This window comes from Halomonas sp. 3H, assembly GCF_024206005.1.
GTDB lineage: Bacteria > Pseudomonadota > Gammaproteobacteria > Pseudomonadales > Halomonadaceae > Halomonas > Halomonas campaniensis.
Genome location: NZ_CP100360.1, coordinates 3265383 through 3320945 on the forward strand (window position 1 = coordinate 3265383; position 55563 = coordinate 3320945).

Annotated in this window: 50 protein-coding genes and 1 tRNA gene (2 of these 51 running past the window's edge); 22 read left to right on the forward strand and 29 right to left on the reverse strand. The window is 70.8% G+C overall.

Going from position 1 to position 55563, the window contains the following annotated elements:
- The 6 genes from NFC98_RS15025 to NFC98_RS15050 all read left to right on the forward strand — a co-directional run.
- Positions 1–469, forward strand: the 3' portion of a protein-coding gene (locus tag NFC98_RS15025) for a radical SAM protein (RefSeq protein WP_254275726.1). 983 nt of this gene lie to the left of the window's left edge; 469 of the gene's 1452 nt are visible here — the last part of the coding sequence; the start codon falls outside the window, past its left edge; the stop codon is at positions 467–469.
- Complete coding sequence (locus tag NFC98_RS15030) at positions 466–1839, forward strand: radical SAM protein (RefSeq protein ID WP_254275727.1); 1374 nt, start codon at positions 466–468, stop codon at positions 1837–1839. The genes NFC98_RS15025 and NFC98_RS15030 overlap by 4 nt, the downstream gene beginning before the upstream one ends.
- Positions 1836–2939, forward strand: coding sequence for a hypothetical protein (locus NFC98_RS15035; protein WP_254275728.1), 1104 nt, complete (start codon positions 1836–1838; stop codon positions 2937–2939). Before NFC98_RS15030 ends, NFC98_RS15035 begins: the two co-directional genes overlap by 4 nt.
- Complete coding sequence (locus tag NFC98_RS15040) at positions 2936–3676, forward strand: hypothetical protein (RefSeq protein ID WP_254275729.1); 741 nt, start codon at positions 2936–2938, stop codon at positions 3674–3676. Before NFC98_RS15035 ends, NFC98_RS15040 begins: the two co-directional genes overlap by 4 nt.
- Complete coding sequence (locus NFC98_RS15045; protein WP_254275730.1) at positions 3673–5292, forward strand: GH3 auxin-responsive promoter family protein; 1620 nt, start codon at positions 3673–3675, stop codon at positions 5290–5292. Before NFC98_RS15040 ends, NFC98_RS15045 begins: the two co-directional genes overlap by 4 nt.
- A 69-nt stretch (positions 5293–5361) precedes the next feature.
- A complete protein-coding gene (locus NFC98_RS15050; RefSeq protein WP_254275731.1) occupies positions 5362–6516 on the forward strand; it encodes an MFS transporter in 1155 nt (384 codons plus the stop codon).
- A gap of 3 nt (positions 6517–6519) precedes the next feature.
- Here NFC98_RS15050 and NFC98_RS15055 read toward each other — a convergent pair whose 3' ends face one another.
- Both NFC98_RS15055 and NFC98_RS15060 read right to left on the reverse strand, forming a co-directional pair.
- Positions 6520–7752 (reverse strand): DUF3422 domain-containing protein, encoded by a 1233-nt coding sequence (locus NFC98_RS15055; protein WP_254275732.1) that lies wholly within the window; start codon positions 7750–7752, stop codon positions 6520–6522.
- 100 nt (positions 7753–7852) lie between these two features.
- Positions 7853–8821, reverse strand: coding sequence for a magnesium transporter CorA family protein (locus NFC98_RS15060; protein WP_254275733.1), 969 nt, complete (start codon positions 8819–8821; stop codon positions 7853–7855).
- 127 nt (positions 8822–8948) lie between these two features.
- On the opposite strand from NFC98_RS15060, the gene chrA reads away from it, so the two are divergent.
- Positions 8949–10142 carry a chromate efflux transporter gene (chrA, locus tag NFC98_RS15065; RefSeq protein WP_254275734.1) on the forward strand — a complete coding sequence of 398 codons (1194 nt, stop codon included), beginning with the start codon at positions 8949–8951 and terminating at the stop codon, positions 10140–10142.
- 10 nt (positions 10143–10152) lie between these two features.
- Here the strand turns inward: chrA and NFC98_RS15070 are convergent, their stop codons facing one another.
- Positions 10153–11103 (reverse strand): esterase family protein, encoded by a 951-nt coding sequence (locus NFC98_RS15070; RefSeq protein WP_254275735.1) that lies wholly within the window; start codon positions 11101–11103, stop codon positions 10153–10155.
- A gap of 152 nt (positions 11104–11255) precedes the next feature.
- On the opposite strand from NFC98_RS15070, the gene NFC98_RS15075 reads away from it, so the two are divergent.
- Both NFC98_RS15075 and NFC98_RS15080 read left to right on the forward strand, forming a co-directional pair.
- Positions 11256–12272 carry an acyltransferase family protein gene (locus NFC98_RS15075; RefSeq protein ID WP_254275736.1) on the forward strand — a complete coding sequence of 339 codons (1017 nt, stop codon included), beginning with the start codon at positions 11256–11258 and terminating at the stop codon, positions 12270–12272.
- A 97-nt stretch (positions 12273–12369) separates the two neighbouring features.
- Complete coding sequence (locus NFC98_RS15080; RefSeq protein ID WP_254275737.1) at positions 12370–13263, forward strand: universal stress protein; 894 nt, start codon at positions 12370–12372, stop codon at positions 13261–13263.
- Positions 13264–13285: 22 nt separating this feature from the next.
- Here NFC98_RS15080 and NFC98_RS15085 read toward each other — a convergent pair whose 3' ends face one another.
- Positions 13286–15001: a formate--tetrahydrofolate ligase gene (locus tag NFC98_RS15085; protein ID WP_254275738.1), complete on the reverse strand. Its 1716-nt coding sequence runs from the start codon at positions 14999–15001 to the stop codon at positions 13286–13288.
- 38 nt (positions 15002–15039) lie between these two features.
- Positions 15040–15753 carry a DUF3581 domain-containing protein gene (locus NFC98_RS15090; protein ID WP_254275739.1) on the reverse strand — a complete coding sequence of 238 codons (714 nt, stop codon included), beginning with the start codon at positions 15751–15753 and terminating at the stop codon, positions 15040–15042.
- Between the two features lie 141 nt (positions 15754–15894).
- Between NFC98_RS15090 and NFC98_RS15095 the strand changes: the two genes are divergently transcribed.
- From NFC98_RS15095 to NFC98_RS15120, 6 genes are all read left to right on the forward strand, one after another.
- Positions 15895–19380, forward strand: coding sequence for a DUF748 domain-containing protein (locus tag NFC98_RS15095; RefSeq protein WP_254275740.1), 3486 nt, complete (start codon positions 15895–15897; stop codon positions 19378–19380).
- A gap of 152 nt (positions 19381–19532) precedes the next feature.
- On the forward strand, positions 19533–21017 hold the full coding sequence (nhaD, locus tag NFC98_RS15100) for a sodium:proton antiporter NhaD (protein WP_254275741.1): 1485 nt from the start codon (positions 19533–19535) through the stop codon (positions 21015–21017).
- 392 nt (positions 21018–21409) lie between these two features.
- Complete coding sequence (locus tag NFC98_RS15105; RefSeq protein WP_254277856.1) at positions 21410–21805, forward strand: hypothetical protein; 396 nt, start codon at positions 21410–21412, stop codon at positions 21803–21805.
- Complete coding sequence (locus NFC98_RS15110; RefSeq protein WP_254275742.1) at positions 21774–22994, forward strand: hypothetical protein; 1221 nt, start codon at positions 21774–21776, stop codon at positions 22992–22994. Before NFC98_RS15105 ends, NFC98_RS15110 begins: the two co-directional genes overlap by 32 nt.
- 45 nt (positions 22995–23039) lie before the next feature.
- The gene (locus tag NFC98_RS15115) at positions 23040–25865 is read left to right on the forward strand and encodes an EAL domain-containing protein (RefSeq protein WP_254275743.1); all 2826 of its coding nucleotides are present in this window, start codon (positions 23040–23042) and stop codon (positions 25863–25865) included.
- 63 nt (positions 25866–25928) lie between these two features.
- The gene (locus NFC98_RS15120; RefSeq protein WP_254275744.1) at positions 25929–26744 is read left to right on the forward strand and encodes a PEP-CTERM/exosortase system-associated acyltransferase; all 816 of its coding nucleotides are present in this window, start codon (positions 25929–25931) and stop codon (positions 26742–26744) included.
- On the opposite strand, the gene NFC98_RS15125 is transcribed toward NFC98_RS15120, so the two are convergent.
- From NFC98_RS15125 to NFC98_RS15140, 4 genes are all read right to left on the reverse strand, one after another.
- Entirely contained in the window at positions 26739–27803 is a 1065-nt protein-coding gene (locus NFC98_RS15125; protein WP_254275745.1) for a DUF3541 domain-containing protein, read from the reverse strand. The genes NFC98_RS15120 and NFC98_RS15125 overlap by 6 nt on opposite strands.
- Positions 27800–28549: a trimeric intracellular cation channel family protein gene (locus NFC98_RS15130; RefSeq protein WP_254275746.1), complete on the reverse strand. Its 750-nt coding sequence runs from the start codon at positions 28547–28549 to the stop codon at positions 27800–27802. Before NFC98_RS15130 ends, NFC98_RS15125 begins: the two co-directional genes overlap by 4 nt.
- A 68-nt stretch (positions 28550–28617) precedes the next feature.
- Positions 28618–29640, reverse strand: coding sequence for a DUF21 domain-containing protein (locus NFC98_RS15135; RefSeq protein ID WP_254275747.1), 1023 nt, complete (start codon positions 29638–29640; stop codon positions 28618–28620).
- Between the two features lie 88 nt (positions 29641–29728).
- On the reverse strand, positions 29729–30226 hold the full coding sequence (locus NFC98_RS15140; protein ID WP_254275748.1) for a DUF305 domain-containing protein: 498 nt from the start codon (positions 30224–30226) through the stop codon (positions 29729–29731).
- 350 nt (positions 30227–30576) lie between these two features.
- Between NFC98_RS15140 and NFC98_RS15145 the strand changes: the two genes are divergently transcribed.
- The gene (locus NFC98_RS15145; RefSeq protein WP_254275749.1) at positions 30577–31074 is read left to right on the forward strand and encodes an NfeD family protein; all 498 of its coding nucleotides are present in this window, start codon (positions 30577–30579) and stop codon (positions 31072–31074) included.
- 6 nt (positions 31075–31080) lie between these two features.
- On the forward strand, positions 31081–32130 hold the full coding sequence (locus tag NFC98_RS15150; protein WP_254275750.1) for an SPFH domain-containing protein: 1050 nt from the start codon (positions 31081–31083) through the stop codon (positions 32128–32130).
- 44 nt (positions 32131–32174) lie between these two features.
- On the opposite strand, the gene NFC98_RS15155 is transcribed toward NFC98_RS15150, so the two are convergent.
- The 6 genes from NFC98_RS15155 to NFC98_RS15180 are packed head-to-tail and all read right to left on the reverse strand — an operon-like array spanning position 32175 to position 38879.
- Positions 32175–32660 (reverse strand): GNAT family N-acetyltransferase, encoded by a 486-nt coding sequence (locus NFC98_RS15155; protein ID WP_254275751.1) that lies wholly within the window; start codon positions 32658–32660, stop codon positions 32175–32177.
- A 7-nt stretch (positions 32661–32667) separates the two neighbouring features.
- Positions 32668–34041 carry an N-succinylarginine dihydrolase gene (astB, locus tag NFC98_RS15160; RefSeq protein ID WP_254275752.1) on the reverse strand — a complete coding sequence of 458 codons (1374 nt, stop codon included), beginning with the start codon at positions 34039–34041 and terminating at the stop codon, positions 32668–32670.
- Positions 34038–35507 (reverse strand): succinylglutamate-semialdehyde dehydrogenase, encoded by a 1470-nt coding sequence (gene astD, locus NFC98_RS15165; RefSeq protein WP_254275753.1) that lies wholly within the window; start codon positions 35505–35507, stop codon positions 34038–34040. Before astD ends, astB begins: the two co-directional genes overlap by 4 nt.
- Positions 35507–36550: an arginine N-succinyltransferase gene (gene astA / locus NFC98_RS15170; RefSeq protein ID WP_254275754.1), complete on the reverse strand. Its 1044-nt coding sequence runs from the start codon at positions 36548–36550 to the stop codon at positions 35507–35509. Before astA ends, astD begins: the two co-directional genes overlap by 1 nt.
- Positions 36550–37623, reverse strand: coding sequence for an arginine N-succinyltransferase (locus tag NFC98_RS15175; RefSeq protein WP_254275755.1), 1074 nt, complete (start codon positions 37621–37623; stop codon positions 36550–36552). The genes astA and NFC98_RS15175 overlap by 1 nt, the downstream gene beginning before the upstream one ends.
- A 41-nt stretch (positions 37624–37664) precedes the next feature.
- On the reverse strand, positions 37665–38879 hold the full coding sequence (locus NFC98_RS15180; protein ID WP_254275756.1) for an aspartate aminotransferase family protein: 1215 nt from the start codon (positions 38877–38879) through the stop codon (positions 37665–37667).
- A gap of 176 nt (positions 38880–39055) precedes the next feature.
- Here NFC98_RS15180 and NFC98_RS15185 point away from each other — a divergent pair, with 176 nt between their 5' ends.
- Complete coding sequence (locus tag NFC98_RS15185) at positions 39056–39679, forward strand: class I SAM-dependent methyltransferase (protein WP_254275757.1); 624 nt, start codon at positions 39056–39058, stop codon at positions 39677–39679.
- A 21-nt stretch (positions 39680–39700) separates the two neighbouring features.
- Here NFC98_RS15185 and NFC98_RS15190 read toward each other — a convergent pair whose 3' ends face one another.
- From NFC98_RS15190 to fabV, 4 genes are all read right to left on the reverse strand, one after another.
- Positions 39701–40591 carry a DMT family transporter gene (locus tag NFC98_RS15190; protein WP_254275758.1) on the reverse strand — a complete coding sequence of 297 codons (891 nt, stop codon included), beginning with the start codon at positions 40589–40591 and terminating at the stop codon, positions 39701–39703.
- Positions 40588–41556 carry a GlxA family transcriptional regulator gene (locus NFC98_RS15195; RefSeq protein ID WP_254275759.1) on the reverse strand — a complete coding sequence of 323 codons (969 nt, stop codon included), beginning with the start codon at positions 41554–41556 and terminating at the stop codon, positions 40588–40590. The genes NFC98_RS15190 and NFC98_RS15195 overlap by 4 nt, the downstream gene beginning before the upstream one ends.
- A gap of 118 nt (positions 41557–41674) precedes the next feature.
- Complete coding sequence (locus tag NFC98_RS15200) at positions 41675–41887, reverse strand: hypothetical protein (RefSeq protein WP_254275760.1); 213 nt, start codon at positions 41885–41887, stop codon at positions 41675–41677.
- A 53-nt stretch (positions 41888–41940) separates the two neighbouring features.
- The gene (fabV, locus tag NFC98_RS15205; RefSeq protein ID WP_254275761.1) at positions 41941–43152 is read right to left on the reverse strand and encodes an enoyl-ACP reductase FabV; all 1212 of its coding nucleotides are present in this window, start codon (positions 43150–43152) and stop codon (positions 41941–41943) included.
- A gap of 162 nt (positions 43153–43314) precedes the next feature.
- Between fabV and NFC98_RS15210 the strand changes: the two genes are divergently transcribed.
- Positions 43315–43704, forward strand: a complete 390-nt coding sequence (locus NFC98_RS15210; RefSeq protein ID WP_254275762.1) for a hypothetical protein — start codon at positions 43315–43317, stop codon at positions 43702–43704.
- Positions 43705–43834: 130 nt separating this feature from the next.
- Here NFC98_RS15210 and NFC98_RS15215 read toward each other — a convergent pair whose 3' ends face one another.
- The 5 genes from NFC98_RS15215 to NFC98_RS15235 all read right to left on the reverse strand — a co-directional run bounded on the left by NFC98_RS15215 (position 43835) and on the right by NFC98_RS15235 (position 48902).
- The gene (locus NFC98_RS15215) at positions 43835–44320 is read right to left on the reverse strand and encodes a glutathione peroxidase (protein ID WP_254277857.1); all 486 of its coding nucleotides are present in this window, start codon (positions 44318–44320) and stop codon (positions 43835–43837) included.
- 70 nt (positions 44321–44390) lie between these two features.
- Positions 44391–46508, reverse strand: a complete 2118-nt coding sequence (locus tag NFC98_RS15220; protein WP_254275763.1) for a DUF3488 and transglutaminase-like domain-containing protein — start codon at positions 46506–46508, stop codon at positions 44391–44393.
- A complete protein-coding gene (locus NFC98_RS15225; RefSeq protein ID WP_254275764.1) occupies positions 46505–47431 on the reverse strand; it encodes a DUF58 domain-containing protein in 927 nt (308 codons plus the stop codon). Before NFC98_RS15225 ends, NFC98_RS15220 begins: the two co-directional genes overlap by 4 nt.
- 2 nt (positions 47432–47433) lie before the next feature.
- Complete coding sequence (locus NFC98_RS15230; protein ID WP_254275765.1) at positions 47434–48360, reverse strand: MoxR family ATPase; 927 nt, start codon at positions 48358–48360, stop codon at positions 47434–47436.
- A complete protein-coding gene (locus tag NFC98_RS15235) occupies positions 48357–48902 on the reverse strand; it encodes an NUDIX hydrolase (protein WP_254275766.1) in 546 nt (181 codons plus the stop codon). The genes NFC98_RS15230 and NFC98_RS15235 overlap by 4 nt, the downstream gene beginning before the upstream one ends.
- A 116-nt stretch (positions 48903–49018) precedes the next feature.
- On the opposite strand from NFC98_RS15235, the gene NFC98_RS15240 reads away from it, so the two are divergent.
- Positions 49019–50767: an acyl-CoA dehydrogenase family protein gene (locus NFC98_RS15240; RefSeq protein WP_254275767.1), complete on the forward strand. Its 1749-nt coding sequence runs from the start codon at positions 49019–49021 to the stop codon at positions 50765–50767.
- On the opposite strand, the gene NFC98_RS15245 is transcribed toward NFC98_RS15240, so the two are convergent.
- The 5 genes from NFC98_RS15245 to NFC98_RS15265 all read right to left on the reverse strand — a co-directional run bounded on the left by NFC98_RS15245 (position 50707) and on the right by NFC98_RS15265 (position 53580).
- Entirely contained in the window at positions 50707–51933 is a 1227-nt protein-coding gene (locus NFC98_RS15245; protein WP_254275768.1) for an EAL domain-containing protein, read from the reverse strand. The genes NFC98_RS15240 and NFC98_RS15245 overlap by 61 nt on opposite strands.
- A 92-nt stretch (positions 51934–52025) precedes the next feature.
- Positions 52026–52643 (reverse strand): LysE family translocator, encoded by a 618-nt coding sequence (locus NFC98_RS15250; protein WP_254277858.1) that lies wholly within the window; start codon positions 52641–52643, stop codon positions 52026–52028.
- Between the two features lie 18 nt (positions 52644–52661).
- Entirely contained in the window at positions 52662–53075 is a 414-nt protein-coding gene (rnk, locus tag NFC98_RS15255) for a nucleoside diphosphate kinase regulator (RefSeq protein WP_254275769.1), read from the reverse strand.
- Between the two features lie 138 nt (positions 53076–53213).
- Entirely contained in the window at positions 53214–53369 is a 156-nt protein-coding gene (locus NFC98_RS15260) for a hypothetical protein (protein ID WP_183334087.1), read from the reverse strand.
- A gap of 124 nt (positions 53370–53493) precedes the next feature.
- Positions 53494–53580: transfer RNA gene (locus NFC98_RS15265), tRNA-Leu, on the reverse strand.
- Between the two features lie 126 nt (positions 53581–53706).
- Here NFC98_RS15265 and queA point away from each other — a divergent pair.
- Positions 53707–54744 (forward strand): tRNA preQ1(34) S-adenosylmethionine ribosyltransferase-isomerase QueA, encoded by a 1038-nt coding sequence (gene queA, locus NFC98_RS15270; RefSeq protein ID WP_254275770.1) that lies wholly within the window; start codon positions 53707–53709, stop codon positions 54742–54744.
- A 10-nt stretch (positions 54745–54754) separates the two neighbouring features.
- Positions 54755–55563, forward strand: partial view of a tRNA guanosine(34) transglycosylase Tgt gene (tgt, locus tag NFC98_RS15275; protein WP_254277859.1) — the 5' portion only. 310 nt of this gene lie beyond the right edge of the window; only the first 809 of its 1119 coding nucleotides appear in the window; the start codon lies at positions 54755–54757; its stop codon lies beyond the right edge, outside the window.

A 55563-nucleotide genomic window follows, 5' to 3' on the forward strand; every position in this document is an offset into this window, starting at 1 on the left:
CTTCGTCTTCGGCCTCGACCAGGACGAGCCGGACGTCTTCGAGAAGACCGCCCGCTTCGCCGTGGAGGCGGGTATCGACCTGCCGCGCTTCGCCATCGTCATCCCCTTCCCGGGTACCCCTCTCTACAGGCGGCTGGAGCGAGAGGGGCGCCTGCTGCATCGGAACTGGGAGCAGTACGACGGCCAGCACGTGGTGTTCCGGCCCGCGCGCATGAGCGTGGAGGCGCTCCAGCAGGGCACCGAGGCGGCCTGGAAGCAGGCCTACTCCTGGTCCGGCATCGCCCGGCGGCTGCGCCGCACCGCTGCTCCCTGGCACGTGGCGGCGCTGACCAACCTCGGCTACCGGCGCTATGCCCACAACCTGCACCGCTTCTACACCTGCGACTGGCTGTTCGACGCCCCGTCGCCCTGGCGGCTGCTGCATCGCGAACCGGCCGGGAACCCACCGGCCGGCGAGGAGAAGGCATGAGCCTACGCCCCTTCCGGCTGACCATCATCCACCCCTGCGTGGGCCGCCGGGCGGGGATGAAGCGCTATATCCGCACCTGGCAGATGGAGCCGATCCCGGCGGCCATGGTGGCCGCCCTGGTGCCCGACGACGTGGAGAAGCGCTTCTACGACGATCGCCTGGAGCCGATCCCCTTCGACGCCCCCACCGACCTGGTGGCGATCAGCGTGGAGACCTACACCGCCCGGCGCGCCTACCAGATCGCCAGCGAGTACCGCCGCCGCGGGGTGCCGGTGGTGATGGGCGGCTTCCACGCCACCCTCTGCCCCGAGGAGGTGTCACGCTACTGCGAGTCAGTCGTCATCGGCGAGGCCGAGCGCACCCTGCCCGAGGTGATCGACGACTACCGCCACGGCCGGCCGCGCAAGACCTATCGCGCCGAGGGGCGCCCGGCCCTGACGGTGACCCCGGACCGCTCGATCTTCGCCGGCAAGCGCTACCTGGGCATCCGCCTGGTGGAGTTCGCCCGGGGCTGCCGCTTCAAGTGCGACTTCTGCGCCATCACCGCCTTCTTCGGCGCCTCCCAGTCGCACCGCCCCATCGACCGGGTGCTGGAGGAGCTCACCCGGGTGCGCCGCCGCGGCCAGATGGTGTTCTTCATCGACGACAACCTGGTCTCCAACCTGCCGGCCGCCAAGGAACTGATGCGCGCGCTGATCCCGCTGAAGCTGCGCTGGGTGAGCCAGGCCAGCATCAACGTGGCCTTCGACGAGGAGGCACTTGAGCTGATGCGACGCAGCGGCTGCCAGGGGGTGCTGGTGGGCTTCGAGTCGCTGAACCCGGCGGGGCTCGCCGAGATGAACAAGCGCTTCAACCTGATGCACGGCGGCCCGGTGCAGGCGCTGGCCAACTTCCGCCGCCACGGCATCCGCATCTACGGTACCTTCATCTTCGGCTACGACGCCGACACGGCGGAGACCATCGATACCACCATCCGCTTCGCCCAGGAGGAGGGGCTCTACATTGCCGCCTTCAACCACATCACCCCCTTCCCCGGTACGCCACTGGAACAGCGCCTGCGCGAGGCCGGACGGCTGCGCTTCGACACCTGGTGGCTGGACGCGGGCTACCGCTACAACATGGTGCCCTTCCACCCGGCGAGCATGAGCGCCGAGGCGCTCGAGGCCCACTGCGTGCGGGCGCGGCGGCGCTTCTACGGCTGGCCCAGCATCCTGCGCCGGGCCACCCACCGGGTGAACCGCGCCACGCCCTACATGCTGGCCAACTTCATGGCCATCAACGCCATGCACCAGTGGGACATCGAGGGGCGCAACGGCCTGCCGCTGGGCGACGAGGGCTTCCGGGGCGAGTTGCTGGAGGCGGCCTCATGAGGCCCGGGGAGACCGCGCTGCGGGTGCGCCCGGCGCGGCCCGACGACGACACGGCCATCCGCCGCCTGCTGCGCGAGAGGGCGCTGGATGGCGCGATCCGCCTGAGCCTCACCCGGGAGCCCTCCTTCTTCGCCTCCCTGGACCGGGAGAGCCTGCGCCATGACACCCTGCTGGTGGAGGAGGCCGACACGGGCGCACTGGTCGGCATGGGCACCCGCCAGGTCCAGCCGGCACGGCTCGAGGGTGCGGAGGTCCGGCTGGGCTACCTCAGCCAGGTCCGCCTGTCGCCCGGACGCCGCCTGCCACGCCGGGCCATGGTCGAGGCGTGGCGGCAGTTCGCCGAGTCCCGCCAGGCCCGCGAGGCGCCCTTCGACCTCACCAGCATCACCCGGGACAACCTGGCCGCCCGGCGGCTGCTCGAGCGGGGGCTGCCCGGCCAGCCGCCCTACCGCCCGCTGGCCGACTACACGGTGCGCACCCTGCCGACCACCCGCCGCCCGCCCTCCAGCACCGGCATCGAGATCCGGGAGGCCAGCGAGGCGCAGTGGACGGAGCTCCAGGGCCTGCGTCGCCGGCGCCTGGACGCCGCCGCCCTGGCCCTGCCCGGCCCCACGGCGCCGCTGGCGCTGCGCCTGGTGGCCCTGCGCCGCGGCCGGCTGCTGGCCGGGCTCGGCCTGCTGGATGCCTCGCCCTGGCGCCAGTTCGTGGTCCAGGGCTATCGTGGGCCGCTGCGCTGGAGTCGGCCGCTGGCCAACCTCGCCGCCCCCTGGATCGGCACGCCGCGCCTGCCCCGGGCCGGCCAGGCCCTGGCCAGCGCCAGCGTGGTGTCGCTCGCCCACCAGCCCGACGAGGAGCCGGCCGCGGTGGCCCTGCTGCGCCATGCGGCCTTCCACGCGTCCCGCCTGGGGCTCGACCTGCTGCTGGTGGGCGGCCTGGCCCGGGACGGCCTGGCCCCCTGGCTCGACCGGGCCCTGCCGGGGCGACGCTACGGCACCCGCCTCTATGCGGTGGCCTGGACCCCGGCAGCCGACGCCTGGGCCGAGGCGCTACGCGAGGCGGCCCGGCACGACGGCCTGCAGGTGGAGCTGAGCGCCCTATGAGCCCACCCCGCAGCGGACCGCTGATCGCCCGCGAGGCCCTCACCGCGGCGCAGCGGCAGGCCATGCTGGCCCTGCTGGACCGCCATTTCGCCAACGTCTCGGCGGCGCAGTTCGACGCCGACCTCGCCGAGAAGCAGTGGGTGATTCTGCTCCACGACGCCGCCGGCGAGCTGACCGGCTTCACCAGCCTGCGCCTGGAGACCCTCGAGGGCCCGGGCGGTCCCTGCCACCTGCTCTCCAGCGGCGACACCATCATCGACCCGCGGGCCTGGGGCAGCACCGCGCTGATGCGCGCCTGGCTCGAGGGGGTGCTGGCCCTGCGCGAGCGGGCCGGCCGCGACCGCCCCCTCTACTGGCTGCTGCTGGTCTCGGGCTATCGCACCTACCGCTTCCTGCCACTGTTCTGGCGCGACTTCCACCCGCGCTACGAGGCCGAGGCCCCGCCGGCGGCCCGCCGGCGCCTGGCCGCCCTGGCCCGGCACCGCTACGGCGCGGCCTTCGACCCCGCCACCGGCATCGTGCGCTTCGCCCGCCCCCAGCGGCTGCGCGACCATCTGGCGGGGATTCCCGCCGCGCGCCTGGCGGACCCCCACGTGGCCTTCTTCGCCGGACGCAACCCCGGCCACGCCGAGGGCGACGAGCTGGCCTGCCTGACCGAGCTCGACGAGCACAACCTCACCCGTGCCGGCCGGCGCATCCTCAGGGCGCTGTCGTCCCGGCCGGGGGCCGCGCCGTGAACCGCTGCCGGCTGGCCCACGGGCTCTGGCAGCTGGCCAACCGCGGCCATGGCCGGCGCTTCGCCCGGGCCCTGGCCCGGCCGGAACAGACCCAGCAGGCGCTGCTGCAGACGCTGCTGCTGCGCAACGCCGAGACGCGCTTCGGCATCGCCCACGGCTTCGCCGGCATCCGCAGCGTTCGGGAGTTCCAGGCGCGGGTGCCGATCCAGCCCCCCGAGGCCCTCGCCCCCTGGGTCGAGGCGATACGCGCCGGCGAACCGGCCGTGCTGACCCGGGAACCGGTGCGGCGGCTGGTGCCCACCAGCGGCTCCACCGGCCCGGCCCGGCTGATCCCCTGGACGAGCCGCCTGCAGCGGGAGTTCGGCCGGGCGGTCGGCGCCTGGACCCACGACCTCTTCGCCCGCGACCCGGCGCTGATGGCGGGGCCCGCCTACTGGTCGATCTCGCCGGCGGGACCGGTGCCCGAAGAGGCCGGCGGCGCCGTGCCCATCGGCCTGGCGGCGGACAGCGCCTATCTGGGGCGCTGGCTGGCACCGCTGGTGGACGCCACCCTGGCGGTGCCGGGAGCGGTGCGCGACCTGCAGGAGATCGAGGCGTTCCGCTACGTCACCCTGCTCTGCCTGCTGCGCGCCCCCGCGCTGCGCCTGATCTCGGTCTGGCACCCCTCCTTCCTGACCCTGCTGCTCGATGCCCTGCCCCGTCACCGCGAGCGCCTGCTCGCCGACATCGCGCGGGGGGGGCTGACGCTGCCGGAGGAAGCGGCACCGTCGGCGCGGATCGCGGCCCTGGGTCGCCGGCTCGCCCCGCTGCCGGCCCGGGCCCGGGCGCTGGCGAGGGCCGACTTCACGGCCCCGACCTCGCTGTGGACGGGGCTGCGCCTGGTCAGCGCCTGGGCCGACGCCCGCGCCGCCGAGCCCGCCGCCGAGCTGGCCGAGCGCCTGCCGGGCGTGGCGTTCCAGGCCAAGGGGCTGCTGGCCACCGAGGCGGTGATCAGCCTGCCCTTCGCCGGCCGGCACCCGTTGGCGGTGACCTCCCACTTCGTCGAGTTCCTCGACGACACCGGCCGGGCCCGCCAGGCCCACGAGGTCACCCCCGGGGAGCGCTACCGGCCACTGGTGACCACCGGCGGCGGGCTCTACCGCTACGACCTGGGGGATCGGGTCGAGGTGACCGGGCGGCTGGGCGCGACGCCCACCCTGCGCTTCCTGGGCCGGGATGACCGGGTCTCGGACCAGTGCGGCGAGAAGCTCAGCGACACCTTCGTGCAGAGCGTGCTGGACCGCCTGCTGGCAGCGGCCCGCGGGGTACGCTTCGCCATGCTGGCGCCCGACCCGCGGCCCGACGGCCAGCCCGGCTACACGCTGTTCCTGGAGGCCGAGACGCCACCGACGGACGGCGCGGCCCGGCTGGAGCAGGGGCTCGCCGACAACCCCCACTATGCCCATGCCCGCTGGCTCGGCCAGTTGGCCCCCGTCGCCCTCCAGCCCGTCCGGGGCGCCCAGCGGGCCTACCTGCACGCCCCGCAGCATCGCGGCCGGCTGGGCGAGATCAAGCCGGCGGCGCTGGATGCTCGCCCGGGATGGCGCGCGGTGCTGACCGGGACGCGGGAGGCGTAGGCGGGGAGGAGTCGCCGGGCGAGCAAAGATGGCACAATCGCGCCCTCTGCTGCCTGCCAAGGAGAGGACATGCCGGCCACGACGCCCCACGCCCACCGGGTCACCCATCGCTACTTCCTGGTCATGCTGGCCGTGGGCATGAGCGGTGGCCTGCTGGGGCCGGCGCTGCCCCACCTGGCGGCGATGACCGGCTCGACCATGGGCCAGATCTCGGTGCTGTTCACCGCCCGGGCGCTGGGCAACATGCTCGGCTCGCTGCTCTCGGGACGGCTGGTGGATCGCTTCCCGGGCCACCGGGTGCTGGCGGCGATGCTGGTGCTGATGGCGGCGGGGCTGGCAGCGGTGCCGTTCAGCCAGGGACTCGCGGTGCTGACGGCAGTGGTCTTCCTGCTGGGCCTGGCCGAGGTCTCGGCCAATGCCGGCGCCAACACCCTGCTGCTGTGGGCCCATGGCAGGCAGGCGCCGCCCTGGATCAGCGCCCTGCACTTCTGCTTCGGGCTGGGCAACACCCTGGTGCCGCTGGTGCTGGTGGCGGTGCTGGCGCTGACCGGCCACTTCGCCTGGGCCTTCTGGACGGTGGCGCTCTACGCGCTGCTACTGCTCTGGCCGCTGGCCGGCCTGGCGAGCCCGACGGCCCCGGCGGCCCGGGAGGAGGAGGCGCCCATGCCGCCCGCCGATGCCTGGCGGCTGGCGCTGTTCCTGTTCATGTTCGGCCTCTACGTGGGCATGGAGATCACCTTCGCCGGCTGGGTCACCGCCTACGCCACCCTGGGGGGCATGCCCAGCGAGGAGGCGGCCCTGCTGGCCACCCTGTTCTGGCTGGCGCTCTCGGCGGGGCGGCTGCTGGCGATCCCGCTGCTGCGCCGCTTCTCGCCCTGGTGGGTGCTGCGTGGCTGCCTGGCCCTGGGGCTGGCCAGCGGCCTGGCGCTGCAGCTGGGGTGGCTGCCGCTGGCTGCGGTCTCGCTGCTCTTCGGGCTGGCCGCCTCGGCGATCTTCCCCACCCTGTTCGGCCTCAGCAACCAGCTGATGACCGTAAACGGGCGCACCACCGGCCGGATCTTCCTGGCCGCCGGCGTCGGCGCCATGGCGGTGCCCTCGCTGGCCGGCCCGCTGCTGGAGCGGGCCGGTACCAGCGCCTTCCCGCTGCTGCTGATGGCGCTGCTGGGCCTGCTGGCCGTGGCACTGTTCGCGCTGCGGGCCAGGGTGAGGCGCACCGGGGCCTGAGGGTCAGTGCTGCTTGACCCGCCAGATCCGCCAGGCCAGCACGCCGAGGATGCCCAGGCCCAGGGGCCCCAGCACCGCGGCGGCGACGGCGGGCACGATCGGCATCCCCAGGGCATCGAGGCTCTGCAGGCCCAGCTTGAACAGGCTGAAGAGGTAGTAGCTGATCACGATGATCGACAGCCCCTCCACCGCCTTCTGGATCTTCAGCTGGCTGCTGGTGCGCTCGTTGAGGCTCTGCAGGATCTCGGAGTTCTGCTCCTCGATCTCCACCTGGGCCCGGGTACGCAGCAGGTCGTTGAGCCGCGCCACGCTCTCGGCCAGGCTCTGCTGGCGCTGGTGGATCGCCGCGCAGAAGTGCACCGTGGGACGGAAGCGACGCAGGATGAAGGTGCCCAGCCGGGGGCTGTCGCCGACCCGGGTCTCGCGCAGCTCGTCGATGCGGGTGTAGACGATGCGCGCATAGGCCTCGGTGGCGCTGAAGCGCTGCCGGGAGCGGGCGCCGGAGCGCTCGAGCCGCGCGGAGAGCGCGGAGATCGAGGCCAGCAGCGGGCGCGAGCTCTCCTGCTGCTGCTCGGCATTGCGGTCAGACAGCTCGCCGAGCTCGCGCTCATGCTCGTGCAGCTCGCCGCCCAGCTCCTTGGCCAGCGGCAGCGCCAGCGAGGCCATCATGCGGTAGGTCTCGATCTCCAGCAGCCGCCGGGTCATGCGCCCCAGGCGGTAGTCGTCGAGCCCCTGGTTGACCAGCAGCAGACGGTTGACGCCCTCCGGGGAGAGGCGGAAGTCGCCCCAGACGGTGGCGTCACCGTCGCCGACCCGGGAGCCGGCAGGGTCACGAAAGCCGTAGTGCCCGGCGTCGCCGGCCCAGCGATCGGCCGACTCCACCAGCAGCAGGGTGGCACTGATCAGCGCCGCCCGGTGGGGCTCGATCAGCGAGGCCAGCGGCTCGGGCGGCGCCGGCCAGAGCTCCCCCTCGCCACGGCGCGGCACCATCAGGGTGAGGGTGAGGAACTCGGTGTGGCGCTCCCACTTGAGGATGAGGCCGTCCAGCTCGAGGATCTCCTGCACCGCCTCGGGGTCGGGCGGTCGTCCGGTCAGCTCGCCCAGCCGGGCCAGGATGGCCTCGCAGGCCCCGTCGCCGTCGAGGAAGGCGTAGTGGTGGAGGTGGGCCGGCTCGGAGAAGTGGATCGAGGGCCGGGCGTGCAGTTCGTTGTGCAGTCGCTCGCGCAGTGGGTGCATGGTCGGGGCTCGAAAGGGGGAAACCCTCGAGACTAGGGGCTCGCGGCCCCCGCGCCAAGCGCCTGCGGCAAGCTGACTCGGCCAGGCTGGCGGCTGACGCCTAGAACCACCCCTTGCGCCGGAACAGCCAGACCAGCGTCAGCCCGATGCCCAGCATGATGCCCAGCACCACGAAGTAGGCATAGCGGTAGCCCAGCTCCGGCATGTGCTCGAAGTTCATCCCGTAGAGGCCGGCGATGAAGGTGAGCGGCACGAAGATGGCGGTGATCACCGTGAGGATGCGCATGGTGATGTTGAGCTGGTGGGAGGAGAGCGAGATGTAGCCGTCGATCAGGTCGCCGCAGATGTCGTAGTACATCTGGGTCAGGGTAAGCAGCCGGTCGAAGCGCTCGTGGACGTCGTTGATGGCGTGCAGGGTGTCCTCGTTGTCCCGCGGCAGGTGAGCATAGTCATAGGCGGTGAGCTCCTGGGTGATGCCGACATGGTAGTTGAAGACCCGACGCATCTTGACCAGCCGCGAGCGGTAGCCGATGACCTGGCGCATCAGGGCATCGCTGCCGTTCTGCATCAGCGCGTCCTCCAGGTCGCTCAGGGCGTTCTCGAACTCCAGCAGGCTGTCCAGGTAGTAGCCGGCGGAGAGGTACATGATCTTCAGGGCCACGTGTTCCGGCGACAGGCGCAGCAGGTCGCTACCCTCGTTGGCGAGCAGGCGGTCGATGCTCTGCGCCTGGCCCGGGTGCAAGGTGATCAGGAAGCGCTCGCCGAGGAACTGCGCCACCTGCTGGGGCGCGTAGTTGAGCTCGGCGTCGAAGGAGGCGATGCCTCGGTAGAGGATCAGGGTGTGGCCCTCGAACTCCTCGATCTTGGGCGGGTGGCGCTCGCGGTGGGCGTCGTCGATGGCCATCGGATGGCAGTCGAAGGCCTCGAGCATCTCCCGCTCCCGGGCCATGGGCTCGCCCTGCAGGTCGATCCACAGGCGGCCGTCCTCGGTCTCGCGCCAGCGGGCGATCAGCTCCTCGCCCCCGATCATGACCCGGCCCTCGGCGTCCACCATCAGCGTGCGTATCATGGTCCCGTCATCCTTGCGTGTCAGGCTTGCGGCGCTCGCTCCTCCTGACTGGCACTCTACGGCATGCCGGCCGGGGCTGCCCACCGCCCCGCCGCCGGCGCCATCGTTTCCGACACCTGGAGTTCCCATGAACGATACACCCCGGGGCCGCCTCGCCGAGGTCTTTCGCGCCTTCCTGGTGCTGGGCCTGACCTCCTTCGGTGGCCCCATCGCCCACCTGGGCTATTTCCGCAACGAATTCGTGGCCCGGCGCCGCTGGCTCGACGAGCGCGCCTATGCGGACCTGGTGGCGCTCTGCCAGTTCCTGCCCGGCCCGGCCAGCAGCCAGGTCGGCTTCGCCCTGGGCCTGATGCGCGGTGGCCTGCCCGGGGCCCTGGCCGCCTGGGCGGCCTTCACCCTGCCCTCGGCGCTGCTGCTGGTGCTCTTCGCCCTGGGCGCGGCGAGCCTCGACGGCCCCCTGGGCAGCGGCCTGATCCACGGCCTGAAGATCGTGGCGGTGGCCATCGTCGCCCATGCGGTGTGGGGCATGGCGAGGAACCTCTGCCCGGACCGGACCCGCGCCACCATCGCCGTGGGCGCGGTGCTGCTGGTGATCGGGGTGGGAGGGGCCATGGGCCAGGTCTCGGCCATCGTGGTCGGCGGCCTGGTGGGGCTCTGGGCCTGTCGCGATGGCGGGGCGCCGGCGAACGACGCCCTGCACCTTCCAGTATCGCGCCGCGCGGGCCTGGGCTGCCTGGGCCTCTTCGCACTGCTGCTGGTCGGGCTGCCGCTGCTGGTGATGGCCGGCACCGGGCCGGGCATCGCCCTGGTCGACGCCTTCTATCGCGCCGGCGCCCTGGTGTTCGGCGGCGGCCACGTGGTGCTGCCGCTGCTCGAGGCCGAGATGGTGCAGGGCGGCCGCGTCGCCGCGGACGACTTCCTGGCGGGCTACGGCGCCGCCCAGGCGGTACCGGGGCCGCTGTTCACCTTCGCCGCCTACCTGGGCATGGTCACCGCGGGAGGCGGCCTGGCCTACGCGCTGCTGGCGCTGCTGGCGATCTTCGTGCCGGGCCTGCTGCTGCTGCTGGCCGCCCTGCCCTTCTGGAACGCCCTGCGGGCGAGGCCCGCGGTCCAGGCGGGGCTGCGTGGCGCCAATGCCGCAGTGGTGGGCCTGCTGGGGGCAGCGCTCTACCAGCCGGTATGGACCAGCACCATCCTGGGCCCGGCGGAGTTCGCCCTGGCCCTGGTGGGGTTCGCCCTGCTCGCGGTCTGGAAACTGCCGCCCTGGGCGGTGGTGCTGGTCTGCGGGCTGGGTGGCATGGCGCTGGGCATGGGCGGCTGAGCCGCAGGTGTCAGCGGTCGGGCGTCGGGGCAGGCACCTGGGCATCGTCGGTCTCCAGCGGCACCGGTGCCTGGAGGTGGCGGGCCATGAAGCTGAGCCCGCGCGGCAGGCTAGCCCGCCACACCCGCCAGGTGTGCCCGCCGGGCAGCACATCGAGGCGCACGTCGCCTGGCTGGCGGGGCTCCAGGGCATGCTGTACCAGGCGCGCATGGTGCGCCGCGTTGAGCCGGTCGCGGTCGCCGGCGGTCAGATAGACGGGAACGGTGAGCTCCTGGGCGAGGTAGTCGTCCAGATGGGCGGTGTAGTTGCTGCGCTCCCACAGCTCGGCATCGAAGCTGCCGTCACGCTGGAAGGAGGGGTGGCGCCAGGCGGAGGAGTTCTCTGGCGGCAGCGGGTGGTAGCTCGCCGGGCTGAAGGCGGCAACCGCGGCAAACATCTCGGGGCGCTCGAGGGCAAAGTTGAGGGCCCCGAAGCCGCCGGCGGACAGCCCGGCCACCCCGCGCCACTCGCGCTCGGGGACCACGTGCCAGCTCTCCTCGATGTGCGGGACCAGATCCTCGAAGAAGGCGGTACGGGCCGCCTCGTTGTGTCCGTCGATCCACCAGCTCTCGGCCCCCGGCATGACGATCACCACCGGCGGGATGACGCCCAGCCGGATCAGCCGGTCGGCGGTCTGGCGGAGCCGCCCGCCCTGGACCCAGTCGGTCTCGCTGCCGAAGGAGCCATGCAGCAGGTAGATGACCGGATAGGCCTGGTGGGAGACCGCATAGCCCCCGGGCAGGTAGAGGGTGTAGGGGTAGTCGCGCTGCAGGGTCTCCGAGGCGAAGCGCTGCTGGCTGACCTGGCCGGCAGCGGCCGCCGGTGACGCCAGCAGCACGGAGAGCAGTATCAGGCTGGCCGAGAGCAGGGTCGCGGCCCGGCGGGTCCCGTGACGCCTGAAGGCCCGCTGTGACAGTCGCATGGCACTCCTCCTTGATGGGCACGGGGCACGGCGCACCGCCGAGCCCTTGGGGAATTCCTGAGGCTCGAGGCGGTCAGACCGGAGTTGATGGATGATGTTCCGCGGGCCATGCTGCACGGGCCTGCCTCACCGCCGCCTGCCGTGGAGACCCCATGAAACGAATCGAGGAAATCTACTGGCTGCGCTTCTATGGCTGCCTGGCGGTCTTCCTGTTTCATCTGGTCGGGCGCATCGAGGACAACTACCTGCCCCATCTCACCCTGGACCTCGCGCGCATTCCCCTGGTGCTAGGCACCCCGATCTTCATCTTCATCTCGATCTTCCTGTTCTCGGCGCGCTACGGCAACGCGGTGCCCCGGGACTTCCTGGCCAACCGCTTCAAGTACATCATGGTGCCCTACCTGGTCTATGGGCTGATCTACTCCCTGGCCGAGTACCTGCGCCTGCTGGCCCGTGGCGAGGACCCGAGCTTCGGCTACCACATGACCGAATACCTGGTGTTCGCCGGCTGGCATGGCTACTTCCTGATCATCGCCATGCAGTTCTACGTGATGTTCTGGGCCTACAATCGTTTCGACCTCAGGCGCTGGCTCCCCTCCGGGCGCTGGCTGGTGGTCGGCGCACTGATCAGCATGGGCTACTGGGGCTTCTTTCGCTGGCAGGCCATCGAGCCGCCGGGCTACCTGCACTGGATCGCGCCGGTGGGCTGGATCTACCTGTTCTTCCTCGCCCTGGTGCTGGTCGACGCCTATCCGGACCTCGACCGCCAGCGCTGGTTTCGCCGCTTCTCCCACCCGGCCTGGCTGGTGGCCACGGTGGCGGTGATCGTGGCCTTCACGCTGCGCGGCGAGCTGGCTTACTCCTCCAAGGAGACCTGGGTGGTGCCGCTGTTCCTCTTCGCGGCGCTGTGGGCCATGGGCTGGCTGGCCGGCCGGCCGGCCACCCCGCTGGTGAAGAAGGTCAACGAGTTCTCCTTCGGTATCTACCTGGCCCACCCGCTGTTCTTCTCGATGGTGGACTTCGTCACCTGGCAGGTCGAGGTCCCGCTGTGGCTCTACGTGCCGGCGCTGGCGGTGGTCGGCATGAGCGGCTCGATCTTGCTCAACCGGCTCGTCAACCGCACCCACTGGAGCGGGCTGATGTTCGGCAAGCGCCTGCGGGTGGCCTGAGCCGTGGGGGGCGAGACGCCGGGTTCCACCGGCTGCTAATCTAGCACCAGGCGCCACCTGTCGGGCGCCGCATCCATCTGACGAGGGAGAGAAGTCGATGAGTGAGCAGGTCTCGCAGGTGATCGTGCCAGTGGATGGCTCGCCCACAGCCGCCGCGGCGGCCCGTCATGCCAGCCTGCTGGCCCGGCTGCTGGATGCCCCGCTGCAGCTGCTGCACGTGATGCCGCTCAACCCGGCCGAGCTGAGCGATATCCCGGCCAACCGGCAGCCGGACGCCGACCATGACCGGGCCATGCGCCAGGAGATGGCCGTCGAGGCCTTCGCCCTGGCCCGCCGGGCGATCGATCCGGCGCTGGAGCTGGACCCCACCGAGGCGGTGCTCGAGGATGCCACCTTCATCCGCCATCCCGAGCGGGCCATCGTCGACCATACGCGCCGTCATGGCGGCTGCCTGCTGGTGATGGGCGCCCGCCACCTGAGCGATGTCGGCAAGTTCATGCAGGGCAGCGTCAGCAACGAGGTCGTGCATCGGGCCCGCTGCCCGGTGACCATCGTGCATGCCGACGCCAGCATGCTGGAGGCCTCGCGCATCGGGCGCATCCTGCTGCCGGTGGATGGCTCGCGCCACTCCCACAAGGCGGCCTGGCTGGCCGGCGACCTGGCGCGCGCGGCAGACATCCCGGTGGAGCTGATCTTCTGCCAGCCCGGCGGGCAGGTCGCCGCCGAGGAGGACGAGGAGAGCCAGGCCGAGCGGGTCTTCCGCCTGGCCCGCGAGGCCGTGGGCGAGATTCCCGCCGGGATCGACGAGCAGCTGCTGCACCAGGAGCGCTTCGCCGAGGCGATCGTCTCCCGCGCCCGTCACCACCTGGAGGAGGCACCGATGATCGTCATGGGGCGCCGGGGCCTGGGCAAGTGGCGCGAGTCCCTGCTGGGCAGCGTCAGCCACCGGGTGATCGACCTGGCCCCCTGTCCGGTCACCGTCGTGGTCTGACCGCGCTCGCCCCGGGCCGGCCTCAGGCCAGGCCGGTGACATTCCCCTGGGCATCCAGGCCGATGCCCAGGGCCGCGGGCTGCCGCGGCAGCCCGGGCAGCGTCATCAGCCGCCCGCAGATCGCCACCACGAAGCCCGCCCCCGCCGAGAGCCTCAGCTCGCGAACCCGCAGCCGATGGCCCTCGACCAGGCCGCCGTCGGCCGGATCGTCCGAGAAGCTGTACTGGGTGCGGGCGATGCAGACCGGCAGGCGACCGTAGCCGGCGCCCTCGAGATGGGCCACCGCCTGGCGGGCCTCGGCGGAGAGTTCGATGCCGCGGGCGCCGTAGAGCCGGGTGGCCACGGCCGTCAGCGCCTCCTCCAGCGGGGTGCCGTCCGCATACAGGGGGGCCACCGCCTTGGCCCCCTCCTCCAGCCTCTCCATCACCCGCCGCGCCAGCGACAGGGCCCCCTGTCCCCCGCGCGCCCAGTGGTCGCAGACCTCCAGCGCAACGTCGAGCCGCTCACAGCAGGCCACCAGCCGCTCACGCTCCTCGGCGCTGTCCGTCGGGAAGGCGTTGAGCGCCACCACTGGCGAGAGGCCGAAGCAGCGGGCCACCGCCACCTGGCGCGCCAGGTTGCCGAGCCCCCGCGTCACCGCCTCGGGGTCGGGGCGGTCCATGGCCTCGCGGCTCGCTCCGCCGTGGAAGCGCAGTGCCCGCAGGGTGCAGACGACCACCACCGCATCGGGGGTGAGGCCCGACTGCCGCGACTTGATGTCGACGAACTTCTCCAGCCCCTGGTCGGCGCCGAAGCCGGCTTCGGTGACCACCACCTCGCCGAGCGCCAGGGCCGCCCGGGTGGCCACCAGCGAGCTGCAGCCATGGGCGATGTTGGCGAAGGGGCCACCATGGATCAGCACCGGGCTGTGCTCGAGGGTCTGAACCAGGTTGGGGGCCAGGGCATCGCGCAGCAGCACCGCCATGGCCCCGACCGCCTGCAGGTCCGCGGCCGTCACCGGGGTGTCGTCCTTCCGCCAGGCCACCACGATGCGCCCCAGGCGCCGCTGCAGGTCGTCCAGGTCCTCCGCCAGGCAGAGGATCGCCATGATCTCGGAGGCGGCGGTGATCTCGAACCCGCTCTCGTGCTCATCCCCGCGCGCCTCACCCAGCGCGGTGCGTACCCGACGCAGGGAGCGGTCGTTGAGGTCGAGCACGCGCTTCCAGGTCACCCGCTCGGGGTCGATGCCCAGGGCATTGCCCCAGTAGAGGTGGTTGTCGACCAGGGCGGCCAGCAGGTTGTGGGCCGCGGTCACCGCGTGGAAGTCGCCGTTGAAGTGGAGGTTGATGGCCTCCATCGGCACGACCTGGGCGTGGCCGCCGCCGGCGGCACCGCCCTTCATGCCGAACACCGGCCCGAGCGACGGTTCGCGCAGGCAGGCCAGCGAGGTCACCCCCAGTCGGTTGAGCGCATCGACCAGCCCGACGCAGGCCGTGGTCTTGCCCTCGCCGGCGGGGGTGGGGGTGATCGCCGAGACCACGACGAGCCGCCCGCGGGGTCGCTGGCGCAGCGCGTCGAGCAGGTCAAGGGAGAGCTTGGCGCGATGGTGGCCGAAGGGGATCAGGTGCTCCGGCGCCAGCCCGAGGCGCGCCTCGGCCAGCGTCAGGATGGGCTCGAGCCTGGCCCGGCGGGCGATCTCGATATCCGTGGGTGGGGCGGCGCTACCCGCGGCCTCTCCCCGCTCGACATTCCGGGACATGCATCACCTGCTGGCCGGCATCGAGGCCGGCGCGGTCGTCAGGCCTCGGTCTCGTAGGCCGCCTTGAGCCGGTAGAACTCGGTCACGATCTCGTCCATGGCGGCCGGGTCGTAGTCGCACAGGCCGCTGACCACCAGCTTCTTGGAACCGGTGCCGATCGGCTCGCCGCTGGCCCGGATGCGGAACTCCAGCAGGGCGTCGCCGCGCTTGCCGCTGACCGCCAGGGACGAGCGGGTCAGCTCCAGCGCCGGGGCAAGGCCGTCCAGCCGCTCCAGCGAGAAGCCCATGCTGTCGTAGATCACCAGCGGGCGGCGCGGATTGAACATCACCCCCTTCTCCTCCAGCAGCGGCTTGAGGTAGTGGGGGAAGTTCTTGCCGGAGAAGGCCACGTAACAGCGGGTGAAGGCCTCGACCACGGCCTCGTCGCGGGTCACCTCGCCGCTGCGCTCCACCTCCAGATAGCACTTGCCGGCGTCGTCACAGACGCGGATCCGGCCATCGTCGTGCTCCTGGAAGCAGAGCGGGGTGCCGTCGCCCACCATGCTGAGGAAGCGGAAGCTCATGGTCTGGGAGAGCCCGAAACGCGCCAGCACCAGGGCGAAGAGCAGGTCACCCGGAACACAGAAACGTCGTGCATCCGGATTGTGGATGGGGTTGTAGTCGCCGGCGACTCCCTTGGCGAAGCGACTGGCCTGCTCCGCGGAGATGCGTACGCGCCCCCCTGCCAGCGTATGGAATTCATCGAGAAACATGCGTGGTGTGCCTGCCCTGCGTCGTTGGCGGTCCGTATCCTGCCGGCAGCTGCCGGTGCGCCGATGATGCCATAAAACCCTGGCCAACGGAGCCATGCCGCGCGCTACCATGGGGGAATGCACCCAAGGAAGCGGTCTGCCATGTCGCCACCGACCCCCGACACCCCGCGCCGGACTCGCCGCTGGATGTGGCTGCCGGCCCTGCTCCTGCTGCTGGCGGCCGGCCATGTCGCCGGTTTCCACTGGCTGCTGAATGCCGCCTGGCCCCAGGCCTGGCTCTCCGACCGCATCGGGCTGTCGATCGAATGGGAAGCCGGCCATAGCCTCTGGCCCGGCCGCCTGAGCCTCACGTCGCTGCGCCTGGCCAGCGACGATCCGGCGCAGCCGCTGGAGATCGACGTGGCCCGGGCCGACCTCGAGTTATCGCTGCCCGCGCTGCTCGCCGGGCGACTGGAGCTGACCCGCGGCACGGCCGAGGGGCTGCGCGCCCTGCGCCTCGGCCACTATCGCCTCGAAGGCGACGGCAGCCTGGCCGTTGCCGGGCTGCGCCTGGCGCCCGACCGGATCGAGGCCGACACCCTGGCGCTCAGCCTGGCAGAGGCCAGCATCCACCGCGGCCCTACCGTGCTGGCCAACGAGATCGCCCTGGATACCGACCTGCGGCTCGAGGCCTTCCACCCCCGGCAGCCGGTGGACCTGGACGCCGCCCGCCACCTCTCGGGCCACCTTTCGCTGGCGGCCACGGCGGATGCCTGGGACGTCTTCGCCCCCTACCTGAGGCAGCTGGAGTGGCTGGACCTGGCCGGCCATGGCGAGCTGGCCGGTGAGCTGACCCTCGAGCGGGGGGTACTGGCACCGGGCAGCGAGCTGGTGCTCGACTCGCCTTCGCTGCAGGTGGAGCTGGATGAATCTCTCCTGCTGACCCCGCGCGAGGCCGATGCGCCGCCCCCCGACGCGCGCCAGTGGACGGTGGTCGGGGAGGCCCCGGAGCGGCACCGCCTGATCGGCGCCGGGCGCATCACCAGCCGGATCGAGGCCGGCGACGAGGGCCCCGAGGCTCGGCTGGAGGTCACCCTGCACGAGATGGTCATGCAGCGGGCAGGGCTGGCCGACCCGTTCATGACCAGCGAGACGTTCCGGCTGGCCGCGACCCTGCCCGGCGCCGACCTCGCCGACGCGCCCCGTCGCCTGACGGAGGCGAGCCTGGAGTGGGATGCCGCCCGCCTGCCCAATGTGGGAGCGCTCTCACCCTACCTCCCGGAGGGCGGCCCGCTCTCCCTGCTGAGCGGCGGCGCCGCCCTGGACGGACGACTCGACTACCGGGATGGCGTCCTGGCGGGCGCCTTCCAGCTCACCGGCAGCGCGGTGGACCTGCGGCTCCTCGGCCAGCGCCTGAGTGGTGACATGACGCTCGACCTCAACCTCGCCGAGCTGGATCCCGGCGCACGCCGGCTCGACCTGGGCGGCTCTCGACTGCGCCTCTCGGCCAGCGGCGAGCGGGACGAGGCCCCGCTGACCACCGAGCTGACCCTCGAGGAGGCCCGCCTGACCTCCGCGCTGCCGCTGTCGCTGCTGGTCAACCCATCGGCCCCCCCCCCGCTGAGCGGCCGGGTGGCCCTGCGGGGTCGGGTCGGGCAGCTGGATGTGCTCGACGGCTTCCTCGACCGGGTCATGGGGGACAACGAGATCCTGCTGGAGGGCGACGGCGAGCTGGCGGCCAGCCTCGACCTCGAGCAGGGACGGATTGCCGCCGGCAGCCGAGTGGCGGTGACCACCGACTCGCTGGGCATCGCCGTGCTGGGCCTGGAGGCCCGGGGGCGCGGCAGCCTGGCGGCCAGCTGGCAGCCGGCCCTCGGCCGCGCGCGGGGGCGCCTGGATGCCAGGGTCGAGGAGGCCCGGGTGGACCGCGTGCGGGATGGGCGCAGGATGATGCAAGGGGGAGAACTGTCGCTGGTGGCCGAGAGCGAGCTGCTCGACCTCTCGCCGACCCTCTCCCTGCCGACCCTGCGCGTCGAGTGGCAGGGAGCCGAGATGCCCGATGTCGAGGTGCTGCAGGCCTACCTGCCCTCCGGCGTGCCCTTCCGGCTGGACTCGGGACGCGCCGAGACACACGGGGAGCTGTCGGTGGAAGCCGGACGGGGCCGGGGGCGGATCGAGCTCGCCGGTCAGCGCATCGCCGGGGAGCTGCTCAACGAGGCCTTTGCCGGCGAACTGTCACTGGCACTGCGGGTCGGCGAGGCGAGCCTGGACGGCTCGTCCCTGGACCTGTCGGGCAGCCGGCTGGAGATCCAGGCGGGCGAGGCCAGCGTCGCTGCGGAGGATCGCCTGCGCACGCTGCTGGTCGCACGGCGGGCCGTCTTCGGCCCGCTGCCGTTGCCGGACCAGCCGGCAGAGAGCCAGCCGATGTCGGGCGAACTCAGCCTGGAGGGCCTGATCACCAACCTCGGCGTGCTGGATGACTTCCTGCCGGCGGCCCATGGCCTGACGCTCGCCGGTGGCGGACGCTTCGTGGCGGACCTGGCCCTGGACCAGGGGCGGCTGCTGCCGGACAGCCGCCTGGAGGTGGCGGCCGACGAACTCGCGGTGGGCTTCCTCGACTACGAGGCCAGCGGCCGTGGCGAGCTGCGCCTCGATCTGGAACGGGCGGCCGACGAAGGGCCGGACCCGAGCGCGCGGCTCCGCCTGTCGCTGCCGACCTTCGACCTGCGCCAGCTCGGCGACGCACGCCCCCATATCCACGGCCGCCATTTCCAGCTGGAGACCCGCCTGCCGAGGCTGCGCCTCGATGCCCCCTCGGCCAGCCTGCAAGGCGTCACCACCCGCATCCAGCTGCCGATCGCCAACGTCGATGACCTGGCACGCTACAACGACTACCTGCCCGCCGATGCCGGGCTGGAGCTGCTGTCCGGGCGTGCGGGCCTGGAGGCCGACCTGACCCTCGAGGGGCTCGAGGTGCGCGGCGACCTGACCCTGCAGGCCTTCGATGCCGGCCTTCGCCTGGCCGACCAGCGGCTGGCCGGGGACCTGCGCCTGGACGCCCGGCTGCGTGACGGGGACCTGGCGGGCAGGCACTTCGATGCCGCCGGTTCCGTGCTGCGCCTGGACAACATCTCCCGCGAGGATGCCAGCGGCCAGCGTGACGCCGGCTGGTGGGCCCGGCTGGTGCTGGAAGAGGGGAAGCTGACCTGGACCCAGCCACTGGTACTGGAGGCTCGCCTGGGGCTGTCCCTGCGCGACAGCGGCCTGCTGGCGCGCCTGTTCTTGGCTCGTGCCCGCGAGCGTGACTGGCTCGGCAGGCTGCTGACGGTGCGCCAGGTCCAGGGCAGTGCCCGACTGACCATGGACGACCGGGGGGTGTCGATGAGGGACATCCGCCTGGAGGGGGGCAACCTCACCCTGCTGGCCAACCTGCTGATGCGCGACGACGACCTGTCCGGCGATTTCTATGCGCGCCTCGGTGCGCTGGGCGTCGGACTCGCCCTGGAGGATGGCGAGACCCGGCTGAGGCTTTGGCAGCCGAAGCGCTGGTTCGATCAGGGCACGGTCGGGGAAGGCGACGAGGAGGCCATGGTGGAGGCCGACCCCGATGCCTGGCGCGAGCGGGCCCAGCAGCAGGGCACGCCCTGAACCGCCTTTATTAGCGTCACCCGCTATGCAAAACCGGCATGCCCGGGACGGGGGAATACCCATTTCGACGCATGTTGCATCGCATCACGCCATGTTAATATCGTCGCGCTTTTTCCCCCTCCCCCACCCATCCTCTTCAGGACACTTCAGCCATGCTGACAACCTGTCGCTCAACCCAACGGCCCCGGCGCCCCGCCTGGTGGCCAGGATTCCTCGTGCTCGCTGTACTCGGCCTGCTGTTCAGCCCCTCCGCCCACGCGGTGACCGGTGCGCTGGACATGACGGGCTCCCTGGTTGGCCTGGTGGCCGTGAGTATCTTCGTCCTCGCCTATGCCCTCGTGATGGGCGAGGAGAAGCTGCACATGCGCAAGTCCAAGCCCGTGCTGGTGGCCGCCGGCATCATCTGGTCGCTGATCGGCTGGGTCTACGTGCAGGCCGGCATGCCCGACGAGGCCGAGCACGCCTTCCGCGAGACCCTGCTCGAATTCACCGAGCTGATGCTCTTCCTGCTGGTGGCGATGACCTACATCAACGCCATGGACGAGCGTCGGGTCTTCGATGCCCTGCGCTCCTGGATGGTCCGCAAGGGCTTCAGCTACCGCCAGCTGTTCTGGATCACCGGCGTGCTGGCCTTCGTCATCTCGCCCATCGCCGACAACCTGACCACCGCCCTGCTGATGTGTGCGGTGGTGACCAAGGTCGCCGAGGGCGACAAGCGCTTCATCAACCTCTGCTGCGTCAACATCGTGGTGGCTGCCAACGCCGGCGGCGCCTTCAGCCCCTTCGGCGACATCACCACCCTGATGGTCTGGCAAGCGGGCCTGGTGAAGTTCTACGAGTTCTTCGAGCTGCTGGTCCCCTCGCTGGTCAACTACCTGATCCCCGCCGTGGTGATGAGCGCCTTCATCAAGAACCGCAAGCCCGACAGCGTTCAGGAGGACGTCTGGCTGAAGCGGGGCGCCCGGCGCATCATCGCACTGTTCCTGCTCACCGTGGCCACCGCCGTGGCCTGCCATACCCTGCTGCACCTGCCGCCGGTGCTGGGCATGATGACCGGCCTCGGTTACCTGCAGTTCTTCGGCTACTACCTGCGCCGTACCCTGCCGCGCTCGCTGGAGAAGAAGCGCACCCGCTACACTCGCCGCGGCGACGACAAGAAGTTGGCCCAGCTCGGCAGCGTGGTGCCCTTCGATGTCTTCAACCGCGTGGCGCGGGCCGAGTGGGACACCCTGCTGTTCTTCTACGGCGTGGTGATGTGTGTCGGGGGGCTCGGCTTCATGGGCTACCTGAGCATGCTCTCCGAGGCCCTTTACTCCGGTTGGGGAGCCACCCAGGCCAACATCGCCCTGGGCCTGATCTCGGCGGTGGTGGATAACATCCCGGTGATGTTCGCGGTACTGACCATGCAGCCGGAGATGTCCCACGGCCACTGGCTGCTGATCACCCTGACCGCCGGCGTCGGCGGCAGCCTGCTCTCCATCGGCTCCGCCGCCGGCGTGGCGCTGATGGGCCAGGCCCGCGGCAACTACACCTTCATGGGGCACCTGCGCTGGGCCCCGGTGATCGCGCTGGGCTATATCGCCAGCGTGATGACTCACCTCTGGCTCAATGCCCACAGCTTCACCATCTACGGCTGAGCCTCCCTGCCCGGCGGCACGTCGCCGGGCAGCCCTTCTGCTTCGCCCGTTGAAGCAAACTGCTTTACATTGAATTCCAGTGATGTAGCGTATTCGGACATGACGGCCGAATCGGCATAGTCGCGGCGCGAGAACCACGACATGCCACGGGATCATTCGAACGGCCACGCGGTTTACGCAGGATAGAGGCATCACGGACCCCATCCCGGCGGCCGGCGGTCTTCCGCCACCACCGCTCCGGGGCCGGCGTGGATCACCTTACAGGGAACCCGATACACCATGTTGACTCCTGTCTCGTCGCGCCCTCATCGAGCGGCAGCACGATGCGCCCCCCTCCGCCATGAGGCCGGCAAGTGGCGTGGCTGAGGCATTGCCTGCTCCTCGCCCTGCTGATGCTGGCAGGGACGACGCCCGTCGTGGCCGACGAATCGCCGGTGCTGCTGGTGGCCCATGCCGACGTCAACACCCGCCAGCTGACCCGCGACACCACCCGCGCGATCTTCGCCATGCGCCAGCGCACCTGGCCGGACGGCCAGGCGGTCCGCGTCTTCGTGCTGGCCAATGATCACCCCCTGCATGCGCGCTTCGCCAAGGAGCGACTGGCCGTCTTCCCGCACCAGTTGCAGCTGGCCTGGGACCGCATGGTCTTCTCCGGCACCGGTCAGGCACCCACAAGAGTCTTCACCCAGGTAGAGATGCGCGAACGCATCGCCAGCACCCCCGGTGCCCTGGGCTATCTGGAAAGGGAGTATCTGGATGATCGCGTCCAAGTCATTTCGGTGGAGTAACTGCTGTGTCGCCGTCGCCACCGGCTCCCTGCTGCTGGCGGCCAGCCCCGACCGGGCCGTGGCGGAAAGCGACATGCTGGACACCCTGCAGCTGCATGGCTTCCTCAGCCAGGCCCTGGTGATCACCGACCGCAATGACTTCTTCGGCCCCAGCAGCAGTGATAGCGGCAGCCTGAAGTACACCGAGATCGGGGCCAACGCCTCGATCCGCCCCCATCAGGACGTGCTGATCGCCGCCCAGGTGCTGAGCCGCCGTGCCGGCGGTGACGGCAGCGACGCCAGGCCGGTCCTGGATTATGGGGTGGTGGATTACCAGATGATCTCCAACCAGCAGCGTACCTTTGGCGTTCAACTCGGTCGCAGCAAGAACCCCTTCGGCTTCTACAACCAGACGCGTGACGTGGCCTTCACCCGCCCCGGCATCCTGCTGCCCCAGTCCATCTACTTCGACCGGACGAGATCGCTGGCACTGTCGGGAGATGGACTGGCCGTCTACATGGAGGAGCGGGTTCCCACCGGCACCCTCCGTGCACAGATCGGCATCGGTGACCCGCAGGCCGGTGACGACCTGCGAAGCACCCTTCGCCTGGATAACGTACCGGGGTCACTCGACCCGAAACGCTCCGCCATTGGCCAGGTTCGCTATGAGCATGATGGGGGGCGTGTCGTTGCCGCCATCAGCGCGGTTGATGCCAATGCGCGCTTCGACTCCTCGTTGCCGGGGCTCAGTGATGGGGACTTCTACTTCAAGCCCTGGGTCCTCTCGTTGCAGTACAACGCGGAGAACTGGAGCCTGACCGGCGAGTATGCCTGGCGAAACTCCGGTCTCGAGAACTTCAATAACCCCGCCGTGAACTTCGATGTCACCGGCGAGAGCTGGTACGTGCAGTACACCCGCCGCTTCCATGACAGCTGGCAGTGGCTGGTGCGCTACGACAGCCTGGTCAGCAATCGTGACGACCGTTCGGGCACGGCGTTCGAGGCCAGCGGCGCCGGCCCGGCCCACAGCCAGTATGCCCAGGATCTGACCCTGGGACTGCAGTGGAACCTCAATCCCCGCGTCATGATGGCGGCTGAGTATCACCATGTGGATGGCACCGGCTGGCTGCCGATCCAGGACAACCCTGATCCGTCGGAGACCAGCCGGCGCTGGAACATGCTGCTCTTCCAGCTCTCGCTGCGTTTCTGACAAGACCTGCAAGTGGCTGGTATCCATGGTTCGGGAACCCCAGGAATGAGCAACCCCAAGGCCTACAAGACCCGCCTCAGCCTGACCTGGCGGGTCATCGCCCTGAACAGCCTGCTGCTGCTGGCACTGGTGCTGCTTTTTTCCTGGCTGGGCCATGCCAACCTGACCCGCCAGTTCGAGGAGAGCCGCGCGCAGCACGGGGAGCGCCAGATGCGAGAGATCCGTCTGGCCCTGTCACGCTCGGAGGAGAGCCTGCGCCAGCTGGCCGCGTTGGCCGCAGCCGCCCAGGGCCTGGGGCGCGCCCTGGAGGTGGGCGACAATGGCGATATCCTCGACGCGCTGGCAGCCCAATGGCCCACCCTGCAGCTCGAGGGTGGAGTGGATGAGATCCTGATCTTCGATGCCGAGGGCATCCAGCAGGCCGACTGGGGAGAGAGCCAGGCAGAGAACGAGCGGCCGATTCAGGAGTGGGTCCGCCAGGTCATGGCCTCCGAGATGCCGCTCACCGCCCTGCGCTGTTCCACGGACTGCCGCCAGTATGCCGCCGTGCCGGTGTTGGTCGAGGGCGAGAGTGCCGGCACCGTCATTCTCTCGCGCTCCCTGGCCGACGTGACCCGCCAGGCCCAGCAGGTCTCCGAGAGCGACGTGGCACTGCTGGTCGTCGGCCCCATGGCCTCTCGCGACCTGGAGTCCGAGCGCCACCTGGCTGGATGGCGTGGCCACCTTGTGGCGCTGACCCGCCAGGAGCAGAACCTCCCCATGCTCAGGGAGGCCTCGCAGCAGGCGTCGATTCGTGAGCTGGTGGAAGCGCCGCTGCGCCTGAAGCACCGGGGCAGCGACATCGAGCTCAGCGCCGTGCGCATGGATGAGGACGGCGACCGGCGGACGGTCGGCTACTTCCTGATGGCGTCCGACATCACCCAGCAGATCCGGGCTATCCACCAGGATACCCGCAACCTGATCCTGGTCGGCCTGGGGGGCTGGCTTGCCGCCGAACTGCTGCTGCTGGCCATCCTGCTGACCCCCATGGCGCGCCTCAGGCGCATCTCGAGTGTCCTGCCGACCCTGGCCCAGGGCGGATTTGCCGAGGCCCGCGCTGCCATCCGCCGTCCCAGGCGCCGCCTCGCCGACGAGATCGATATCCTGGAGGGCACCACCCTCGAGCTCGCCAACCAGCTGGAGACCCTGGAACAGGAGGTCACGGCACGCGGCGAGCAGCTGGCCGAGCGGGTCGACGATCTGGCCCGCGAGCGCGACTTCATCGGCAGCCTGCTCGACACGGCACGGGTGTTCATCGTCACCCAGGATACCGACGGGCGGATCACCCTGGTCAATGACTATGCGCTCTCGGTCATGGCCACCCGCGAGGAGGTGCTGCTCAAGCGCCTCTTCGACGATGTCTTCCCTCCCGAGAGTCCTGCCCTGTCGATGGCGCCTCCCGGCGCGCCGCAGGAGGAGCGGACCCTGGAAACCGCGGATGGCCGCCAGCGCACCATCGCCTGGTACCACGCCCCCCTGCCCGCCGGCGCCAACGGGCGGCCTGCACGGATCTCCGTCGGCCTCGATATCACCGAGCGCAAGGCCGCGGAGGCACGGCTCACCTGGCTGGCCGAGCGCGACCCCCTGACCGGGCTGTTCAACCGCCGCTACCTCCAGGATGCCCTCTGCGCCGCACTGAAGCGTGGCCGGCATGGCGCCCTGCTGATGATGGACCTGGACCAGTTCAAGGACATCAACGAGCTGAGCGGCCACCAGGCCGGCGACCAGCTGCTGCGCAGGGTCGCCGGCGTGCTGTTCGAGGAGTTCGGGCACCGCGGCACCATCGCCCGACTGGGGGGGGACGAGTTCGCCCTGCTGCTGGAGGGGGCCGATGAAGACCTGGCCGTTCGTGTCGCCCAGCAGCTCAACCAGGTGCTGGAGTCCATCGGCTTCAACGCGGGGGAGAGGCGCCACCGGGTCGCCGCGAGCACGGGCATCGCCCTCTTCCCGAGCCACGGCGACAACCCGATCGACCTGATGGCCAGCGCCGACATGGCGATGTACAAGGCCAAGGGCTCGGGCACCCAGCGCTGGCACCTGCTCTCGACGGTGGAGAATGCCAGGGACGAGCTTCAGGAACGGGTCTACTGGGAAGGGCGCGTGCACCGCGCCCTGGAAGAGGACGCCTTCGAACTGATGGTACAGCCCATCGTCCGCCTGGAGGATCGCGATGTCCGGCACTACGAGGTGCTGCTGCGGATGCGCGATGACGATGGCGAGCTGGTCTCACCGGGGCGGTTCATCCCGGTCGCCGAGCGCAGCGGACAGATCATCCCCCTGGACCGCTGGGTGCTGCATCGCAGCCTTGCGCTACTGGGCCAGCTGAGGGACCGGGGCGTCAGCCTCGCGGTGAACCTCTCGGGGCAGTCACTCCACGACGACGGGCTCAAGCAGTACCTGGCCGACGAGATCGCGGCCAGCGGCGCGGACCCCAACTACCTGATCCTCGAGATCACCGAGACCGCCGCCGTCACCGACTTCTCCACCGCCCGGGGCGTCCTGCAGGCCATTCGCGACCTGGGCTGCCGTACGGCGCTTGACGACTTCGGCGTGGGCTTCAGTAGCTTCCACTACCTGGGTCAGCTACCCGTGGACTTCATCAAGATCGACGGCAGCTTCATCCGCAACCTGCCGGTCAGCGCAGAGAGCCGGGTGATCGTCAGGGCCATCGCCGATATCGCCGCCGGCTTCGGCAAGCAGGCCATTGCCGAATTTGTCGACCAGGAGGCCCTATTGCCGATGCTGAAATCCTATGGCATCGCGTTCGGACAGGGCTTTCACCTGGGCAGACCCATCCGACTCGAGGATGCATTCGGCAAAGAGGTAGGCTGATATGATGGTATTCCCTGCTCGACCAGTAGACTTCACATATTCAAGGCGGAAGGATCCAGCGATATGACATCATGTTCTTCATCAAGGCAGGAATATGAGGAGACGAACCCTCTCCTTTCACGCTTCATGGAGGAGTTCAGCTTCAGCCTGGCACTGACGCCTCAGGAGAAGCAGCGGATCTATCGCCTGAGACATGACATCTACTGTGCAGAGCTGGGATACGAGGAGCCGACGGACAGGGAAAATCGGCTCGAATATGACGCCTATGACAGCATGGCCATCCACTGCCTGATCGAGCATCGCAGGACGGGGCTCGCCGCTGCCTGCACTCGCCTGGTGATGCCCCACCCCGAGTGTCCCCCTCCTCTGGACAGGCTGCCCCTGGAATCCTACGGCGGGCGCAGCCTTACCCACCCCGACCTCCATCCACAGAGGCTCCCCGCAGGCACTTACTATGAAATCTCGCGGCTTGCCATCTCCCGGGCATTCCGGACGAGAATCAGGGGGGGCGAGGTTCCCGGCGTGTCGGACAATCCTCATGAGTTCACACCGGAAGAACGGGAGACCTTTTCGCTGCTCGTCAGTGGGCTCTTTCTGGCCGGCTATGCCCTCGGGCGCATGTCGGGCAAGAATCTGGCCTTCGCAATGATGGAACCCAAGCTGCCCAGGCTACTATCGATGTCGGGCTTCCATTTCACCAAGGTGGGGGACACCATCGATTTCCACGGCAAGCGCAGTGCGTACTGTATCAACCGCGAGCAGGCCGAAACCGGCATGCATCGAGCGCTACTGCCCCTCTATCAGCATATTCAGAAGGAGTTGGGGCCACAGCTGGCCGCCGTTCTCGAGAGCCGTTCTCCCAGCCTGCTGACCTCATAGCCCATCGGCGGAAAGCGCCGGCCCGGGATAGAGCCTTCCCGGCCATCTCAGCACCATGATGGCCAGCACGTTGCGGTGCTCGCCGCGGGCCAGGTCGGTTCCCCCCTCGGCCGAGGGGATGATGCCGGTCGCGGGGTCCACCGCCTCGACCAGCATGTCGCGAATCCGGGCGACGAGCGGGTGCTCTCCCCGCCCGGCCAGCAGGAAGCTCAGCGCCACCTCCGCCAGGATATCCTCGGTGGCCATGGCGAGGATTCTCGCCTCCTCCCTCTCCAAGGCGGCCAGCACCCAGGCAAACTCCTCGACACTCACCTCCTGCTGGTAGTAGCGACTCGCCGCGATCACGAGGTGGGTCAGGCCATAGAGCCAGTTGTGAAACTCGCCCCTGTCGAGCGTCGCGACGCTGCCGGGCGGGTAGCGCTGGCGAAAGGCCGCGACGACCTCCTGTCGCAGGTCCATCACCCCCAGCTGGTGCAGGAAATGCACCTGGTTGGCCACCTGGGCGGCATAGATAGCCAGCACATCGGGATCGGTGAGGAAGGCTTCCCACTCGACCCCCGCCAGGTAGGCCAGCGCCCCCTCGTGCCCCTCAAGGCTCGGGATCAGGCCGTGGTAATCCGCCTGTGCCAGCCGGAACAGCAGCTGACGGGCGAAGGGGATCTCGCCCCACCCGGCCAGCATGCGCTGGCGGGCCCGTTGCTTGCGGCTGCCCACGGGATAGGCGGCGACGATCTCCCCGCTGCGCCGCTCGGCGTAGCCCGGGGTCGCCAGGCCTGCGATGTCCCGTTCGAGCCAGCCGAGCAGGCGCTCGCCATAGGCCCGGTTGAGGGGCAGGTAGCGGTCGTCACCGGTCAGCCGGTAGAGCCGCTGGGCATAGTGGCGCTGCTTGTCGGCGGGCAGCGTCGGCAGGGCCTCCTCGTAGACGGCCTGGATGGCCAGCCCCGCCCGCGCATGGCGCTTCTCGGCATCCTCCGTGGCCAGGCTGGCACAGCCTGCCAGCAGCAGGAGCAGGAACAGCAGGCAGGGCCCGCTCCAGCGAAGCGGCGGCGCCCGTCTCATGGCTTGTTCGGCCGGCGCTTCGACTGTTCCGGCCGGATCATCCTGACCCGCACCTTGGGCCGCGGCGACGCGGCGGGCGCTTCCGCGGGCAGGTCGCCGGAGGCGGGCTCGGGGGCCTTCGCCGGCGGGATCACCACCCACGCGAAGGTCGGCAGCGCCAGCTCCCAATGGATCGCCGCCAGGCGCAGGCCCAGGGTCACCAGCAGCGCCAGGGCAATGGTCAGGGTGCCGGGGGCGGCCAGGGCATCCAGCGCCACGTAGGTGACGCCACCGGCGATGGCTGCCGTGGCGTAGACCTCCTGGCGCAGCACCATGGGCACGCGGCGCGCCAGCACGTCACGCACCATGCCACCGGCCACCCCGGTGAGCATGCCCATCAGCACCGCGACCACGCCCGGGGCCTCCAGCAGCAGCGCCTTGTGGGTACCGATCACCGTGAACAGCGCCAGACCGAAGGCGTCGGCCACCGGCAGGAAGCCGCGGGAGAGGCGGTGGATGTAGTGAAAGCCCAGGATCGACAGGCCCACGGTGGCCAGGATCACCCAGAGGTAGGTGGGGTCGGTGACCCAGAACACCGGGCGCACGCCCAACACCAGGTCACGCAGGGTGCCACCGCCGATGCCGGTCACCGCCGCCAGCACCAGCATGCCGAAAGGGTCCATGCGGGAGCGGCAAGCCAGGATCACGCCCGACAGGGCGAAGACGATCACCCCTGCCATGTCCAGCCAGTAGATCAGCCCGGTCATTGGTGCTCCTTTACCGTCAGGCCTGAGATCGCGCCAAGGATAGCCCAGGTCGCCGCTCCCGCGCGCGTTCAGAAGCCCGCACGCTCCTGGCGGACGATCCCGCGCAGCAGCCGCCCCAGCACGTCCGAGCCGGTCAGGATGCGCTTCTCGTCACCCCACAGCAGGATCACGTCCTCATCGAGCACGTCGTCCTCTCGGTGTTCGGGCCGGACCCGGAAGCGGTGGATCACCTCCCCGAGGCGGGTCGCGGGGTCGCGGATCACGATGGGACGGTGGCAGTGGTCTTGGGGGGCGAGCTCGCCGTCATCGAACAGCGCCGCCCGCAGCAGGGCATTGACGTCGACCACCAGCCGCGGGTCACCTGCCTCGTCGACCAGCACCGCGCGGCTCCTGCCGGCCTGCTCCAGCGCGCACAGGAAGGGGTCGTGGCGGTGGCGATGGATCGGTGGGAACAGCGGCCGCTCGCCCTCGAAGGGCAGCGTGATCACGCTGCCAGGGGCCAGCGGCTCGCCCTCCCGGCCCAGGGGCACGTCGTCAAGGGTCAGGAAGTTCATGGCCCCGCGCCCCTCCACCCGGTCGATCTCGGTCTCCGAGGACTCCATGTGCAGGCGGATCAGCTGGTGCAGGTCGCGCTCGCGGAAGAAGGGAATCGCCTCCCCCCCCAGCCAGCGGTCCAGCATCCAGGCGGTGGGCCTGGCTACCGGCCACAGCAGCAGCTGGTAGAAGCGCATCAGCGGGGTAAAGAGCGCCGCCATGTGCAGCGCATGGCGGGAGAAGAACGCCTGGGGCAGGATCTCGGCGAGCAGGGTGATCACCACGGTGGAGAACAGGAAGGCCGCCACCGCTCCCATGACAGAGCCCGAGAGCAGCGCCAGCAGCACGTTCACCGCCACGTTCCCCCACAGGACGGTGACCAGCAGGAAGTTGGCATCCTGGCGCAGCGCCCGGACCCGCTGCGCCCGTGGATTTCCCCGCCGGGCCTCGATCTCCAGCTCCAGCTTGTTGATCGAGAAGAAGGCCAGGTTGAGCCCCGAGAACATCGCCGACTGCGAGAGGCACAGCAGGATGCCGATCCAGGTCAGCAGGGTCATCGAAGCCTCCTTGCCGATTGCCGAGTACTGACGCGCGCAGGCGGCCCGTAGGCCGCCTGCGAAGCGTAGCATCAGCTGACGAGGGAGGTCAGTCGACGCTGTGGCCGTTCGCCTCGAGCCAATCGCGAAGGAAGGCGATTTCCTCCTCCTGGGCAGCAATGACCTCCTCTGCCAGTTCGCGGAGCTCCGCATCCTCGCCGTGCTCGAGGACGATGTTGGCCATGTCGATGGCGCCCTGATGGTGAGGAATCATGCCGCGCGCGAAATCCACGTCGGCATCGCCGGTGAAGCCGACCATCATGCCCTCGTGCATCCGCTCATTGGCTTCGCGGTAGGCCTGCACCGCCGGGCTGTCGGCGTGCTCGCGGGCCGGTTCACCGTCATGGTGAGCCTGGCCATGGTCGCCGTGTGCGTGGCCATCGGCATGATTGTCGGCGGCGGCCGGCGTGGCCAGCAGCATGGCACCGGCCAGGGACGCGGCACACAGCGCGGCTGCCCACCAACCCGGTCCGGATGGGGAACGGGAGGCAGGAATGACGCGAATCTCGTCCTGGTGATTCGGCATGTGCGCCTGTCGTTGGGGCATCATGGAGCTCCTTTGCGGATGGGCATTTCTCGTTGAGGCGTGCAATCTGATGCCAATGGGCGGCCCAGGGCTGAAGAAGGGGCGCTGGCGTCGATTGGAGCGCCGGCGGCGGCAGGAGTTCCCGGCTTGAGGCGGCCACTCTTGCCGACACGCCAGTCCGATGACACTCATCCCGCGGATCACGCTTGTCCCTCGCTGCCTGGCCCGGGCAACCGCCCCCTGGCCTGTCATGAATCCGGCAGGCGTAGCCCATGGCCCGGTAACCGAGTACCCTCGTGGTGATTTCCTTATCCGAGCTCTGAAAGCCTCCTTCAACGAGCTGACTTCTGCTCCGCGCCACGGAACGCCCCATGGACTGGAACCCTGCCGTCATCTGGCTGATCGTCGCCCTGCTGCTGGGCCTGGCCGAACTCACTACCGGCGGGCTGGTGCTGCTGGCACTCGGCGCAGCCGCCGCCCTGACTGCCGCCCTGGCCGGCCTGGGGCTGTCACTTCCCTGGCAGCTGCTGGGCATGGGCCTCTTCTCCGGCGTTCTGGTGCCGCTGGCGATCTGGGTCATACGGCCCCGGTTCTCGCCCCGCGGCGTGGCCTACGGCACCACCGGTACCGGGGTGGAGAAGGGCCGCACCTACACCACCCTGCGTCGCGACTTCGACGGCGCCAGCGGCATCAAGATCAACGGCGACTTCTATCGCCTGCGGATCGCCGCTGACGCAGAGGAAAGCAGCGGCAAGACCGACCTGCCACCCGGCACTCGGGTCGTTTTCCAGACCTTCGATGGCACCACCGCCATCGTGCACCTTGCCCATTCGGCGCCGGACTCGGGCGCCCGCCAACACACGGAGTAATTCCGCATGGATCTTCCCGTCAGTCCGGGGCTGATCATCGCCCTGATCGTCGTCGTCATCGGCATCCTGATCATCGCCAAGGGGCTGGTGATCGTCCGCCAGTCGGAGGTGATGGTGATCGAGCGCCTAGGGTCATTCAACCGGGTACTGGAGAGCGGCATCAACATCATCGTGCCGTTCATCGACCAGCCCCGCGCCATCGCCATGATCCGCTATCGCAAGATGGGCGAGGAGTACCACGCCATCACCAGCAGCGAGACCCGCATCGATCGTCGCGAGACGGTGATGGATTTCCCCGGCCAGCCGGTGGTGACCACCGACAACGTCACGGTGAACATCAACGGCGCGCTCTACTACCAGATCATCGATCCCAAGCGCGCCGTCTACGAGGTGGAGAACATGAGCCAGGCGGTGGAGGTGCTGGCCAAGACCACCCTGCGCTCGGTGGTCGGCAAGATGGAGCTCGACAAGCTGTTCGAGTCGCGGGCCGAGGTCAACAACGAGATCCAGGCCGCCATGGAGGAGGCCGCCTCCAAGTGGGGGGTGAAGATCTCGCGGGTCGAGGTGCAGGACATCGCCATGCCCGAGGAGGTGGAGTCTGCCATGCGCCTGCAGATGGCCGCCGAGCGCAAGCGCCGCGCCACCGTCACCGAGGCCGAGGGCGAGAAGTCCGCCGCCATCGCCATGGCACAGGGCCAGCGCGAGTCGGCCATCCTCAACGCCCAGGGCGACAAGGAGTCCGCCATCCTGCGCGCCCAGGGCGAGCAGGAGTCGATCAAGCTGGTGCTGAGTGCCATCGGCGACAGCGAGGAGAACAAGCGCACCGTGGTGGGCTACCTGCTCGGCCAGAGCTATATCAAGGTGCTGCCGACCATGGCCAAGGACGGTGAGCGCGTCTTCGTGCCCTACGAGTCCTCCGCACTGCTCGGCTCCATGGGCATGTTCCGCGAGATGGCAGGCTCCCCGGAAGACGCCGTGGCCAGCCACCTGCAGGCCAGCGGCAACCGCAGTGGCCTGCGGGGCGGCGTGGTGGGCGGGGCGGCCAGCGGCGGTTGAGTCGCCGCGCCTGCCGCCAAAAGTGCCACGCGGCGGGCGCGGCGTCATTCCCCCGCCAGGCAGCGCTCCATGATGGCAACCCTTTCGCCGCGGTAGGATAACCATACCCGCTCCCGCCAGCCGAGCCGCGCATAGAGCGCCTGCTGGTCCGGGGTGAACAGCCAGAGCCGTTCGATGCCGGCCTGGCTGGCCTCGGCCTCCACTCGCCGCACCAGCCGGGAGGCGATGCCCCGCCCCCGCCACTCGGGGAGCACGTAGACCGAGGCCAGCCAGGGGCCCAGGTCGGGACGATCACTCATGTCCTCGGCCACCAGACTGGCGGTGCCCACCGGCCGCTCGTCCTGCAGCGCCACGAAGACCGAGGGTATCCCGCCCGGCCCGCACTCCGCCTCGAGCTCCGCCCGGCGGGAGGCGCGGGTCTCACCGGAAGAGAGGTGGCCCCACTGGTCGTGCTGCCAGCCAGCCACCCGGGCCAGGTGGGTCGAGTCGGCCCGGAGCCGCTCGATGCGAACCTCGAAGTCGTTGCCCATGGCCCCCTCAGCCCCGCTGGAAGGGGTAGACGCTGCCGATCGCCAGGATCCGGGTCAGCTCGTCCAGGGCGGCCAGCGACTCCTCGGCCAGCCGCGGGTCGGCCAGGTCCTCCGGCGCCAGGCGGTCGCGATAGTGGCGCTCCACCCAGGCGGTCAGCTCGGCGTACAGGGGCGCGTCGAGCAGCACGCGGCCGGAGAGCGCTCGGCGCTCGGCCTCGCCCAGCACCACGCGCAGCCGCAGGCAGGCGGGGCCGCCGCCGTTGCGCATGCTCTGCTTGACGTCCTTGACCACCACCTCGCCGATGGGGTTCTGGCCCGCCAGCAGGTGGTCCTGGATCGTGCGCCACACGCTCTCGCGCTCCTGGCACTCGCCGGGGACCACCAGGGTCATGGAGCCGTCCGGGTTGGACAGCAGCTGGGAGTTGAACAGGTAGGAGGCCACCGCATCCTCCAGGCTCACCGCCTCCCCGGGGATGCGCACCGGGATCAGCGGCGCGGCCATGCGCTCGCGCAGCGCCTCCAGGGTGGCCGCCTCGTCGAGGAAGGCCATCTCGTGATAGAGCAGCACCGGTCCGTTGCCCACCGCGATCACGTCGTTGTGGAAGACCCCGGCGTCGATGGCCTCGGGGTGCTGCTGGGCAAACACCGCCTGGCGCTCCGACAGGCCATGCTGCCTGGCCACCGCCTGGCTCGCCTCCAGGGTCTGGCGGGCCGGGAAGCGGCGTGGCATGACGCCCTCGCCGGTGCCCCAGCCGAAGGCCTCGCGGCCGTAGACGAACAGGTGCACGCCGGGTTCGCCGTGATCGCCGGCGAGTCGCGTGTGGTTGGCCGCGCCCTCGTCGGAGAACGCCGGGGTTGCGGGCAGCACCGGATGGTGGGCGAAGTGCGCCTCGTCGCGGAAGATCGCCGCCAGCACCCGGGCCGTGGTGGCCGGCTCCAGGAAGCGGTGGAAGCTCGACTGCAGGTTGGCCGGGGTGAAGTGCGCCCGGCCGTCCGGAGCGTCGACGCTCGGCGTCACGGTGGCGGCATTGGCCGTCCACATGCTCGAGGCCGAGCAGACCGCGCGCAGGATCTGCGGTGCCTCGCCGGCGGCCCGGGCCAGTACCCGCTCGTCGCTGCCGGAGAAGCCCAGCGCGCGCAGGGCACCGAGGTCCGGTCGCTGCTGGGGCGGCAGCACCCCCTGGGCGTAGCCGGCCTCCATCAGCGCCTTCATCTTGGCCAGCCCCTGCAGGGCGGCCTCCCTCGGGTTGGCCACCAGGCCCCCGTGGGTCATGGAGGCCACATTCCCCAGCGCCAGGCCGGAGTAGTTGTGGGTCGGCCCCACCAGGCCATCGAAGTTGACCTCGCGATAGTCGCGATCCGGTCTTGGCTGGTCGCTCACAGGCTCACCCCCGGCGGCAGCTGGTCGGGCAGGTGGAGATCCTCGCTCTCCATGGAGGCCACCGGGTAGGCGCAGTAGTCGGCGGCATAGAAGGCGCTGGGGCGGTGGTTGCCGCTCTCCCCCACCCCGCCGAAGGGCGCGTCGCCGGAGGCGCCGGTGGTCTGGCGGTTCCAGTTGACGATGCCGGCGCGGATGCGCAGCAGGAAGTCGTCCCAGTCGGCCCGCTCGCCGCCGATCAGGCCGGCGGAGAGGCCGTAGCGGGTGTCGTTGGCAAGCTGGATCGCCTCGTCCCAGTCGCGATAGCGATGGACCTTGAGCAGCGGCCCGAAGTGCTCCTCGTCGGGCACCGCCAGGCCGGTCACGTCGACCACCCCCGGCGACAGCAGGCTGGTGCCGGGGGCGAGGCGCTCCATGCGCGCCAGCACCGTGCCCCCCAGGGACTCCAGCGCCTCCTGGGCCTCGAGCAGGCCATCGGCGGCCGCCACGCTGACCAGGCCGGCGTAGAAGGGCGCGGGATCGCTGAACTGGTCGGCCACGTGGAGCCGCGAGACGGCGTCGCAGAGCGCATCGAGCAGGCGGTCACCGACCTGGCCCTCGGGCAGGATCAGCCGCCGTGCGCAGGTGCAGCGCTGCCCGCCGGAGAGGAAGGCCGACTGCAGAATGGCCAGCACGGCGGCGTCCTGGTCCGGCACGTCCCTGACCACCAGCGGGTTGTTGCCGCCCAGCTCCAGCGCCAGGATCTTGTCCAGCTGGCCGGCGAACTGGCGGTGCAGGAGGCCGCCCACGCGGGCGCTGCCGGTGAACAGCAGGCCGTCGATGCCCGGGTCGGCGGAGAGCGCCTGGCCGGTCTCGGCGGCCCCCTGGACCAGGTTGATGACCCCGGCGGGCAGCCCCGCCTGCTGCCAGCACTGCAGCACCAGGTCGGCGGTCAGCGGCGTCTGCTCGCTGGGCTTGAACACCGCGGTATTGCCGGCGATCAGCGCCGGCACCAGATGGCCGTTGGGCAGGTGGCCGGGGAAGTTGTAGGGGCCGAACACCGCCATCACGCCATGGGGGCGGTGGCGCAGCACGGCCCGGGCGTCACCCAGGTCGCGCTCCCGCTCGCCGGTCCGCTCCTGGTAGGCGCGCAGCGAGAGGGCCACCTTGCCGATCATCGCCCCCACCTCGGTGCGCGCCTCCCACAGCGGCTTGCCGGTCTCGTGGGCGATGGCCGTGGCCAGATCCTCTCGGTGGCTCTCCAGCGCTTCGCGGAAGCGCTCCACCAGCGCCTGCCGCTCGGCGAACGGGGTGCGCGCCCAGGCCGGGAAGGCGGTCCTGGCCGCCTCCACCGCCGCCGCCACCTGGGCCTCGGACGCCGCTGCCCCTTCCCAGAGGCGCTCGTCGGAGACCGGGTCGCGCTTGGTGAAGGCCGGGCCCTCGCCCGGCTGCCAGTGGCCGCCGATCAGCAGCTGGTGTCTCGCCTTCATCACGCCTCCTCCTCGGTATCCAGTATGCGCAGGGTATCGCCAGCGCCGACCTCGAGCCGCGCCGCCTCCTGCGGGCTCAGGGCGATGACGCCCGCCTCGTCGGGGCCACGGCCCACCCAGGCGGCGCGGAAGCCCGCCATGCCGGTGGTGGCGGCCAGCCAGCGCGGCCGCGCCGCCATCGCCGAGGCCTCGGCGACCTCGACCCGGCAGCGTCGCGACAGGCGAACGCCGCGCACGTCGTCGATATAGGCCTCCACCGTGGGGCCGCCGTCGAAGATGTCGATGTAGCCCTCCCAGCGCAGCCCCTCCAGCTTGAGCATGGCCAGCGCCGGACGGGTCTGCTCGTGGACCTGGCCGATGCAGGCGCGGGCCTCCTCGGAGAGGAAGGGGGTGTAGATCGGGAACTTGGGCATCAGCTCGCCGATGAAGCTCTTCTGCCCCAGCCCGGTGAGGCGGTCGGCCTCGTCGAAGTCCAGCGGGAAGAAGTGGCTGCCCAGGCAGTGCCAGAAGGGGCTCTTGCCGTGCTCGTCGAAGACGCCGCGCATCTCGGCGAGGACCTTCTCCGGGAAGCGGTCGCGGAACTCGGCCATGAACAGCCAGCGCATCATGGAGAGCAGCGCGCCGTTGCGCTCATGGCGACGGTCGCGGCCGCGGTACTCGGGGCGCAGGAACAGCGAGGCCACTTCGGCATCGCCGGTGTGGTCGGAGCTCAGGAAGAGGGTGTCGATGGTGCGGTGCAGGTCGAGCTGCACCGAGGAGTGGGCGAGGGTGCCTAGCCGGTAATGGTAGAAGGGCACCTCGCGCCCCACCTGGCCCTCGATGGCACAGCAGCCGGCCAGCTTCCCCCGGGTCTCGTCCTCGAGCACGAAGAAGTAGAGCCGCTGGTCCACGGGGGTGCGCTCCTCGAAGGCGCTGATCGCGGAAGCGATCTTGGCCGCCAGGAACTCGCGGTTGTCGGGCAGCGAGGTGAACCCCACGCCGGTCTCGCGGGCGAGGGCCTGCAGTTCGTCCAGGTCCCCCTCGGCGATCGGTCGAATACGCATCACAGCTCTCCCTCATCGTAGCCGGGGTCGTCCGCCCCGTCTCCGGGCAGCGCCAGCGGAGCGGCCAGCACCGCGCGGCCCTCCTCCACGCCGAGCAGCTCGGCATGGGCCGGCGAGAGCATCAGTTGGCCGGTCGGCGACAGCGCATAGCGTGCCACCACGCAGCGGAAGTCCTCGAGGCGCTGGTTGGCGACCATGGCCGGCTCGGCATCCGGCAGGGCATGGGCCGGGCGGATGCGCACCGGGTGCCAGGCGGCCCGGCGGAAGCTGGCCAGGCGCTCGCGCTCGGCCTTGATCACCGGCCCGGCATCGAAGATGTCCACGTGGCGCGAGCGCAGGAACCCCTCGGCCAGCATCTCCGCCATGGCCGCCTCGTGGTCCGGGTGTTCGCGGCCGATGGCCGCCCGGGCCTGGGGGGTGAGCAGCGGCAGGTAGAGCGGGAACTGCGGCATCACCTCGGCGATGAAGCTCTTCGAGCGCACGCCGGCCAGGTAGTTGATCTCCTGGTAGTCACGCACGAAGAAGTGGCGCCCCACGCTGTTCCAGAAGGGCGACTCGTCGGCGTCGTCCAGGTAGCCGGGGAAGGCCATGGCCAGGATCCCGGAGAAGCGCTCGGGGTACTGGGCGATGAACATCAGCCGCGCCCGCCGCAGCAGGCTCTCGGCGCTGGTGCCCTTGTAGCGCGAGTCCAGCGACAGGGCGCACAGCAGGCTCGCCTCGGAGACCTCGTGGGAGAGCGCCAGGGTCTGCACCTCGCGACGCACGTTGAGCTGCTGCGAGGCGTGGATCAGGGTCTCCTGGCGATAGGTGTAGTAGGCATCCACGGCGCCGGCCTGGGCGCGGACGGTGGCGGTACCCACCACCTCCCGGCGCTCCAGGTCCTCGAGCACGAAGGTGTAGTGCTCGTCGCCGGGGAAGTCCACCTCGCGGGCGAAGGCCTGGCGGGAGCGCGTGATGCGCTCCTCCAGGCGGTCACGGTGGGCCGGCAGGTTGGTCAGCCGCGGGATGGCGGTCCCGGCCAGCCGCTCCAGGGCCGGCAGGTCCGCCGGGCGGGCGGGGCGTACGACCAGCATGGCGGGATCTCCGGATCGGGGTTCGTCGAGGGCGGCGCGACTCACTGGCCGGCCACCAGCCGTGCCACCGCCCGCTCCAGGCGCGCCATGCCCTCGGCGATGTCGGCCTCGGGAATCACCAGCGACGGCGCCATGCGCAGCACGTTGGGGCCGGCGATCAGCGCCATCAGCCCCTCCTCGATGGCCAGCGGCAGGATGTCCTTGGCGCGGTCACGGTAGTCCGGCGCCATCTCGGCACCGATCAGCAGGCCCATGCCGCGGATCTCCCGGAACACCCCGTGCCGGCGATTGATCGCCTCCAGGTGCTCGCGGAACAGGTCATGGCGGCGGCGCACGCCTTCCAGCACCGCCGGGGTATCGATGAACTCGACGGCTGCCAGGGCCACCGCTGAGGCCAGGGCGTTGCCACCGTAGGTGGAGCCGTGGGTGCCGATCGCCATGGCCGGGGCGATGCGGTCGGTGGTGAGCATGGCGCCCACCGGGAAGCCGCCGCCCAACGACTTGGCGCTGGTCAGGATATCCGGCGTCACGCCGTACTCCATGTAGGCGTAGAGCGAGCCGCTGCGGCCCACGCCGGTCTGCACCTCGTCGAAGATCAGCAGCGCGTCGAAGGCGTCGCACAGGTCCCGCAGCCCCTGCAGGAACTCGGGGGTGGCCGGGATGATGCCGCCCTCGCCCTGCATCGGCTCGACCATCACCGCGCAGGTGTCGTCGTCGATCAGGTCGCGGACGCTGTCGAGGTTGTTGAACTCGCCGTGGACGATGCCGCCGGGCACCGGGCCGAAGCCCTGGGAGTACTTGGGCTGGCCGCCGACGCTGACGGTGAAGAAGGTCCGCCCGTGGAACGACTGGGAGAAGGAGACGATGCGGTGCTTGTGCTCGCCATGGTGGTCGTGGGCCCAGCGCCGCGCAAGCTTGAGCGCCGCCTCGTTGGCCTCGCCGCCGGAGGAGCAGAGGTAGACCTTGTCGGCGAAGGTGCGCTCGACCAGGCTGCGCGCCAGGTTGAGGGCCGGCTCGTTGGTGTAGACGTTGGAGAGGTGCCAGAGCTTGCCCGCCTGCTCGGTGAGCGCCTCGACCAGCACCGGATGGCAGTGGCCCAGGGAGTTCACCGCGATGCCACCGGCGAAGTCGATGTACTCGCGCCCCTGCTGATCCCACAGCCGGCTGCCCTCGCCGCGCACCGGGATCGCCTGCTGGGGGGCGTAGTTGGGCACCATGTACTGGTCGAAGTCGGCGCGGGTCGGGGAGTGGCTCATGTCGCTCATCCTGTCGGTGGGTGGGGATCCGTCACTCGAGTATAGGGAGCCCGCCCGCCGCGGTCTTTCACCGATGGGACGGCAACTTGTGTAAAAGGCAGCCGGCTCGCCCGCCGCGGGATGGCGCGGGCCGGATGGGGTAGGCTGGGGGAGATCGCCCCTCGAGGAGCCCCGTCATGTTCAATACCACCGCCTGGAACCGCCTGCGCTACAGCCTCTATGCGCCGGTCTACGATGTCGTGGCCGAACGCGCCTTCCGTCGTCCGCGCCGCGAGGCGCTGGGACAGGTGACCTGGCAGCCCGGCATGCGGGTGCTGCTGGTGGGCGCCGGCACCGGGCTGGACCTGCCCTGGCTGCCCAGGGACATCGAGCTGCACGCCGGCGACCTCTCCCCCGCCATGGTGACGCGCCTCGCGCGCCGCGCCGATGCCATGGGCCGTGACGTCCAGGCCCGGGAGATGGATGCCGAGCGGCTCGACTTCCCGGACGCCCACTTCGACGTGGTGGTGATGCACCTGATCCTGGCGGTGATGCCCGACCCGGTCCGCGGCCTCGCCGAGGCGCGCCGGGTGCTCAGGGAGGACGGCCAGCTCTGCGTGATGGACAAGTTCCAGCCGGACGACCGCCCCGCGGGCCCGGCACGGCGCAGCCTCAACGCCCTGACCTCGGCCATCGCCACCGACATCACCCGCCAGGCCAGGCCACTGCTGGAAGGGGCCGGCTTCGCCATCGAGCAGGACACGCCGGTGATGATGGGCTCGCTGTTCCGTGCCCTGCTGGCCCGCCCGACCCCGGCCTGAGCCGCCGCAGGCGAGCGTCGCTCAGCCCCGCCGTCGAGCGGGCATGATGGTGCACCAGACGCCGACAATCACCACCAGGCTGGCCGCCACCTGCAGCGGCAGGATGCGATCCCCCAGCAGCCACCAGGCCCCCAGCATGGTGAAGACCGGCAGCAGGTTGAGGTAGACCGCCGCCCGGGTCGGGCCGATCTCGGCCAGCGCGCTGTTGTAGAGCAGCAGCGCCACCACCGAGGGGAAGATGCCCAGGTAGGCAAGGCCCGCCAGCTGCGCCGCCGTGAGGCTCGGCACCACCTGCCAGGCGCCCTCCAGCAGGGCCAGGGGCGCCAGGGCCAGGTTGGCGATGGCCAGCATCACCAGCAGGCTGCCGTAGCGCGGGAAGCGGGCCATGTGCTCCTTGACCAGGAAGGAGTACCCCACCCATACCAGCACCGCCACCAGCATGATCAGGTCGCCGGGGTTGAGGCCGCCGGCCAGCGCCTCCGCCGTCCGGCCGGCCAGGATCACCGCCACGGCGCCGGCCAGGGAGAGCGCCACCCCGACCCACTGCACCGCCCGGAATCGCTCGCCAAGGAAGAGCACGCTGAGCAGCAGGGTGGCCACCGGGATCAGGCTCTCGAGGATGGCGACGTTGGTGGCCGAGGTGAAGCGCAGCGAGGCGTAGATCAGCGCGTTGAAGAAGGCCACGCCGGTGAGCGCCAGCCCCAGCAGCGGCCGCCAGTGGCGGCGGAACAGCGGCCAGCCCTGGCGCGCCTGGGCCCAGCCCAGCGGCAGCATGATCGACAGCGCGATGGCCACCCGCCCAAGCGAGATGGTGAAGGGCGGCAGGTCGGCCAGCGCCTTGCCTACCAGGATGTTGCCGGAGAAGATCGCCACCACCAGCAGCAGGAAGAGATGCGGGCGCAGGGCGGTCATGCCAGCCGCTCCTCGCGCGGGGTGAGGCCGAAGTGGTTGCGGTAGGCCGTGGAGAAGTGCGCCGCCGAGGAGAAGCCGGTCAGCAGGGCGATCTCCCCGGCGGGCAGGTCACCCTCGCGCAGCAGCCGGCGAGCCTGCTGCAGGCGCAGGTCCAGGTAGTAGCGGCTGGGCACCGCCTGGAGGTGCTTCTTGAACAGCCGCTCCAGCTGGCGCCGCGAGATGCCCAGGTGCTCGGCCAGCTCGTGGGTGGTCAGGGGCTCCTCGATATTGGCCTCCATCAGGGTCACCGCCTCGACCAGGCTCTCCGGCGCCCGGCCCAGCCGCGAGCGCAGCGGGACCTGCTGGGGCTCGTCCCCCATGCGCACCCGCTCCAGCACGAAGTGGGCCGACACCCGCTCGGCCAGCTCGCTGCCCTGGTGCTGGCCGATCAGCGTCATGATCATGTCCATGGCCGCGGTGCCGCCGCTGCAGGTGAGCCGGTCGCGATCGATCTCGAACAGGTGGCGGGAGAGCCGCACCCGCGGGTGGTCCCGGGCCACCGCCTCGAAGCGCTGCCAGGGCAGCGTCGCCCGGTAGCCGTCGAGTAGCCCCGCCCGGGCCAGCAGCTCGGTGCCGCCGCCGATCCCGGCCAGCACGACGCCCGCGGTGGCCAGCCGCCGCAGCCAGGCCAGCAGCGACTCGCTCGCCCCCTCGGGGTCGCTGGCACAGACCATCAGCATGTCGAGACCGACGTCGTCGCCGACCCGCTGCCGCGTCAGCAGCACCTGCCGCGAGCCGCTGGCCACCGGCTCGCCGTCCAGCCCGAAGGTGGTCAGCCGGTAGAGGGGCCGCCCCGCCAGCTGGTTGGCCACGGCCAGGGGCTCGGTGGCGCAGGCCTCGGCCAGCAGCGAGAAGCCGGGCAGCACCACGACGCCGACGTGCCGCGTCGGCGTGGCCGTGGAAAGGGAAGCGGGGGAGTCTGACATGCGCGGCAGTGCCCTGGGCCAGTGCAAAGCGACATCTTACCCAAGGGCATGGCGAACCACAGCCCCGCCGGGCGGGAAGGGAGGCGAGCGGCCGGACACCGTGGCCCGGCCGCCTCGTTCACTGGGCGCTGCCGCTGTAGATCAGCATCGCCGCAACCAGCAGGCCGAGGACGACGATGACGATGGGCAGCACGCGCTGCATGCTGCCGGCGGGCTTCCTCGCCTCGGGCTGGGTCTCGTCGGGCTCGGGATGCTCGTAGTCCTCGGGCTGCCTCACTTCCTTGAGGTGCTGGCGCTCCTCTTCAGGGGTCTGGCTCTCGCGGGTATCCATGGCGCCCTCCGGGTCTGCGGGAATACCGGCAGGACGCGGGTGGCGCCCTGCCCTTACAGGCTTACGACATCGAATTCCGCTACGGGATCCACGTCGGCATCGTAGTCGACGTCATCCCGCTCGAAGCCGAACAGCTTCAGGAACTCGTGCTTGTACCCAGCATAGTCGGTGATCTCGAAGAGGTTCTCGGTGGTCACCTGCGGCCACAGTGCCTTGCACGCCTGCTGGACGTCGTCGCGAAGCTCCCAGTCGTCCAGGCGCAGGCGGCCGGCCTCGTCGGTGGCCATCTCGCCGCCCTGCCCTTGTGATGAATAGAGCCGCTCGCCGAACAGGCGGTTGAGCTGCTCGATGGTGCCCTCGTGCAGGCCCTTCTCCTTCATCACCCGGTAGACCATGGCGATGTAGAGCGGCATCACCGGGATGGCGGCGCTGGCCTGGGTCACCACCGACTTGAGCACCGCCACGTTGGCGCCGCCGCCGGTGGCCGCCAGGCGCCGGTCGATCTCGCCGGCGGCGCGGTCCAGGTCCTCCTTGGCCTTGCCCAAGGCGCCATGCCAGTAGATCGGCCAGGTGATCTCGGTGCCGATGTAGCTGAAGGCCACGCTGCGCGCGCCCTCGGCCAGCACGCCGGCGCGGTCCAGGGCGTCGATCCACAGCTCCCAGTCCTCGCCGCCCATCACCGCCTTGGTATCCTCGATCTCCTGCTCGGTGGCAGGCTCGACCTCGGCCTCGATGATGGCATCCTTGTTGGTGTCGATGGCGGTGGCGCGGTAGGTCTCGCCGATGGGCTTGAGGCTGGAGCGCTTCAGCTCGCCGGAGTCGGGCAGCTTGCGCACCGGCGAGGCCAGGGAGTAGACCACCAGGTCGACCTGGCCGAGGTCCTGCTGGATCAGCTCGATGGCCTTCTCGCGGGCCTCGTGGGAGAAGGCGTCGCCGTTGATCGACTTGCTGTAGAGCCCTTCGGCCTTGGCGAAGCGGTCGAAGGCGGCACTGTTGTACCAGCCGGCGGTGCCCGGCTTCTTCTCGGTGCCCGGCTTCTCGAAGAACACGCCCAGGGTGTCGGCGCCATAGCCGAAGGCCGCGGTGACGCGGGCCGCCAGGCCGTAGCCGCTGGAGGCGCCGATCACCAGCACCTTCTTCGGTCCCTTCGACCGATCCAGGCCGCGGGCGCGAGTGGCCTCGATCTGCTCGAGGACGTTCTTTTCGCAGCCAACGGGATGGGTGGTGGTGCAGATGAAACCGCGTACCTTGGGCTTGATGATCACGTCAGACCTCGCTGTTCGTCGTTCGGGCGGCGGGCGCCCCTGTCATGGAGTGGCAATGGCCCTATTCTAGCGATACCACCGGGTCCTGTCCGCCCTTGAGCCGGGCCGCGGCCTGGGGCAGGATGCTCATCCCGGGGAAAGCGTGAGTTCTGGAGGGTACCGATGGATGCACAGACGCTGGTCGATGAACGTGGCGAGCTGTGGCTGGCGCTGGCGCCCCTGTGGCTGGAGCGCGAGCCCAGCGAGCGCGACTATGCCCGCATGATCGAGGTGATCGAGCGCCACGACCTGACGGTGAAGGAGCTGGAGTGGGTCTTTCGCCTGGAGCTCGCCCCGGTGCTGGGTCGCCAGCAGATGTCGATGGTCGGCGAGTGGCGCCGCTTCGATGACTACAAGCTGATGAAGCAGCTGGTGGCCCACAACCTGCGCCTCACCGGCTGGCGGCGCAGGAGCTGGGCGCTGTTCTCGGGGCTGACCACCATGATGACGCGGCATCGCTGGAACGAGCTGATCGCACGAGTGATGGTGGAAAGGGGTGAGGCACCCCCATGATGACCCGACTCTCCACACACCCGGCTGGAACGCGCTGATCGCCCGCCTGATGCCCGAACGGGGAGAGCTGCCCCACGAATGACGCGACGCTCTACCCACCGCTCGAACGCGCTGATCGCCCACGCCTGCCTCAACTCTCGTCGAGGGCCTTCTCCAGGGCCTCGCGCAGCACGCCTTCACCGTCCCGCGGCGAGAAGCGCCGGATCACCCGGCCGTCGCGCCCCACCAGGAACTTGGTGAAGTTCCACTTGATCGCCCGGGTCCCGAGCAGCCCCGGCGCCTCGCGCTTGAGCTCGGCGAACAGCGGATGGGTCTCGCCGCCGTTGACCTTGACCTTTTCCATCAGCGGGAAGCTGACCTGGTACTCCCGGGCGCTCAGGGTGCAGAAGTCCAGGGCGGATTCCGGCGACTGCCGGGCGAACTGGTTGCAGGGAAAGCCGATCACCATGAAGCCGCGGTCGCGGTAACGGCGATAGAGCCGTTCCAGCTCGCGCAGCTGGGGGGTGAAGCCGCAGCGGCTCGCCACGTTCACCACCAGCAGCACCTGGCCGCGCAGGGCGCCGAAGTTGAAGGGTTCGCCGTGGGAGGTCAGGCACTGGTGATCGTGGATCGACATGGTCGGCACTTCGCGGACGTAGTCACCCACGATGCCACGCCATGCGGCCGCACGCCAGCCCGGGGAGGCCTCAGGCCCGGGCGGGGCCTCGCCTCAGGCGCCGGCGCACCTCGGCGGCGCGCTGCACCAGGCGGCGGCGCCGCTCGCGCCGCTCGGCTGTGCCCAGCCGCGCGTAGCGCAGTCGCTCCAGCTGCTGGGCGCACTCGTCCAGGGCCGGCCCGGCTCCTCCGGCCATGGGAGCGATGCGCCGCAGATGCGCGGAGGGCGACTCCCCCGGGCGAGGGCCCAGGTCACGCCGGGCCAGCCAGGCCTGCAGGCGCCGCATCAGCACCCGCTCGTCGCGTCCCTCGCGGTGCCTGCGCCAGCCCAGCCGAAGCAGCAACGCGCCTACCGCCAGGCCGACACCGGCCACCAGCAGGCCCAGCAGGGCCGCGAAGGTGCCGCGGCCCGGGGCGGCCTCGGCCAGCCAGGTCCAGAAGGCCTGCAGCCGGGCTGTCAGCCGCGACATGAAGGCGCTGCGTGCCTCGCGCTGGTAGCCGATCACCCCGCGCTGCCAGCGGTACTCCAGGCGCTCCCAGTCCAGCCGCAGGCGGTTGACCCAGCCGATCTCGCGCATGCGCAGCGGCGAGAAGGGGGCATCGGCCAGGAAGGCCTCGCCGCCGTCGCCCACCGCCTGGGCGCCCTCCTCGATGCGCTCGGGGGCGATGGCCGCGGTGGGGTCGATGCGCTGCCAGCCGCCGTCGAGCCACACCTCGACCCAGGCGTGGGCGTCGTAGTCGCGCACCGTGAAGTGGCCATCCGGATGGCGCTCGCCGCCCAGGAAGCCCGCCACCACCCGCGCGGGAAGGCCCACCGCGCGGGCCAGCACGGCCAGGGCCGAGGCGTAGTGGGTGCAGTAGCCGGCCCGGCTCTCGAACAGGAACTCGTCGACCCGGTCGGCGGAGGTGAGCCGGGGTGGCGAGAGCGTGTAGCGGAACGGCGCCTCGCCGAAGCGCGCCATGATGGCGGCGAGGAAGGCCCGCGGCTCTCCGCCGCTCTCCTGCCACAGCCGCTCGGCGAGCTCCCGAGTGCGGGCGTTGCCCCGGGGCGGCAGCATGGCATGCCAGCCGGGGCCGGCCGGGTCCGGGTTGGCGGGCGACAGCCCGGTGCTCTCGAGGCGCAGCAGGCTCCGTGAGGAGAGCGGCGTGAGCCCTTCCAGGGTCCCGTCGGCCAGGAAGCGCTGACGCGTGTCGGTGGCCAGCGGCGCGCCCAGCGACGGCCGCCACGGCCGGCTGTCGGGCTCCAGCAGCAGCTCGGCGGTGAAGCGGGGCGCCGCCTCGGCCAGCCAGGGCGAGCGGCTGGCCTCCCGCACGAAGTCGCCCTCCGGCCGGCCCAGCGCCGCAGCCAGCCGTCGGGGCTCCGCGCGGGTCCAGCGCTCGCCGTCGAAGTGGGACAGGGTGTAGACCCGCCAGTAGCGCTCGACCGGGGCCGGCTCGTCGCCGTCGAAGCGTACCCGGAAGGCCCGGGCATCGCTGCGGGAGAGCTGGGCGATGTCCCCCGGGGCGATCTCGTCGGTCAGTCCGGTGGAGGCGCGATCCACCTGGGGCATGTTCCACAGCGGGCCGAGCCGCGGAAAGACAACGAACAGCAGCGCCATCAGCGGCGCCGAGAGCACCAGCAGCCAGGCGGTCTCGCGCCAGGCCTGGCGCGCCCCGCTGGCCCCGGCGAGCCACACCAGCGACTGCACCAGCCAGGCCACGGCCAGCAGCGCGCCCAGCGCCATCAGGATGCCCTGGTCGTGGAGGAAGGCCACCGTGGTGGTGACCAGGCCGATCAGCACCACCACCCGGGCATCGCGTCGGCTGTGGGTCTCGAGCAGCTTGAGCAGGTAGACGCCCAGCAGCAGGCCGATCAGCCCCTCCATGCCGTGCAGGGTGCCGTACTGCAGCCACAGCGCCACCAGCACCCCGGCCACCGCCACCAGGCGCAGCAGGATGCCCGCCCGGGGCAGGCGCCGGCGCAGCTGGACATGGCGATAGCCGGCCACCGCCACCGCGACCCCGACCAGCCAGGCGGGCATCCAGGCCAGGTGCAGGGCCAGCACCAGGCACTGGCCGACGAACAGCTGGCGCAGCATGGCGCCGCTCAGCGCCCGGCCGTCGGCCAGCACCGCCGGGGCTCCGAGCCGCGTGCCACGTCGGCGGATCATCGCCTGGCCCCCTGCGCTCCCGGCGGCACGCAGCGCGCCAGCGCCTCCAGGGCCTCCCGCCGCTGGCGGGGGCCCTCGCCCTGGGGCAGCGTGACCCCGGGCAGCCGCAGCCCGTAGCGGTCGCCGGCCCGGTGGTGGGCCAGCACCCGGGCGCAGAGCAGCGACAGGCGGCGCTCCGGGTCGCCGCGGCAGGCGTCGTAGTCGAGCCACAGCTGCTGGCGAGGCGGCACGCTGAACGCCTTGGCCGCCAGCACCCCGGTGCGACTCCACTGCTTCCAGGCCAGCCGCGCCGGGCTGTCGCCGGGCTCGGCGCGGCGCAGGCCGGCGAAGTCGGTGGCCTCCAGGCCCGCACCGGCCAGGCGGTGGCCGGGCTCCTCCTCGTCCAGGGGACGCGGGTAGACCAGCAGCGACTCGCGGCACTCGAGCCAGGCCAGGGCGCGCACCAGCCCCAGCGGCCAACGGGTCTCCAGGCGCAGCAGCGGCAGCGGCTGCACGCCGCGGCGGGGCGCCGGCAGGGCCAGGGTCGCACCGCCCTGGCCGTCGGGCAGGTCGACCCGGGCCGAGGCCCCGCCGCCATGCAGTTCCAGGGCGGTGCGCGGCCGCCCACCGGCGAGGTGCACCCCGAGGCGCGCCTCGCCGCCGGCGAAGACCTCCTGGGGCAGGCGCAGCGTCGCCGAGACCCCCAGCAGGTTGCGCCAGGTGCGCAGCAGGGTGACGACGCCCAGGGCGAGCAGCCAGAAGGCCAGGATATAGGCCAGGGTGTTCTGGTAGTTGATGCCGAACAGCAGCAGCAGGAGCACCAGCCCGGCCCAGCCGAGCCCGAAGCGGGTCGGCAGCAGGAAGAGGCGCCGCTGGGGCAGCGCGGTGCCCGGGGCGATCGCCACCCGGCGCCACCAGCGCTGGCGTGCCCCGCGCCAGAACATGGCTAGCCCATCACCGGCACGCGGGCGAGCAGGTGGCGAGCCAGGGCCTCGCCCTCCTCCCGCCGGCCGCTGCTCAGGCGGTGTCCCGCCACCGGCACCCACACCGCCTGGACGTCCTCGGGCAGCACGTGGTCTCGCCCCTCGAGCAGCGCCCAGCCGCGGGCCGCCTGGAGCAGCGCCAGGGCGCCGCGGGTCGAGAGGCCCCAGGCCAGTTCCGGGTGCTCGCGACTGGCGGTGGCCAGGGCCTGCACGTAGTCGAGCAGCGCCTCGGCGACATGGATGTCGTCGAGGCGCGACTGCCAGGCGCGCAGCCGCTCGGCATCCAGCAGCACCGGCAGCGCCTCGAGCCGGACCCGCCCTGCCCGGCCGCGCAGGATCTCGCGCTCGGCGCGGGGGTCGGGGTAACCCAGCGAGAGCCGCATCAGGAAGCGGTCGAGCTGGGATTCGGGCAGGGCGAAGGTGCCCGCCTGCTCCTGGGGATTCTGGGTGGCGATGACGAAGAAGGGGTCGGGCAGCGGCCGGGTCTCCCCTTCCACGGTCACCCGCCCCTCCTCCATGGCCTCGAGCAGGGCGCTCTGGGTCTTGGGGGTCGCCCGGTTGATCTCGTCGGCCAGCACCACCCCGTGGAAGATCGGCCCGGGATGGAAGGTGAAGCGCGCCTCCCGGGGGTCGAACACCGAAACCCCCAGCACGTCGGCCGGCAGCAGGTCGCTGGTGAACTGCAGGCGCTGCATGTCGAGCCCGGTCACCCGGGCCAGGGCCTGGGCCAGGGTGGTCTTGCCGAGGCCGGGCAGGTCCTCGATCAGCAGGTGACCGCGGCACAGCAGGCAGCAGAGCGCCAGCCGCACCTCCCGCGACTTGCCGAGCACCACCCCCTCCAGGGCCGCCAGGACCGTGGCGAGGTCGCCGAGGCGTTCCGGACGGTTCATGGCGTGCCCTCCGGCAGGCCGGACGCGAGCAGCGCCTGCACCGCCTGGCGGGTGTCCGGCGTCACCCCCTTCAGGGCGAGAGCCTCGGCCGGGGGCAGCCAGAAAGCGTCGGCGACCTCCTCGGCCTGCAGCGCCAGGGGGCCATCATGGCGAGCCAGGTAGAGGCTGCCGAAGATATGGTTGCCCCCCTCGGCGTGGACGAACTCCCCCACGTGGCGCAGCGGCACGCCGCGGATGCCCAGCTCCTCCTCGAGTTCACGACGCGCCGCCAGGTGTACCGCCTCGCCGGCGCCCACCACGCCACCGGCGGCCAGGTCGAGCCCGCCGGGAAAGACCTCCTTGGTCAGGGTGCGGCGCTGCACGCACAGCTCGCCCCGGGCGTTGAGCACCACGATGTAGGTGGCGCGATGCCAGAAGCGGAAACGTCGCATGGTCACCCGCAGGGCGCTGCCGCAGGGACGGTTGCGGGCATCCACCAGCTGGATGCGCTCGTCGGCGATATGCGGCGTCGGCAGCGGCGCCTCGCGCAGGGCGTCGGTCATGGGCATCTCCCCGGGAAATGCCTCCAGCCTACCCAGTCGGCGCCGCGGCGTCACGTTGACCGGGGCCAGGTCGACCACCATGCTCAGGGAACCCGCCTGATGCTTGGAGGTGTGCCATGTCCGACCGAGCCCCGCGCACCCGTCTGGCTACCCACGCGGTGGCCAACCAGCCCTCCCCGCCCACCGACCGTGACCTGATCGGCCGGGACCTGCCGATGCGCGAGGCCCTGGCCCGGGAGGCCCCCGACTGGGTGGCCCGCCGCCTGGCCCCCCTGGGTCGCGAGGTGGGCAGCGAGCGCGTGCAGGCGCTGGGCGAGGAAGCCAACCGCCATCCTCCCGAGCCGCGGTTCTTCGACCGCCACGGCCGGCGCCTCGACGAGGTCGCCTACCACCCCGCCTATCACGAGCTGATGCACCTGGCCATCGACCACGGCTGGCACGCCGTGGCCTGGCAGGAGGAGGGCCGCGGCGGCCACCAGGCCCACGTTGCCGCCCTCTATCTGCTGACCCAGGCCGAGCCCGGGGTCTGCTGCCCGGTCACCATGACCCATGCCGCCATGCCGGTACTCAGGCACTCGCCGGCGGTCGAGGCGCACTGGGCCCCGGGGCTGCTGGCCTGGGACTACGACCCCCGCGCGCTGCCGGCGAGCGAGAAGACGGGCCTGACCTTCGGCATGGCGATGACCGAGAAGCAGGGCGGCAGCGACCTGCGTGGCACTTCCACGCGAGCCGACCCCCTCGCCGCCACGCGAGCCGACCCCCTCGCCGCCACGCGAGCCGACCCCCTCGCCGGCTCGCCAGCCGAGCCCCTCGACGACACCCGGGCCGAGGCCGGCGAGGAGGGCTGGCGGCTCACCGGCCACAAGTGGTTCTGCAGCGCACCGATGTCCGACGCCTTCCTGACCCTGGCCCAGACCGAGGCGGGGCTGGGCTGCTTCCTGGTGCCGCGCTTCACCCCGGACGGCGAGCGCAACGCCATCGAACTGCAGCGGCTCAAGGAGAAGTGCGGCAACCGCGCCAACGCCTCCGCGGAGATCGAGTACCGCGGCGCCTGGGCCGTCCCCATCGGGCCGCCGGACCGCGGTATCGCCACCCTGCTCGAGATGGTTCAGCAGACCCGCCTCGACGCCGCCACCGCGCCGGTGGGCATGATGCGCCAGGCCCTGGACGAGGCATGGCGCCACGTGCAGGAGCGCCACGCCTTCGGCCGCGCCCTGGCCGAGCAGCCGCTGATGCGCGCCGTGATCGCCGACCTGGCCCTGGAGGTGGAGGCCGGGGTGGCGCTGGTAATGCGCACCGCCCGGGCCTTCGATGGCGCGGCCCGGGGCGACCAGGACGAACGCGCCCTGGCCCGGCTGCTGCCCGCGCTGGCCAAGTACTGGCACAACAAGCGCGGCCCCGGCTTCATGGCCGAGGCCATGGAGTGCCTGGGCGGCATCGGCTATGTGGAGGAGTCGCCGCTGGCGCGGCTCTACCGGGAGGCGCCGGTCAACTCGATCTGGGAGGGGTCGGGCAACGTGATCTGCCTGGACTTGCTGCGGGTGCTGGCGCGCCACCCACAGGCGTTGGTGGCGCTGTGGCGGGAGCTCTCCCCGGCCCGCGGACAGGTCCGGGAGCTGGACGCCACCCTGGCCGGGCTCGAGAAGCAGCTGGCAGCGCCCCCGGAGGCGCTGGAGCCCCGGGCGCGCTGGCTGGTCCAGCGCCTCGCTCAGTGCCTGCAGGCCAGCCTGCTGCTGCGCCACGGGCCGGCCGAGGTGGGCGAGACCTTCTGCCGCACGCGGCTCGGCGAGGAGGCGAGCCCCGCCTACGGGGTGCTGCCGAGCGGCGCCCCCACCGCGGCCGTGCTGGCCCGCATCGCATCGTGAGTGGCCCCCAGCTCGAGGATCGCCTCGGCGGGCACCGGCCGCCCCAGGCCGAAGCCCTGCACGTGGGTGCAGCCGAAGCGATCCAGCAGGCCCAGGGTGGCCGGGTCCTCGACCCCCTCGGCCACCACCCGGATGCCGAGGCGCCGCCCCAGGAGGGCCACCGCCTCGACGATGGCGGCGTCCTGGGACTCCTCGTGCAGGCGGCGCACGAAGCTGCGGTCGACCTTGAGCTCGCTGATCGGCAGCAGCTGCAGGCGTGACAGCGACGAGAAGCCGATGCCGAAGTCATCCACCGACACCTCGAGCCCGCTGAGGCAGAGCCGAGCCGCTACCTCGCTGCCGAGCAGTTCGTCATGCATGGCCGCCGTCTCGGTGATCTCCAGCACCAGGGGCGGGTCGCCGGGGCCCCGGTGACGGGTCAGGGCCAGCAGGTCCGGGCACATCAGGTCATCGGCGGTGACGTTCACCGACAGAGACGGCATGACCCCCTCGCGATGCCAGCGGGCGGCGTCGGCCTGGGCCATGGCCAGCACGTGACGCGTCAGGCGCTTGCTCTGGCCGGGAGACAGCAGGGGAAGGAAGCTAGCCGGGCCGATCAGCCCGAGTGACGGATGGACCCAGCGGACCAGGGCCTCGACGCCGCTGAGCCGTCCCGAGGAGAGTTCGAACTGCGGCTGGTAGTGGATGGTCAACTCGCGCCGGGCCAGGGCCTGGTCGAGCTCCTCGCCACTGAAGACCGGGTCGCCATGCACCTCCGCGGTGGACTCCCGGCCGACGCGCAGGCTGCCGAGGCACTGACGCAGTTCGGCAAGGCGCATCGGCTTGTCCAGGCAGCCCAGCATCTGCAGGCCCAGGGTCTGGCCGACCCGCTCGGCGATCCGCGCGATCTTGCGCTCGACGCCGCTGAGCAGCAGCACCCAGCCCCGGTAGCCGCACTCGGCGAGACGCCGCAGCAGGGCGATGGCATCCTCGCTGCCGAGCTCCAGCCCCATCACCACCAGCTGGGGCGGATAAGCCACGATGGCCGCCAGCAGCGGGGCCGAATGCTGGTAGTAGCGACTCTCCATGCCCAGGACATCCAGCTGCAGCGACAGCACGGCCGCCACGTCCGGGTCGGTCTCGAGTACCAGGGCCAGGGCCTGTGACTCGCGGGAGGGGTCGTTCATCGGCAGGCTTCCGGAGGGACACACCCTTCGAGCCTAACACCGCCGGGGGAAAGGCACACGCCAGCGGGCCTGCGCCAGGTCAACGTTGCAGCTCAGCCGAGCGGCCCCGCCACCACCCGCAGCGCCAGCCCCAGCAGCAGCAGCCCGGTGATCCGGTTGATCCAGTGGGAGCGGGCCTGGAGCCAGGGCAGCACCCGGGAGTGGGAGAGCCCCAGGGCCACCAGGGCGTACCAGCCGCCGTCGATGATCATCGCGGTGAGCACGATCACCGCCTTGGCCGCCACGCTCATGTCGGGCGTCACGAACTGGCTGAGCAGAGCGATGAAGAAGAGGATCAGCTTGGGGTTGCCCAGCGCCACCAGCACCCCCTCACGGGCGGCCTGGCGGCGGGTGGTGGGCACGGCGGTGGCCTCCAGCGCACCGGCACGCCCGGCGCGCAGCGCCTTGATGCCGAGCCACGCCAGGTAGGCGGCACCACCCCAGGTGATCACCTGGAAGAGCGCCGGCTGGCGGACGATCAGCGCCCCCAGTCCCCACACGGTCAGCAGCGCATAGAAGCCCACCCCCAGCGCATGGGAGAGCCCCGCCACCACGCCGGGGGCACGACCGCCGCCCAGGGTATGGCGCAGCACCAGGGCCAGGCTGGGCCCGGGCGACATGGCGCCCATGGCGCACACCGCTGCCAGGGAGAGCCACAGGGAGAAGGGCATGGTGGTCATCTCGCGGCCTCAGCGGTGGAACTGCTTCTCGCGTTCGGGCTGCCAGAAGATGGCGTCGACGCGCAGCCGCACCTCCTGCCCGTCGGGCAGGGGCCAGTCGATCACATCGCCGATGCGCAGGCCGATCAGCCCCGCCCCCACCGGCGCCATCACCGAGATGCCATCCTCGGTGGTGGCCAGGGAGTGCGGATAGACCAGGGTGCGGATCATCTGGCGATTGCGGGTCAGGTCGGTGAACTGGATCCGGCTGTTCATGCTGACCACATCCTCGGGGATGTCCTCGGGATCGATCACCTCGCCGCGCTCGAGCTCTTCCTCGAGGGCGTCGGCCACGAAGCGGTCCTTGTCACTGGCCGCGTCGATGAGGCGCTGAAGCCGCTCGGCATCCAGCCGGTTGATGATGAGGGGGGGGCGCGTCGACATGGGAACTCCTTGGACCGATCAACGGTAACTTGACGCTGCATGGGTCAACCAACGAAAACAGCCCTCCACCCGCGAACGGACGAAGGACTGTGTTATGGGATCATCATAAGCCCTGGCGGCCCCGGTTGTAAGGCCCGGTCACTGCCTTGAGGCGGGCGAGGTCCAGCGCACCACCAGGCCGAGGATCACCAGCACGGCGCCCACGAAGGCCACCGGGTTCCATGCCTGCCAGCCGAAGATCGCCAGCACCAGCCCGAGGAGCACCAGCCCCCAGGCGAAACCTCTTACCGTCATGCCTCTCTCCCGGCACCTGTACAGGGGACCAGCATGGCGCCATCCGGGGCCGCCTTCAACCGCGGCCACCCCGCCTGCCCCCCCGGAAACGCGAACAGCCGCTCGAGGGCGGCTGTTCCTGGTCTGGTACCGGCGGTCGGACTCGAACCGACAAGGGCTTGCACCCGGGGGATTTTGAATCCCCTGCGTCTACCAATTCCGCCACGCCGGCAACGCGCTGGCATTATACGTGGGCCCCGGGGCAGGTCAATCGGGGTCCTGACTTCACCCCCCTGACTTCACCCCATCGAGCCGGTATCCTAGGCGGCTTGCCACAGACACCGGATTCCCATACCGCATGCAGCGCGCCGACTTCCACTACGAGCTCCCCGACGAGCTGATCGCCCGCTACCCCTCCGAGCAGCGGAGCGACTGCCGGCTGCTGTGCGTCGACGGCCCCACCGGCGAGCTGGCCCACCGTCGCTTCACCGACCTGCTGGAGCTGCTCGAGCCCGGCGACCTGCTGGTGTTCAACGATACCCGGGTGATTCCCGCCCGCCTGCACGGCCACAAGGCCAGCGGCGGCAAGGTGGAGATGCTGCTGGAGCGCCCGCTGGATGCCCATCGCGGCCTCGCCCACCTGCGCTCGAGCAAGTCGCCGAAGCCCGGCACCGAGCTGATCTTCGAGGGCGATATCCGTGCCGTGGTGGAGGGGCGCCGCGACGCCCTGTTCGAGCTGCGCTTCCTGGGCGAGACGCCGCTCATCACGCTGCTGGAGCGTCATGGCCACATGCCGCTGCCGCCCTACATCACCCGCGAGGACGAGCTGGCCGACCGAGACCGCTACCAGACCGTCTATGCCCGCCGCGACGGCGCGGTGGCCGCCCCCACCGCCGGGCTGCACTTCGACGAGCCGCTGCTCGAGGCGCTGGCCGCCAGGGGCGTGGAGCGCGCCTTCGTCACCCTGCACGTGGGTGCCGGCACCTTCCAGCCGGTGCGCGCCGACGATATCCGCGAGCACGTCATGCACAGCGAATGGCTGGAGGTTGACGAGGCGACCTGCGCCAAGGTGCGGGCGGCCCGCGCCGCCGGGCGCCGGGTGATCGCCGTGGGCACCACCAGCGTGCGCTGCCTGGAGAGCGCCACCGGCGCCGACGGCGAGATCGCCCCCTACCGCGGCGAGACCGACATCTTCATCTACCCCGGCTACCAATGGCGCTGCGTGGACGCCCTGATCACCAACTTCCATCTGCCGGAGTCCACCCTGCTGATGCTGGTGGCCTCCTTCGCCGGCTTCGATACCACCATGGCGGCCTACCGCGAGGCGGTGGCCGAGCGCTATGCCTTCTTCAGCTATGGCGATGCCATGTTCCTGACGCGAGTTTCCCATGCGTAACGACTGCTTCATGACCTTCGAGCACCTGGCCAGCGACGGCCGGGCACGCCGCGGCCGCCTGACCTTCCCCCGCGGCACGGTGGAGACCCCCGCCTTCATGCCGGTCGGCACCTACGGCACCGTCAAGGGCATGACCCCGGCCTCCGTGGAGGAGATCGGCGCCGAGATCATCCTCGGCAACACTTTCCACCTTTGGCTGCGCCCGGGCACGGAGGTGATCGAGGCCCACGGCGACCTGCACGACTTCGCCCAGTGGCAGAAGCCGATCCTCACCGACTCCGGCGGCTTCCAGGTCTTCTCGCTGGGCGCCATGCGCAAGATCACCGAGCAGGGCGTGCACTTCCGCTCGCCGGTGGACGGCGCCAAGGTGTTCATGGGGCCCGAGGAGTCCATGGCCGTGCAGCGCTCGCTGGGCTCCGACGTGGTGATGATCTTCGACGAGTGCACCCCCTACCCGGCCACCGAGAAGGAGGCGCGCCTCTCCATGGAGCGCTCGCTGCGCTGGGCCGAGCGCTCCCGGGACGCCCATGGCAGCTCCCCCTCGGCGCTGTTCGGCATCATCCAGGGCGGCATGTACCCCGAGCTGCGCGAGGCCTCCCTCAAGGGGCTGCTCGATATCGGCTTCGACGGTCTGGCCATCGGCGGCCTGTCGGTGGGCGAGCCCAAGGAGGAGATGATCCGGACCCTGGACTACCTGCCCACCTGGATGCCCGAGGAGACGCCCCGCTACCTGATGGGCGTCGGCAAGCCCGAGGATCTCGTCGAGGGCGTGCGCCGCGGGGTCGACATGTTCGACTGCGTGATGCCCACCCGCAACGC

Bases quoted from the DNA above. Each gene is read 5' to 3' on its own strand.
- NFC98_RS15030 (WP_254275727.1), top strand. From the start codon at position 466: ATGAGCCTACGCCCCTTCCGGCTGACCATCATCCACCCCTGCGTGGGC.
- NFC98_RS15035 (WP_254275728.1), top strand. From the start codon at position 1,836: ATGAGGCCCGGGGAGACCGCGCTGCGGGTGCGCCCGGCGCGGCCCGAC.
- NFC98_RS15040 (WP_254275729.1), top strand. From the start codon at position 2,936: ATGAGCCCACCCCGCAGCGGACCGCTGATCGCCCGCGAGGCCCTCACC.
- NFC98_RS15050 (WP_254275731.1), top strand. From the start codon at position 5,362: ATGCCGGCCACGACGCCCCACGCCCACCGGGTCACCCATCGCTACTTC.
- NFC98_RS15055 (WP_254275732.1), bottom strand. From the start codon at position 7,752: ATGCACCCACTGCGCGAGCGACTGCACAACGAACTGCACGCCCGGCCC.
- NFC98_RS15060 (WP_254275733.1), bottom strand. From the start codon at position 8,821: ATGATACGCACGCTGATGGTGGACGCCGAGGGCCGGGTCATGATCGGG.
- chrA (WP_254275734.1), top strand. From the start codon at position 8,949: ATGAACGATACACCCCGGGGCCGCCTCGCCGAGGTCTTTCGCGCCTTC.
- NFC98_RS15070 (WP_254275735.1), bottom strand. From the start codon at position 11,103: ATGCGACTGTCACAGCGGGCCTTCAGGCGTCACGGGACCCGCCGGGCC.
- NFC98_RS15075 (WP_254275736.1), top strand. From the start codon at position 11,256: ATGAAACGAATCGAGGAAATCTACTGGCTGCGCTTCTATGGCTGCCTG.
- NFC98_RS15080 (WP_254275737.1), top strand. From the start codon at position 12,370: ATGAGTGAGCAGGTCTCGCAGGTGATCGTGCCAGTGGATGGCTCGCCC.
- NFC98_RS15085 (WP_254275738.1), bottom strand. From the start codon at position 15,001: ATGTCCCGGAATGTCGAGCGGGGAGAGGCCGCGGGTAGCGCCGCCCCA.
- NFC98_RS15090 (WP_254275739.1), bottom strand. From the start codon at position 15,753: ATGTTTCTCGATGAATTCCATACGCTGGCAGGGGGGCGCGTACGCATC.
- NFC98_RS15095 (WP_254275740.1), top strand. From the start codon at position 15,895: ATGTCGCCACCGACCCCCGACACCCCGCGCCGGACTCGCCGCTGGATG.
- nhaD (WP_254275741.1), top strand. From the start codon at position 19,533: ATGCTGACAACCTGTCGCTCAACCCAACGGCCCCGGCGCCCCGCCTGG.
- NFC98_RS15105 (WP_254277856.1), top strand. From the start codon at position 21,410: ATGCTGGCAGGGACGACGCCCGTCGTGGCCGACGAATCGCCGGTGCTG.
- NFC98_RS15110 (WP_254275742.1), top strand. From the start codon at position 21,774: ATGATCGCGTCCAAGTCATTTCGGTGGAGTAACTGCTGTGTCGCCGTC.
- NFC98_RS15115 (WP_254275743.1), top strand. From the start codon at position 23,040: ATGAGCAACCCCAAGGCCTACAAGACCCGCCTCAGCCTGACCTGGCGG.
- NFC98_RS15120 (WP_254275744.1), top strand. From the start codon at position 25,929: ATGACATCATGTTCTTCATCAAGGCAGGAATATGAGGAGACGAACCCT.
- NFC98_RS15125 (WP_254275745.1), bottom strand. From the start codon at position 27,803: ATGAGACGGGCGCCGCCGCTTCGCTGGAGCGGGCCCTGCCTGCTGTTC.
- NFC98_RS15130 (WP_254275746.1), bottom strand. From the start codon at position 28,549: ATGACCGGGCTGATCTACTGGCTGGACATGGCAGGGGTGATCGTCTTC.
- NFC98_RS15135 (WP_254275747.1), bottom strand. From the start codon at position 29,640: ATGACCCTGCTGACCTGGATCGGCATCCTGCTGTGCCTCTCGCAGTCG.
- NFC98_RS15140 (WP_254275748.1), bottom strand. From the start codon at position 30,226: ATGCCCCAACGACAGGCGCACATGCCGAATCACCAGGACGAGATTCGC.
- NFC98_RS15145 (WP_254275749.1), top strand. From the start codon at position 30,577: ATGGACTGGAACCCTGCCGTCATCTGGCTGATCGTCGCCCTGCTGCTG.
- NFC98_RS15150 (WP_254275750.1), top strand. From the start codon at position 31,081: ATGGATCTTCCCGTCAGTCCGGGGCTGATCATCGCCCTGATCGTCGTC.
- NFC98_RS15155 (WP_254275751.1), bottom strand. From the start codon at position 32,660: ATGGGCAACGACTTCGAGGTTCGCATCGAGCGGCTCCGGGCCGACTCG.
- astD (WP_254275753.1), bottom strand. From the start codon at position 35,507: ATGAAGGCGAGACACCAGCTGCTGATCGGCGGCCACTGGCAGCCGGGC.
- astA (WP_254275754.1), bottom strand. From the start codon at position 36,550: ATGCGTATTCGACCGATCGCCGAGGGGGACCTGGACGAACTGCAGGCC.
- NFC98_RS15175 (WP_254275755.1), bottom strand. From the start codon at position 37,623: ATGCTGGTCGTACGCCCCGCCCGCCCGGCGGACCTGCCGGCCCTGGAG.
- NFC98_RS15180 (WP_254275756.1), bottom strand. From the start codon at position 38,879: ATGAGCCACTCCCCGACCCGCGCCGACTTCGACCAGTACATGGTGCCC.
- NFC98_RS15185 (WP_254275757.1), top strand. From the start codon at position 39,056: ATGTTCAATACCACCGCCTGGAACCGCCTGCGCTACAGCCTCTATGCG.
- NFC98_RS15190 (WP_254275758.1), bottom strand. From the start codon at position 40,591: ATGACCGCCCTGCGCCCGCATCTCTTCCTGCTGCTGGTGGTGGCGATC.
- NFC98_RS15195 (WP_254275759.1), bottom strand. From the start codon at position 41,556: ATGTCAGACTCCCCCGCTTCCCTTTCCACGGCCACGCCGACGCGGCAC.
- NFC98_RS15200 (WP_254275760.1), bottom strand. From the start codon at position 41,887: ATGGATACCCGCGAGAGCCAGACCCCTGAAGAGGAGCGCCAGCACCTC.
- NFC98_RS15210 (WP_254275762.1), top strand. From the start codon at position 43,315: ATGGATGCACAGACGCTGGTCGATGAACGTGGCGAGCTGTGGCTGGCG.
- NFC98_RS15215 (WP_254277857.1), bottom strand. From the start codon at position 44,320: ATGTCGATCCACGATCACCAGTGCCTGACCTCCCACGGCGAACCCTTC.
- NFC98_RS15220 (WP_254275763.1), bottom strand. From the start codon at position 46,508: ATGATCCGCCGACGTGGCACGCGGCTCGGAGCCCCGGCGGTGCTGGCC.
- NFC98_RS15225 (WP_254275764.1), bottom strand. From the start codon at position 47,431: ATGTTCTGGCGCGGGGCACGCCAGCGCTGGTGGCGCCGGGTGGCGATC.
- NFC98_RS15230 (WP_254275765.1), bottom strand. From the start codon at position 48,360: ATGAACCGTCCGGAACGCCTCGGCGACCTCGCCACGGTCCTGGCGGCC.
- NFC98_RS15235 (WP_254275766.1), bottom strand. From the start codon at position 48,902: ATGACCGACGCCCTGCGCGAGGCGCCGCTGCCGACGCCGCATATCGCC.
- NFC98_RS15240 (WP_254275767.1), top strand. From the start codon at position 49,019: ATGTCCGACCGAGCCCCGCGCACCCGTCTGGCTACCCACGCGGTGGCC.
- NFC98_RS15245 (WP_254275768.1), bottom strand. From the start codon at position 51,933: ATGAACGACCCCTCCCGCGAGTCACAGGCCCTGGCCCTGGTACTCGAG.
- NFC98_RS15250 (WP_254277858.1), bottom strand. From the start codon at position 52,643: ATGCCCTTCTCCCTGTGGCTCTCCCTGGCAGCGGTGTGCGCCATGGGC.
- rnk (WP_254275769.1), bottom strand. From the start codon at position 53,075: ATGTCGACGCGCCCCCCCCTCATCATCAACCGGCTGGATGCCGAGCGG.
- NFC98_RS15260 (WP_183334087.1), bottom strand. From the start codon at position 53,369: ATGACGGTAAGAGGTTTCGCCTGGGGGCTGGTGCTCCTCGGGCTGGTG.
- queA (WP_254275770.1), top strand. From the start codon at position 53,707: ATGCAGCGCGCCGACTTCCACTACGAGCTCCCCGACGAGCTGATCGCC.